Raw genomic sequence first — 50527 nt, forward strand, 5'->3', positions numbered from 1 at the left:
CCGCCGCCGCCGACCGCGCGCGCGGGCCGGCCGGCCAGCGCGCCAGCACGCTCCCCGGCGCCTTCGCCGCGGGGCTGGCCGGGTTGAACCAGGCGCAAATCCTGACTGCCCTGCAACAGGGCGCCGGGGAGATCCACGCCGACAGCGTCGATGCGATGCTGCAGTACAACCGTACGAACCGCGCCCAGGTTTCGGGCCGGTTGAGCAACGCCCAGTTGGGCGACGGCAAGCTCTGGGTCGTGGTTGGCGGCGACACCCTGAAGGTCGAGGCCGACGCCCATGCGAGCGGCTATCGCGCCGACAGCGGCTCGGTGACGATCGGCCTGGACCGCGCCCTGACCGACACCCTGCTGGTCGGCGCGGCGGTCAGCTATGGCGAAACCGAGCTCGACGCCGGGCTGATGGGCGACGGCAAGTCGTTCAGCTATCAGGGCCATGCCTATGCCGGCTGGCGTTCGGGCGACTACTACGTCAACGGCGTCGTCTCGGTCGGGAGCGACACCTACAAGACCGCCCGGTCGATCGATTTCTTCACCGGCAGCGAGCGCTTTGCGGCCAAGACGGACGGCGCCTCGCTGGCGGCGGATGTCGAGGCCGGGCGTCACCTGACCTGGGGTCCGGCGGCGGTGACCTTGGCCGCTGGCCTGTCCAGCGACCGGATCGAGCGCGACGGCGTCCAGGAGATGGGCGGCGCCATCGGGGCCTTGGCCTTCGAGGACGAGACCCGGACCGCCGTGCAGGGCCGTATCGGCGCTCTGCTTCGAGCCGAGACGGACGTCTGGTCGGTGAAGGTGAGGCCGCAGGCTTCGCTGTTCGTGATGCAGGAGTTCGGCGACAAGGCTAGCGCCTTCGACACCGCGCTACATGGCGAGCGATTCTCGGTCACCGCGGCCTCGCCGGGGGATACCTCAGTAAAGCTGGCCACGTCGGTCGAGACCGAGCTCTCCGAGCGCACCCGTGTCAGCCTCGGCTATCGCTATGGCTGGTCGGACAACGCCCAGAGCCATGCGGTGCGGGCCACCGCGGCCATCGCCTGGTAATGAAAAAGGCGCGCCCGGGGTGACCTGGGCGCGCCCTTCTATCGACCTGCAGATGTTCGGCGCGCCGCGGCGAGCCGGCCTTGCTCAGCCGAATTTTTCCATGTCTTCGTCGGAGATGTCGTAGTCGCCATAGACGCTCTGGACGTCATCGTCGTCTTCGAGGGCGTCGACCAGCTTCATCAGGGTGGCGACGGGATCGCCGCTGATTGGGGTCAGGTTCTTGGCGCGCCAGATGATCTTGGTGGACTTGGCCTCGCCGAGCACGCCTTCCAGCGCCGCGGCGACTTCGGCGAAGTCCTCATAGGCGGTGTAGATGATGTGGCTCTCTTCGTCGGACTCCACGTCCTGGGCGCCGGCTTCGATGGCCGCTTCCATGACCTTGTCTTCCGAGCCGACCTTGGCCGGGTAGGTGAGCTCGCCGAGGCGGTCGAACTGGAACGAGACCGATCCGCTGGCGCCGAGGTTGCCGCCGTTCTTGGAGAAGATCGTGCGGATGTTGGCCGCCGCGCGGTTGCGGTTGTCGGTCAGGCCCTCGACGATGATCGCCACGCCGCCTGGACCGAAGCCCTCGTAGCGCACCTCGTCGTAGCTTTCGCCGTCGCCGCCGGCGCCCTTCTTGATCGCGCGGTCGATGTTGTCCTTGGGCATCGACTCGGCCTTGGCGTTGGCGACGGCCAATCGAAGGCGCGCGTTCATGGCGGGATCGGGCAGGCCAGCCTTGGCGGCCACGGTGATCTCGCGCGATAGCTTGGAGAACAGCTTGGACCTGACCGCGTCGGCGCGGCCTTTACGGTGCATGATGTTCTTGAACTTGGAATGTCCGGCCATGGGTCTCTCTGAACGTTCAGTGTTCGGCTTCTAACCTTGCCCGCGTCCGAGCGCCAGTCGGCCGGAACCTTGAGCGGTCGCATGGGTTAGGAGGGGCGCACGATGGAGCCAAGGCCATGAGCGATTACTTCGAAGACACCCTAGGCGATGAGCCGGACGCCGCGGTAGTGCGTTGGATGGACCGGCCGCCACTGCATGTAGGGGCAGCGGCCTTATCCAGCGCTGTGGCTGGGGCGTTTCTGCTGGGGGCCGTGGCGGCCTTTGGGCTGATGGCGCTGTCGGGCCGGTTTACGGCTGAACCGACAGTTCGCAATCGAATCTCTCGATTGCTCCACTAGCCAGGCGGTAGATCGCGTCCTGCGGAACCGGCTGAGTCCAGGTTTCTGAGCGCGGCAGGCCCAGATAGGCGCCGCGCACGACGCGCCCCGAGCCGCCGTGGCAAACCACGATCACCTTGCGTTCCGGCTCGGGCGGCAGGTCGGCCAACCATTCGGCGATCCTGCTCTCGACCGAGTCGTAGGTCTCACCGTCTGGAGCGGCGAACTGCCAGTCGCCGCGGCCGAAGGTGTCGGGGAACTCGGCGGCCAGTTCGTCGCGCAGCCGCCCGTCCCATTGGCCGAACGACACCTCGATCACCCGGCGGTCGGTCTCGACCGGCAGGCCAAGGTGCTCGCCGATGATTTGAGCGGTGTGCTGGGCGCGGCCAAGCGGACTGGCGATGATGCGCCAGCCGTCCTCGCCGCCCACCTGGCGCTTCAACAGATGTCCGACGGCGTGGGCCTGGGCCCGGCCCAACGCCGTCAGCGGAGAGTCCATGTGACCCTGCTGCCGGCGCTCGGCGTTGAACTCGGTTTCGCCGTGCCGGACGAGATAGATCATGCGGTGACCTCAGCGCAGGAGAGCCGTTGGACGGCGCCCTCCGCCAGCCGGAAGATCGCATCCTGGGGCATATCCTGGGCCAAGGTTTCTTCGTGCGAAAGCCCCAGATAGGCGCCGCGCAGCAGGCTGCCGGAGACGCCGTGGGCGACTGCGATCAGCTTGCGCGGCTCAGGCGCCTGGGCGGCCAGCCACGGGCGCACGCGGCCATCGACATCTTCGAACCGCTCGCCCTCCGGAGCCTGGAAGAACCAGTCGCGGCCGGCGAAGGCGCCCGGATGTTCCTTGGCCAGATCGGCGTAGAGCCGGTCTTCCCACGCGCCGCAGCCGACCTCGATCAGGGCCGGCTCGATCTCGACCTCGAGACCCAGCGTCGCCCCGACGATGGCGGCCGACTGGCGGGTCCGCTTGAGCGGGCTGGCCAGCAGCCGCCAGCCGGCGGTGTCGGTGATCTCAGCTTTCAGCAGGTCGGCCATGGCCTGGGCCTGGGCCATGCCGAGGTCGGTCAGCTGGGATTCCAGCTGACCCTGCATCCGGCCCTCGTGGTTGTAGTTCGTCTGACCGTGGCGCAGCAGGTAGATCATCGCTTGCGACGCACCACCGGGTGGGACGAGGACAGGCCGCCGTCTACGACGATGGCCTGACCGTTGACGTAGGAGCTTTCGTCCGAGGCCAGGAACAGGGCCGCGTTGGCGATCTCGATGGGCACGCCGCCCCGCAGCAGCGGGTTCAACTGGCCGATCTTGTCCTCGTTGCCGCGCGCGCGGGCGCCGTCGAAGATCGGCTGGGTCATGCCGGTTTCGATAAGGCCGGGGCAGATGGCGTTGACGCGCACGCCGGTGCCGTAGAATTCGTTCGCCGAGGTCTGGGCCAGGTTGATCACGCCCGCCTTGGACGCCGAATAGGGCGAGCCGCCAGCGCCCGAACGGATGCCGGCGACCGACGCGGTGCAGATGATCGAGCCCTTGCCCTTGGGGATCATGTAGCGCGAGGCGTGCTTCACGGCCAGGAAGGCGCCGATCAGGTTCACGCGCAGGATCTCGGCCCAGAAGGCGGCGTCCTGTTCGTCGAAGGTGGTCCAGCCGCCGGAGATCCCGGCATTGGCCCAGACCACGTCGAGGCCGCCGTACTCGGAGACCGCGCGGCCGATCAGGCTCTCGACAAAGGCTTCCTCACCGGCGTCGCCGACCAGGGGGATAGCCTTGCCGCCGGCCTCGGCCACCAGCTTGGCGGTCTCGTTCACGCTGTCCATCTTGTCGGCGATGACCAGGCTGGCGCCCTCGGCGGCGAACAGCAGCGAGCTGGCGCGGCCGATGCCCGAACCGGCGCCGGTGATGACGGCGGTCTTGCCGGAAAGACGTCCCATGGGAATTCCTCTTCGTTAAGCTTCAGGCGCGCGCAGCGGCGGCCAGGATGGCGTCGATGACGGTGTCGTAGAGGGCAGGCGGCACATCGTGGCCCATGCCCGGAATGATGCGCAGTTCGGCGCCTGGAATGGTCTTGGCGGTCGCCTCGCCGCCGATCGGCTTGATCAGGGGATCATCGGCGCCATGCAGCACGACGGTCGGCACGGAGAGCTTGGAGAGTCGCTCGGTGCGGTCGCCGTCCGCGCGGATCGCCCCCATCTGGCGGGCCGAGCCGGTCGGATTGAAGGCTCGCGCATGTTCGGCGATGGCGCGTTCGCGCAGGGCGCCTTCGGGCCAGGGATAGCCGGGGCTGCCGATGGTCAGGGCGTTGTTCACGCCGTGGGACAGGAACGTCTCATAGTCAGCCTTTGGATCGGGCGGGGCGACGGAGAGCACCAGGCCCGCTTCCGGCGTCGGGTCCATCGTGCCCGGCGCGCCGCTGGACGACATGATCGAGGTCAGCGACAGCACGCGATCTGGATGCTCGATGGCGACGGCCTGGCTGATCATCCCGCCCATGGAGACGCCGGCCACGTGGGCCTTGTCCGCGCCCACGGAGTCGAGGACGGCGACCGCGTCGGCGGCCATGTCGGAGAGGCTGTAGGTGTCGCCCGGCTTGAACCATGTCGAGAGGCCGGTGTCGCGGTTGTCGAAGCGGATCACGCGGTAGCCGCAGGCGGCCAGCTTCTCGCACAAGTCCGCGGGCCAGCGGGTCATTTGTGAGCCCAGGCCGTTGATCAGCAGGACGGTCGGGGCGGTGTCGGCGCCGAAGGTCTCGTACTCGATCTCGGCGGTCGCGGACTTGGCTTTGGGCATGGCGGTCCTTTTCGTGAGTCCTCTCCCTTGGGAGAGGCTAGGTGAGGGGGCGACGCGGAGCGGCGCTCTGCGGTTGTTCGGGCAGGCGATGCGGCTGAGAGGCCCCCCTCGCCCTACCTCTCCCCCCGCAAGAGGGGGGAGAGGAGAGTTGGTTGGTCTCTTACGGGACCATGACCACGCGGCCGACGGCGGCGCGGCTTTCGATGTAGGCGTGGGCGGCGGCGGCGTCGGACAGGGAGAAGACCTTGTCGATCACCACTTCCAGTTCGCCCTTGGCGGCGTCTTCGATCAGTTGCTGGATGTTGTTGTGGACGCGGTCGGTGCCGATCTCGGCGCCGAGGAACACACCCGACAGGCTGCGGTTGCCGCCCATCATCGAGCCGACATCGACGACCATCGGCTCACGGCCGGCGGCGCCGACCATCGAGACACGGCCGCGATAGGCCAGGGCGTTGATCGAGCCTTGCAGGGTGGGGCCGCCGACGGAGTCGACGATCACGTCCACGCCCTTGTTGTCGGTGAGGCGCTTGGCTTCGGTCACCACGTCGTCGCGGCTGTAGTTGATGCCGTGGTCGAGGCCGAGGCGCTTGAGGGCCTCCAGCCGCTCGTCGGACGAGGCGGTGGCCAGGATCAGGCCCGCGCCGGCCCGCTTGGCGAGCTGAATGGCGGCGACGCCGACGCCCGACGCGCCGGCCTGGATCAGGACGGTCTCGCCTGGCTGCATGCGGCCGAACTCGAACAGGCAGTCATGGGCGGTGCCGAAGGTCACCGGAATGGCGGCGGCCTTTTTCATGTCGTAGCCGTCCGGCACAACCCAGCAATTACGGGCGGGAACGGCGCGCAGGGCGGCGTGGCTGCCCCAGCTGTTCAGGGTGGCGACCTTCTGGCCGACCTTCAGGTGGGTGACTTCCGAACCGATCTCGATGATCTCGCCGGAGGCTTGGTAGCCGACCACGTGCGGATTGGTCATCAGCTTGCCGCCGAAGCGGCTAAGGACGTCGCCGCCTTCGATGGCGATCGCCTCGACCTTGATGATCACGCCCTTGGGGTGGCACTGCGGGTCCGGGATTTCCTCGTATTTCAGGACTTCCGGACCGCCGGTCTCATAATACACGGCAGCTTTCATGGGGCCTCTCCTAATGAATTAAACAATTGTTTGATGGGGCAGCTAACCGAGTCCCGCGGCCGGACGCAAGGGAAAGCGGGGGGCGGCGAGCATCGTGTTTGAGCCGGCATAGTGCATTTGCGTCATGCGGCGCTTTGGCGCGGCGTGGTCCACTGGGGTTCAATGATTCCGGCGCTCGGGGGGCATCCCGCACGACCGGTCTCCCGCGACGGTCACGGCGATCAGGCGAACACGCCCTGGTCGGCGAGATCCAGGATCCGCCGTCACATTCGCCCCACCCAGCGCCGGCGGCGGGTCCTAATCGCAACAGCGCCCTCGTCGGGGGCTAGCACTGCCAGGAGGCGCGGCGACGCTCGGTCGCCACGCAGGCCGATCTCGGGGGAGATGAGGTCCGCTCCTGGGAGACGGACGCGGTTCTAGATGAGCCGCGTCCGTGACTTCTCGCCTCCGAAGCGGTCAAGCGCGCCCTCCAGGTGACAGGCCGCCAGAAATGCGAAGCCGCTGGCCGGCCGGTTCGTGACAATTTCGTTGCAGTGCGACACGGTCCGCCGCGATCCGTTTACCGGGTTCGGGACTTGGGGTTTCATGGGCGATCTACTGTCGTCGCGCGCGGATGTCCGCGACATCTACAGCGGGTTCGCCGGCGAGCCCCTGCACGAACCGCGTACGCCGCGCCTCGGGCCGGCGGCCTCCGCACGCCTGCCGGTCAAGGATGGCGCGGGCTATTGGGACGTGGTCCGGCTCTATGACCACCTGCTCGTCTGCGTGGCCGACAGCAGCTACAACGACGACTACATCTTGCCGATCCATGTGCCGGAAGACTTGGTTTCGCTCCGGTTCGTGGTGGCCGGCGCCGTCGGGCTGCAGGACGCGGGCCCGAACGCGATGCGGGTCGAAAAGGGGCAAGCCTCGGTGCTGACCTTGCCGGCGGACGGCGACTTCGACCTGAACATTCACGGCCGCGAGCGGCTGACCTCCCTGACCCTGCATCTCCACGCCGGCAAGCTGGCCAGCGTGATAGGCATGGAGCCGGACGAACTGCCTGTCGCCTTGCGAAATCTCGACCTGCCCAGTCAGGGCTTCCATCACCTGGGCATGCGCCTGACCCACGGCATGGAGGCGGCGGTGCGCGACATCGTCAGCGCCTCGTTCCAGGGCAGCCTGCGGCAGCGCTACCTCGAGGCCAAGGTCATGGAGGTGCTCTGCCTGCTGGTCGACGCCGTCGAGACCAGCGAACGCGGCGAGCGATCCGCGCCGCCGCTGCGCCACGCCGACCGCGGCGGTCTCTACGCCGCGCGCGACATCCTGATCGCCGAGTTCGCCGAGCCGCCGACCATCGACGCCCTGGCGCGGCGCGTCGGTCTGAACCGCACCAAGCTGCAGCGCGGGTTCAAGGAGATGTTCGGGGCCACGGTGTTCGAGTTCTGCCTGGCCCGGCGGATGGAGCTGGCCCGGGGATTGCTGCTGGACGGCGGCATGACGATCTCCGAGATCGCCGAAACCGTCGGCTATGAGCATCCGACGAACTTCACCGCCGCCTTCCGCCGGCGCTTCAACGCCTTGCCCAAGGACTACCGACGCGGGTAGCGGCGAGGAACTCTCGGCGAAAAAAGCCGATTGACTGCATTTCGCATCGAAATTGCTGCTCTCCGGATCATTTCCCCGCGCGCGACCTGCCTATGGTCCCGCCTCGAATTTGCGCGACGCCGCGCTGGGTCTCGGGAGGGGATTTCCATGACTATGAGTAACAAGACGCGCCTGTTGGCGGCATCGGTTCTGGTGTCGGCCGTGGCGCTGACTTCGGCTCCGGCCTACGCCCAGGCGGGCGGCTCGACGGTCGACGAGCTGGTCGTCACCGCCCGCAAGCGCACCGAGTCGGTTCTCGACGTCCCGATGAGCATCAACGTGGTCGGCGAGCAGGCCATGAAGAACATGGGCGCCGAGACCTACACCGACCTGCTGGGCTCGGTGCCCAGCCTGACCGCCTATCAGAACGGCCCTGGCCGCACGCGCCTGTCGATCCGCGGGATCAACAACGGCGGCGGCAACGACAACGACACCCAGAACCAGGAAACCGTCGGCATCTATATCGACGAAATTCCGATTTCGATGGGCGCGCTGAACCCGGAGCTGGCGCTGTTCGACCTGGAACGCGTCGAAGTGCTGCGCGGCCCGCAAGGCACGCTGTACGGCGCGGGCTCGATGACCGGCACCGTGCGGATGATCACCCACCGTCCGAACGTCACCGAATTCGAAGGCAAGGTCGATGTCGGCCTGTCGACCGTCAGCCACGGCGGCGAGGGCTACTCGATGAAGGGCCTAGTGAACGTCCCGATCATCACCGATCGCGTCGCGGTGCGCGCCTCGGTCTATTACACCCAGACCCCGGGCTATATCGACAACGTGCTGACCGGGGAGAAGGACGTGAATGACGGCCTGGCGCGCGGCGGCCGGGTCGAAGCCCGCTTCAAGGTCACCGACGACTTCACCGCCGATCTCTCGTACTTCAAGCACAACTATAAGGACGGCGGGCGTCCCGAGGATCTGGTGCGCGTGCCGGGCCTGGCCCGCGACTACCCCTCGCCGGACGGCTACAGCGACGACCTGAGCGTCTACAACCTGACCCTCAACTACGACCTGGGCTTCGCGAGCCTGGTCTCCTCGACCTCGTACTTCGACCGCACGGTCGTCAACATGCGCTCGCTGGACGGCCTGCTGGCCCTGTTCCCGGTCAAGCCGAGCCCGCTGATCGACACCACCGACTCCGAGTTCTACGCCCAGGAAATCCGCCTCGCCTCGCAAAGCGACGGCCCGTTCAGCTGGGTCGTCGGCGCCTATGCCGACAAGAAGAAGATCCACTACCTGAACACCATTCCGGTGCCGGGCTTCGACGCCGCCATGGGCATCAACTCGAACGACTTCGGCGCGCCGACGGACAACCCCTATTGGGGCTACGACGATCTGGAAGTGAAGACCTACGCCTTCTTCGGCGAGCTGACCTACGAGTGGAACAAGCTGAGCGTCACCGGCGGCCTGCGCTACTTCAACTGGGAGCAGGACTACAAGCTGTACGCCTCGGGCTTCCTGAACGGCGCCATCCCCAGCGATCCGCCGCGCCGCAAGTCGAAGGAAGACGGCTTCAACCCGAAGCTCAATATCTCCTATGACGTGACCGACGACGTGCTGGTCTATGCGCAAGCCGCGCGCGGCTTCCGCTATGGCGGCACCAACACTCCGGTGCCGAAGGACGTCTGCGCCGCCGAACTGGCCGACTTCCAGCGCAACGGCGAAGACCCGAACGTGTTCGAGGCCGACAAGCTCTGGAACTATGAACTCGGCGGCAAGGGTACGTTCGCCAATGGCCGCGTGATGGTCTCGGGCGCCTACTTCCACCTGGTGTGGGACGACATGCAGACCCAGCGCGCGCTCGACTGCGGCTTTGGCTTCCGTGAGAACGTCGGGGGCGCGGTCAGCGACGGTGTCGAACTGGAGGTCTCGGCCAATCCGCTCGACGGTCTGACCCTGACGGCCGGCGGCGCGTATATCAATTCGCGCCTGTCGAACGACGTGGCGAACCTGAAGGCCAAGAAGGGCGACAAGGCCCCGTTCGTGCCGGAGCTCAGCTTCAACACCTCGGCCGACTATCGCTTCCCGATCAGCAGCGAGGCCGAAGGCTTCATCTTCGGCAGCTACCAGTATGTGGGCGAGCGCTTCACCCAGTTCAGCCCCAAGCAGGCCAACTATCGCAAGATGGCCGCCTATGGCGTGGTGAACCTGCGCACCGGCGTGACCTTCGACAACATCGAGTTCTCGGTCTACGCCGATAACCTGCTGGACGATCGCGGCGTGATCCGCGCCCTGGCCGCCAGCCCGTTCGACCCCGAGGCGCGCATCCGCACTACGCCCCGGACGATCGGCGCCAATGTGCGTATGAACTTCTAGGACTAAGCGTGGCGGGGGAGGCCTCGGCCTTCCCCGCCATCGATCTGCAGTTTTCAGAGAGGCCCAAGCCGATGAAGCTCGTTCGCCGTACCGCGCTGGGCGCGGCCCTTGGCCTGATGCTTTGCGGCGGCGCCTGCGCGGGCAGCCTGCCTCCCGTGATGGTGGTGATGACTACCGACGCCGGCGCGGTCGAGCTGGAGCTCTATCCGGCCAAGGCCCCGGTCACGACCGCCAACTTCCTGCGCTATGTCGATGAGGGCCGCTATGCCGGCGCCCAGTTCTATCGCGTGGTGCGGGCCGACACCGATCCCAACCTCAAGGCTCCGATCCAGGTGATCCAGGGCGGTATCGACAGCGACGCTCATCGCGGCCAGATGCTGGCCCCGATCGCTCATGAACCGACCGGCCAGACCGGGCTAAGCCATGCAGACGGGGTGATCTCGATGGCGCGCGACGGCCCCGGGACCGCGACCTCGGAATTCTTTATCACGCTCGGTGACAACACCAGCCTGGACCAGGGCGGCCAGCGCAATCCGGACGGCGCGGGCTACGCCGCCTTTGGCCGGGTGACGAAGGGCATAGATGTGGTGCGCGCCATCCAGGCCATGCCGTCGAACGCCCCGACCCCCGAACCCATCGTGCGCGGCCAGATCCTGGAAAAGCCGGTGCAGATCCTTTCCGTGAAGCGCAAGTGAGTTCGACATGACCCTCCGTTCCATCGCCGTCGGCACGGCGCTCAGCCTGATGGCCACCGCCGCCTTCGCCGGCCCCGCCGAGGACAAGGCCGCCATCGCCAAGGTGTTGGGCGAGGCCAGCGCCGGCTGGTCGCGCGGCGACCTGGACGCCTTCATGGCCAGCTACGAGAAGGCCCCGCAGATCAACTATGTGAGCGGCGGCAAGGTCACCCAGGGCTATGACGCGATCCGCGAGATCTATGCGCCGCGCTTCACCAAGCCGGCGGAGATGCCGAAGCTGAGCACCGAGATCGTCGATTTCGATCCGCTCGGCGCCGACTACGCCGCCGTGGTCGGGCGTTTTCATCTGACGCTGGAGGACGGCAAGGACGCCACGGGGCTGTTCAGCCTGGTGTTCCACAAGACCGCCGACGGCTGGCGGATCGTGTCCGACCACTCATCGTAACTCCTCTCCCCTTGGGGAGAGGTCGGGTGAGGGGGTTTGGACCTCGCCGACGCGTTGATCGATCGTCGGTAGAGCGCCGCTGCGCGTTCGCCCCCTCACCTAGCCTCTCCCGAGGGAGAGGAATTGGGCCGCGCTAGCCGTTGCGCTTCACGTAGGCGCGGATGGCGGCGATGACTTGGTCCTGGTGGTCGGGGGTCAGGTAGGGGTGCATGGGCAGGCTCATGACCACATTGGCCTTGGCCTCGGTCACCGGCAGGCCGCCCGGGGTCGGATAGACCGAATAGACGTCCTGCTTGTGGATCGGGATCGGGTAGTAGACCGCGCTGGGGATGTCCTGGCTCTTCAGGTGCGCGGCCAGGCCGTCGCGGTCGGCGGTCTCGATCGTGTACTGCGCCCAGACCGAAACCCCGCCTTCGATCACCTTCGGTACGGTCACGACATCGGACAGGCCCGCCGCATAGCGACCCGCGACCTTGTTGCGGGCCTCGATCTCGCTTTCGAAAATCGTCAGCTTCTGCAACAGGACAGCGGCCTGGATGGTGTCCATCCGGCTGTTCATGCCGATGCGCAGGTTCAAGTACTTGGGGTCATGGTCGAAGGTCTTGCCGACCAGGTCGGACTTCACCGCCTGGCCGTGGACGCGCAGGGATACGAGGATGTCGTGCAGGCGCTCGTCCTTGCACAGCACCGCCCCGCCGTCGCCGTAGCAGCCCAGCGGCTTGGCCGGGAAGAAGCTGGTGGTGGTGACGTCGGCCCAATGGATCGGGTGCTGACCGTTCAGAGTGCAGCCAAAACCCTGGGCGCTGTCGGCGATCAGCTTCAGGCCATGCTTCTTGGCCACCGCCGAGATGGATGGATAGTCGGCCGGCTGGCCGAACAGATCGACGGCGATGATCGCCTTGGGCGCCAGCTTGCCATCGGCCTTCACCGCCGCGATGGCGGCGTCCAGCTTGGCCGGGTCCAGGTTGTAGGTGTCCGGCAGGACGTCGACGAAAACCGGACTGGCGCCGACCAGCGGCATGACCTCGGCGGTCGCCGCGAAGGTGAAGGACGGACAGAACACCGCATCGCCCGGGCCGATACCCCACGCCATCAGCGGCAGCTGCAGGGCCTCGGTGCCCGAGCCGCAGGAGAGCACGAACGGCGCCTGGCCGAACTCGCCGAGCGCTTTTTCGAACTGGCCGATTTCCGGCCCCATGACATAGGCCCCCGAACGGACCACCTTGAGGATCGCATCTTCCAACGGCTGACCAAGGCGGGCGCGTTGGGCTTGCAGGTCGATGAACGGGATCGGCATGGGAATTTCCGCGAGGTGAAGCGGCGCGCTTCATGACACGCGGACTCTACCGAAACCACACACGGTTGTTTTCGGAAAATTTCGGGCGAGCCGGCAGTGCACCGGCGGCAGGTTGAGCGACCGCGAGCGGGCGGAGAGCCTGATCAGCGTTGCGCGCCTCTCCCACCGCTCGTCATGGCCGGCTTCTTATGCCGGCCATCCATACGCGGCGCGGTCAGGGATTTGCCTGGAGGCGCCAGCGTCTATGGATCCCCGGGACGAGCCCGGGGATGACGATCATAGGATCAGATCTGCCGGGTGCGGCCTTCCCAATAGGGGGCGCGGACCTTGTTGCGCTGGATCTTGCCGGCTTCGGAGCGGGGCAGTTCGCTTACGAAGTCGAGGCCGCGCGGGACCTTGTAGGCGGCGAGGGTCTGGCGTCCGAAGGCCAGGATCTCCTGGGCCAGTTCGTCCGACGGCTGGTAGCCGGGCTTGAGCAGGATCACGGCGCGGACCTGTTCGCCCCACTCGTCGTGCGGGATGCCGACCGTCGAGCTATCGGCCACGGCTTCGTGCTTGATCAGCTCGTTGTCGACTTCCTGCGGGTAGATGTTCACCCCGCCGGAAATGATCGTCTCGGCGTTGCGGCCGGTGAGGAACAGGTAGTCGTCCTCATCGAAATAGCCGACGTCGCCCATGGTGAAGAAGTCGCCGACCCGGTTGGAGTTGGTCTTGGCTTCGTCCGTGTAATAGGTGAAGCCGCCGCCGGGCGGGAGCTGGTGATAGATGCCGCCGGGGGTGCCCGGGGGCAGCTCGTTGCCTTCCTCGTCAAGGATGCGGACCTGCAGTAGGGCCGGGCGCTTGCCGACGCTACCGGGCTTCTTGAGCCATTCTTCCGAGGAGATGGCGAAGCCCGCGCCGCCTTCGGAGCCGGCGTAGTATTCCGACAGGATCGGGCCGAACCACTCGATCATCGCGTGCTTGACCTCGGGCGGGCAGGGGGCCGCGCCGTGGACGATGTATTTCACGTGGTCGACGGGGTACTTGGCCTTCACTTCCGGCGGCAGGGCGAGCAGCCGCTGGAACATGATCGGCACCAGATGCAGGTGCGTGACCTTCTTTTCGGAGATGGTCCGCAGGACCAGTTCCGAATCCCACTTGTCGATGAAGTAGAGCGGCACGCCCGCGCCCATGGCGGCGCGGATGTCGAAGGCCAGCGGCGCAGCATGGTAGGCCGGGCCGGCGCAAAGCTGGATCGAGGTTTCGGGATCGTAGCCGCGCAGGGTGTACATCGCCTGGGGCGTCACGACGGCGGTGGGACGGAACACGCCCTTCGGCCGGCCGGTGGTGCCCGAGGTGTACATCATCTGGTTGCCAAGCACCGGGTCGGTGATGTCCGATCCGTCGAGCGGAGCCAGGGCGGCGTCATAGTCCTGGAAGCCTTCGATCGGGCCGCCGACGGCGAGCTTCAGCACGACGCCAGGGCATTCGGCGGCGGCGGCTGGCAGGGTCGCCACGCGGGCCTCGCCGACCAGGACCTTGGCCTCGCAATCCTTGATGATATAGGCGATTTCGTCGGCGGTCAGGTGCCAGTTCACCGGGGTGATCCGCAGGCCCGAACGCAGGGTCGCGGCCTGCACCTCGATGAATTCGGCGCGGTTGGAGCACACCAGGGCCAGGCTGTCGCCGGCGCCCAGGCCGTGCTGACGGAAGAGGCGTGTGAGCTTGTTGGCCGCCGCGTTGATCTCGGCGAAGGTCTTCACGCGGCCGTCGGGATCTATGACCGCCGGTTTGTCAGGGTGAAACTTGGCCCATACCGCAGTGGTCATGCCAGTGGCGGCCGCCGCGTCCAGGGCTTCGTCCAGGCTTACGCGCTCTTTCAAATCTTCCATCAAATCCTCCCGTCGCCGGTGACCGGAGGAACGGAACACTCGGCTCTTTTTCTATGGTCCGAGACGGCGTTTCGTCGGCGATCGCGGCGCGAAATATGCGCGGCGATGGTGACCGTTTCCGTTTCGGAAACCCACAATGACAGGCGATCGCGCGCCCGACAACGCCGCGCGCGATCCGAACGTAGGCCGGATCATCCCAGGCGGGTCTCTGTCCAGCGGTAGGCCGCAAAACCGGCGGCGGCCGCGCAGGCCGTCAGCACCGTTCCCCAGCCGATGTCGGCGAGGGTGACCTTGAGCGACCAGACCTTCAACGTCGCCTGGTTGGTGAGGTCATAGGTCGCGTAGGCCACGAAGCCCAGCATCGCGCCGTTGGCCATCGCCCGCGTCCATCCGGCTCCCTCGCGGACGGCCGGCAGGATGGCGAGCATCAGCACGCCGGCGATGAAGACCAGATAGAAGGCGATGGCGGCGGGCAGGTTGAACTGGTCGGCTAGCACGTCGTCCAAGGCAGGCCGGTAGAGTTTCGGCCCCACGGTGGTCAGCCAGACGGCGTCGATCACCGCGAAGGCGAGGCCCGCGCCCAGATAGGCGGCGAGGTACTTCAGCATGGCGATTCTCCCGCCGGGCTCATCAGATAGTGGCTCACGCCCCATTCGGTCCCGCCGCGATGGCCGAACAGGCCCGAGGTCGCCAGGAAGAACAGCCGCCAGCGGCGACCCCAGAGCAGGGCCTGATCGCCGTAGACCTGGGCGAGGATCGGCCTGATCGTCTCGGCGTTGCGATCGTAGTTGACGAGCCAGGCTTCCGCCGTGCGGGCGTAGTGCTCGCCGCTCCAGCGCCAATCGGCGACGACTTCGAACAGATCGGGGAACTGGCGCGCCAAGTCGTGGCTGGGCATCACTCCGCCGGTGAAGAAGTGCTGGGCGATCCAGTCGGCCTCATCGTTCACGTCGAACCGATAGGGCGTCGAACGGTGCGTAAAAACGTGCAGGAAAAGCCGGCCGTCGGGCCTGAGCCAGGCCTTGGCACGGGTGAGCAGGGCGCGCCAGTTGGCCATGTGCTCGAACATCTCCACCGAGACGATGCGGTCGAAGGCGGCGGGGGCGGCCTCGAAATCGTTCATGTCGGCCGTGACGACGGTCAGGTTGGACAGGCCCTCAGACCGAGCTTTGGCCCGGATGAAATCGCCTTGGCTGGCCGAGTTTGAGACTGAGACGATCTGGGCGTTCGGAAGGGTCCTGGCCATCCAGAGCGAAAGAGAGCCCCAGCCGCAGCCGAGCTCGAGAATATGCTGGCCGTCTCGCAGATCGGCGTGAGCGGCGGTCTCGGCCAACGCCGCATCCTCGGCCTGGGCCAGGGTCTCGGCGCCGGATGTGAACAGGCCGGAGGAATATTTGAGCCGCGGACCCAGCACGGCCTGGAAGAAGGCGGCGGGGAGTTCGTAGTGCTGCCGATTGGCCGAGTCGGCATGCTCGGCGATGGGGCGCTCCTCCATGTCGCGGGCGAACCGGGCGGCGGCGCCTTCCGCGGGTTCGAGATTGCGACGAGCGTTGGCGACCAGGAGACCGACCGCCGCGCGGCGTACAGCGTCGGGCAACGGCGCGCCTTCGAAGGCGTGGATGGCTGATGCGACCAGGCTCATTCGGTTCCCTTAGTTGCGTTTTCCTAGGGGATACGGACGAGGCCGGGGTGCGGATGCATCCGGTGAGACGCCAGGCCCGTAGCTGCTCCCACGCGAGGTTATCCGCTGTAACTTGAGGAACCGACCCTTTGACCTGGAATCCACAGTCTCGCATCGCGGTGGTTGGCGGAGGCGTGGCGGGACTGTCTGCCGCTTGGCTGCTCAGTCAACGCTACGATGTGACACTATTCGAGGGGGAGAACAGGGTCGGGGGGCACGCCAATACCGTCGAGGCGCCTGGCGCCAAGGGACCGGTTGCGGTCGACACCGGCTTCATCGTCTACAACGAGCCGAACTATCCGAATTTCACCGCCCTTCTGAAGCACTTCGGCGTGGAGAGCCGCGCCGCCGACATGGCGCTGAGCGTGTCGCTGGACGACGGCGATTTCGAATATTCATCCGGTGCGCTGTTCGCCCAGGCCAGCAACCTCTTCAGCGCGCGCTACTGGGCGATGCTGCGCGATGTCGGTCGATTCTACCGTCAGGGTCCCAAGGACCTAGCCAGCCTTGAGGCGCCGCTGACCTCGTTGGAGGACTACCTGGCGACTAAGGGCTACTGCCAGGCCTTCCGGGACGACCACCTGCTGCCGCAAGCCGCCGCCATCTGGTCCACGCCGCTGGGGGCGATTCTCGACTATCCGGCCGCCGCCCTGATCCGCTTCTTCCAGAACCACGGGATGATGAGCCTGTTCGGCCGGGGCAAGTGGCGCACGGTGAGCGGGGGCAGCCACGCTTATGTCGCCAAGCTGGCGGCGGCCTTCACGGGCGAAATCCGGACCGGCGTGCGGGTGAGCGCGGTGCGCCGCGACCTATTCGGCGTTGATATCCGCGATTCGACTGGCCGGACCGAACGCTTCGACCAGGTGGTGATCGCCACCCACGGCGACACCGCCCTGTCGCTGCTCGACGACGTCAATAGCGAAGAACAGCGGCTGCTGTCGGCTTTCAGATATCACCGTAATCTTGCCGTTTTGCACGCTGATGCTCGCCTGATGCCGATGCGGAAGGCAGCCTGGGAAAGCTGGAACCACATCGGGCGGCGCGAGACGCCTGGGGAGGGCTGCGTGACCTATTGGATGAACCGGCTGCAATCCATCGGCGACGCGGGCGACCTGTTCGTCACGCTCAATCCCACGCGAGAGATCGCGCCAGACAAGGTGATCCGCACCGACGTCTACGACCATCCGTTGTTCGACGCCGCCGCCATCGCGGCCCAGGCTGAGCTGTGGTCGTTGCAGGGCGAGCGGCGGACCTGGTTCTGCGGTTCCTATTTCGGCCACGGCTTCCATGAAGACGCCCTGCAGTCGGGCCTGGCGGTGGCTGAGGCCATGGGCGGCGGGCGCCGGCCGTGGCGTGTGGCCGACGAGTCTGGGCGCATCCAGATCAAGACGGCGCCTCTGCGCGGGTGGGCGGCATGACCGGGCTCGCGTCGGGGCTCTATCTCGGCGCGGTCACTCATGCGCGGCTGAAGCCGCGACACCATCGGATGCGCTATCGCGTCTTCATGCTGCTGCTGGACCTGGATGAGCTGGGGCGGCTGGATGGCCTGCTGCGGCTGTTCGGGCATCGGCGCTTCGCCCTGACCAGCTTCCATGAGGCCGACCATCTCGACGGTTCGGGTAGCTGCCTGGAGGCCCAGGTCGAGGCCCACCTGGAGGCGGCCGCCATCGCGCACGGCGGCCCCATCAAGATGCTGTGCATGCCGCGCATCCTGGGGGCGGTGTTCAATCCGCTGACGGTCTATTTCTGCCATCGCCTGGACGGCGCGCTTTCGGCCATCCTCTACGAGGTGACCAACACCTTCGGAGAGCGGCACATCTACCTGATACCGGTCGAGGGGCGCGGGCCGATCACCCAGACCTGCGACAAGACTTTCTATGTCTCGCCGTTCATGGACATGGACCTGACCTACGCCTTCCGGATCCGCGCGCCGGGCGAGGCGGTCTCGATCGTCATCGATGTCCACGACGCCGAGGGCCATGTGATGGGCGCGGCGTTCTCAGGGATCAGGCGCGAACTGACCGACCGGTCGCTGTTGCGCGCATGGCTGTCACATCCCTTGATGACGCTGGGCGTAATGGCCGCAATCCATTGGGAAGCCTTGAAAATCTGGCGCAAGGGCGGGCGGTTGCGCACCCGGCCGGCGCCGCCCGCGACGTCGGTGACGTTCGTTCACGGCGTTCGCGCTCGCGCGGCCTAGCCGTCCCCGCGACGTCGGCGATATTATCCGGATACGTCAAAACAAGTCTGGCGTGCACCGAGGCGGCGCCTCAGAATGACTTCCATACTTGAAGATGGAATTTCTGATGAGTGAGTCACACCCCTCCCGGCGGGGTGCGGGACCCTCTGACTCCGGCTCTATCAAGGTCGATGTCAGCGAGATGCCGCGTGTGCTGCAGAGGATCACGGCGCTTTCGTTGCGTTACCCGGGCCGGATGGCGGTGGCGATCGGTTGCTCGCTGGGGGCCGCGGTCGCCAGCCTGACCTTGCCGCGATTGTTTGGCGGCGCTGTCGATCAGGCGCAGGCGCTGCTGGAGGGCGGGGCCGCCCACGCCAGCGAGGCGCAGGCCGCGCTGTGGGGGACGGCCCTGCTGGTGATCGCCGCCACGGTGATCCGCGGGCTGCTGACCATGATGTCTGGCTACCAGGGCGAGTATGTCAGCCAGCGGGTGGGCTATGACCTGCGGCTGCAGTTCTTCCAACAGCTCCAGCGGCTGTCGTTCGGTTTTCATGACCGTATCCATTCCGGCGACCTGATCACCCGAGGCATGCTCGACCTGGAAGGCGCGCGCGTCTTCATCCAGGGCGGGGTGATGCAGGCGGTCAGCCTGGTCCTGCTGCTGGGCTTCGCCAGCTACATGATGCTGTCGGCCGACCTGACCATGGGGCTGATCGGCCTAGCCTTTGTGCCGGTCGCCGGCTGGGCGCTGGCGCGGATGGGCTTCCTGCTGCGGGTGACCTGGCTGCGGGTGCAGGAGCTGATGGCGGTGCTGACCCTGACCATGGAGGAGAACCTTCAGGGCATCCGCGTGGTTCGCGCCTTCGCCGGCAAGTCCTTCGAGATGGCCAAGTTCGACGCCGCCTCGCTGGACGCGCTGAACTTCTCTTACAAGCGCATCACCCTGCGGTTCCGGGCGGTCTCGGTGATGACCGTCTCGTTCTACGGATCGATGGGGCTGCTGCTCTGGTACGGCGGTCACAAGGTGGCGGCCGGGACAATGAGCGTCGGCAAGCTCACCGAGTTCCTCACCTATATGACCCTGCTGCAGACGCCGATCCGGCAGATCGCCATGATCTTCAACGCCGCGGCGCGGGCGACGTCGTCGGGCGCGCGGCTGTTCGAAGTGCTGGACCTGGAGCCGGAAATCGCCGACGCGCCGGGCGCGAAACCCTTGGCCCCGACCAAGGGCGTGCTGCGCTTCGAGAATGTCGACTTCTGCTACGATCAGGGCGGCAAGCAGATCCTGCATGGGGTCAGTTTCGAGGTCGCGGCCGGCCAGACCCTGGGGATCGTCGGCCCGCCCGGCAGCGGCAAGTCGACCATCGCCAACCTGATCCCGCGTTTCTACGACGTGACCGGCGGGGCGATCACCATTGACGGTCAGGACATCCGTGACATGACCCTGGCGTCCTTGCGCGAATATGTCGGGCTGGTTCAGCAGGAGGCGTTCCTGTTCGACTCGTCCATCGGCCACAACGTCGCCTATGCCGATCCCTGGGCGCAGGAGGACCGCATCGTCGGCGCGGCCAAGACCGCCCAGCTTCACGACCACATCGCCGGCCTGCCGGCTGGCTATGAGACGAGGGTCGGGGAGCGCGGCGTGGCCCTGTCCGGCGGCCAGCGCCAGCGGATGAGCATTGCGCGCGGCGTGGTGCCCGGTCCCGGCGTGATGATCTTCGACGACAGCACCGCGGCCATCGACGCGGTGACCGAACGCCGGGTGCGCGACGCCCTGGCCGAAGCCACGGCGGCCAAGGCCACGATCATCATCGCTCACCGCCTGTCCTCGCTGATGCACGCTGACAATATCGTGGTGCTGGACGAGGGCCGGGTGGTGGAACGCGGGACCCACGCCGAGCTGGTGAAGCAGGGCGGGGTCTATGCTGACCTCTATGAACTGCAGACGCGCTCGGACGCCGAGGCGACCCTGGACGAGGACGCCATTCTCCAGGGGGTCGGCGGATGAGCGACACCGTGCAAGCCCCGCCGCCGCAACGCCGCGCCTCGCTCGGGACCTCCGAGGGCGAGGATATCTTCGGCACGTTCGACATCAACGTGGCCAAGCGCTTCCTGGAGATTTTGAAGCCGCACAAGCGGTCCTTCATCATCGCTGTGGTCGCCGTGCTGATCTCGGCGACCTGCGCGGTGATGATCCCGGCGCTGATCGGGCGTGCGGTCACCGCGGCGGTCAACCGCGACGGCCATCTGCTCGACCAGATCCTGATAGCCTTTGCGGGCCTGATCGCGGTCTATGCGAGCGCCTTTTTCATGGAGCAGTGGCTGTCGGCGCGGCTGGCCCAGCGGGTGATTTTCGACGTCCGCCGCAAGATGTTCGACCACTTTCAGGATGTGTCGCTGTCGTTCATGGACAAGACCCATGTCGGGCGGATCATGTCGCGCCTGCAGGGCGATGTGAACGCCTTGCAGGAGTTTCTGGAAAGCTCCACCGGCGCGGTTGGCGACCTTGCGATGCTGATCGGCATCACCGCGGTCCTGATCAGCATGGACTGGCAGCTTGGCCTGCTGACCCTGACGGTCCTGCCGCTGCTGATCATTGTGCGCGCGATCTGGCTGCCGTTCTCGAAGAGGAGTTTCCGTGACGCGCGCGACGCCTCCTCGACCGCCAATTCGGCCCTGGCCGAGAACATCAACGGCGTGCGCACGGTGCAAGAAAGCCGCCGCGAGGCGGTGAATTTCGAGCTCTACAAGGAGAAGGCCCACGAGAATTTCGTCGCCCAGGCGCACGCCTCGTGGATGAGCCAGATAATGGTGCCGACCGTCGATGTGCTGACCGGCCTGGCCATGGCGATCGTCATCGTGGTCGGCGGCAACGCTGTGCTGGGCGGGCGGCTGGAAGTGGGGGTGATGGTCGCCTTCATCTTCTATGTGCAGCGGTTCTTCGATCCGGTGCGGATGCTGTCCATGCAGTACACGATCATGCAGCGGGCGATGGCGGCCGGGCATCGGATCTTCGAGGTGCTCGACGTCAAGGTGGCGATCACTGACAAGGTCGGCGCCCAGCCGCTGGCCGACGCGCCGGCGACGGTGGAGTTCAAGAACGTCACCTTCGGCTACGATCCGGCCCGGCCGGTGCTGCACGATATCAGCCTGAAGGTGAACCCGCGCGAGGTGGTGGCTCTGGTCGGGCCGACCGGCTCGGGCAAGACCTCGATCATCGCGCTGACCCACCGGTTCTATGAGGTCGATCAGGGCCAGATCCTGGTCGGCGGCCACGACGTGCGCGATGTGACGCTGGACTCGCTGGGCAAGACCATCGGCATGGTGCTGCAGGAGCCGTTCCTGTTCACCGGCACGATCGAAGAGAACATTCGCTACAATACGAAGGGCGCCAGTTTCGACGACGTGGTCCGGGCGGCCACGGCGGTGAGCGCGCACGACTTCATCATGCGCCTGCCGGACGGCTATCAGACCAAGCTCGGCCAGCGGGGCCGCAATATCTCGATGGGCCAGCGGCAGCTGATCTCGTTCGCGCGGGCCCTGGTGGCCGATCCGCAGATCCTGATCCTCGACGAGGCCACAGCCAATATCGACAGCTTCACCGAGCAGGCGATCCAGAAGGCCCTGAAGGTGCTCTTCTCGGGGAGGACCTGCATCGTCATCGCTCACCGGCTGGCGACGATCCGCGACGCCGACCGCATCGTGGTGCTGCAGCAGGGGCGCATCCTGGAGCAGGGCAACCACGACGAGCTGATGGTGAACGGCGGGCTCTACTCACACCTCTACACCTCGGCCCACGCCTCGTTCGACGACCAGGTGGTGGCGGTCACTGGAGACAGCGAGTTCGCGACGCGGACTTGAGGGGCGGCGCGCAACCTTGCGATCCCCAAACTTCGTCATCCTAGGCCTTGTGCCTAGGACCCCTCTCTCGGCTGGCACGGCTGGGCCGGGTGAAGCTGGACGGCCCCACTTTGCCGTATTCGCAGTGCGGCGGGGCGAGGGGTCCTAGGCACAAGGCCTAGGATGACGAGCGGAGAGTGGTCGGCGCGGCGGTTCCCGGATTGTGAAAGCATCCTGTAGGGTGGCTTGGCCGTTCGCCTCCGAGGTTCCCCATGTTCCGCACTGCAGCCGTTTCCCTCGCCCTGACCCTGATGGCGAGCGCCGCCTACGCCCAGGATGCTGGTCCCATCGATCCGGCGCGGCTGTCGGCGATCGTGAAGACCATGGCCTCGGACGAGTTCGAGGGGCGCTCGCCCGGAACGCCGGGCGAGGCCAAGACGACCCAGTACATCGCCGCTCAATTCAAGGCGCTGGGGCTGGAGCCGGCCGGCGATAAGGGCGGCTATACCCAGGACGTGCCGCTGGTGCGGTTCCAGGTGAAGGACGGCGGGAAATTCGGTCTCACCTTGCAGGGCAAGGCGCGCTCGCTGGAGCGCAACACCGACATCTCGGCCTCGACCCTGCGGCCGATCAACCAGGTGACCATCGAGAACGCGCCCATGGTCTTCGTCGGCTATGGCGTCTCGGCGCCCGAGCGCGGCTGGGACGACTTCAAGGGCGTGGACCTGAAGGGCAAGATCGCCGTCATCCTGATCAATGATCCCGATTTCGAGGCGAAACCGGGCGAGCCGGTGGCCGGGAAGTTCGGTGGTCTGGCCGCGACCTATTACGGGCGCTGGACCTACAAGTACGAAGAGGCCGCGCGCCGCGGTGCGCTCGGCGCACTGATCGTCCACGAGACGCCCGGCGCCGGCTATGGCTGGTCGACGGTGGTGGCCTCGAACGGCGAGGCCTTCGACATCGTCCGTGCCGACCCGGCCAAGGAAAAGGTGCTGCTGCAGGGCTGGCTGACCGGCGAGGTTTCAAAGGAACTGCTGGCGTCGGCGGGCCTCGACTTCGACACCCTGAAGACCCAGGCGCGGCGAGCCGACTTCAAGCCGGTGACGCTGAAAGGCGCGACGTTTTCGGCCGACTATGGGCTCGAGCACGTCCAGGTCGTCAGCCGCAATGTGCTGGCCAAGATCACCGGCGCCTCGCGACCGAACGAGAGCGTGATGTTCGCCGCCCACTGGGACGCCTATGGCGTCGGCGCCCCGGACGCCCAGGGCCGCACGGTGCGCCCCGGCGCCCTGGACGACGCCATCGGCGTGGCCGGGACCATGGAGATCGCGCGGGCCTTCAAGGCCGGCCCGCCGCCGGCCCGCACCCTGGTGTTCGCGGCCTGGACGGCCGAGGAGCGCGGCCTGCTGGGCTCGGAGTTCTACGGCGTCCATCCGACCGTGCCGCTGGAGACCATGGCCGCGAACCTGACCATGGACGTGCTGCAGCCGAACGGACTGGCGCGCGACGTGGTGTTGATCGGGGCGGGCCAGAACAGCCTGGAAGACATGCTGGTGAAGGCCGCCAAAACCCAGAACCGCACGGTGACGCCCGACGCTCACCCGGAGCGGGCGCTGTTCTATCGCGCCGACCACTTCTCGATGGCTCGGCGCGGCGTGCCGGTGCTGCTGATGATGGGGCTGGGCGGCGGCGCCGACCTGATCGAGGGCGGCCGTGCGGCTGGAGACAAGTGGGTCAGCGACTATACGGCCAACTGCTATCACAAGACCTGCGACGCCTGGTCGGCCGACTGGGATCTGCGCGGGGCGGCTCAGGACGTGGAGTTGCTGTACGACATGGGCAAGGAACTGGCGAACCCGGGCGTCTGGCCGAGCTGGAAGCCGGACTCCGAGTTCAAGCCGCTGCGTGATGCGACCGCCGCCAAGCGGCGCTAGCTGTCCTCCGCGTCCTCTTTCAGCAGTTGGGTGCGGCGGATGGTGGAAATGAGAAGCTGCAGGTCGCGGCGGTTCTTCTCGATCACTTGGCGGATTTCCGGACGTCGATAGATTTCGGCGGGAATCATGACCCGCCGGCCCTGGACCTGGATGCAATAGCCGCGCTGCAGCAGGCGGGTGACGTGGCGCCGTGTGGTCTCGCGCGGCATCTGCAACGAGTTGGCGATGGAGAGCACCGTCACCGGCCGGCGCAGCTCGTCGGGGATCAGGCCATCACCGCCGAAGTCCATGAAATTCCGGTTCAGCCCCAGGTGGTCGGTGGCCGCTTGGCCGATCGCCATGAACACGACGGCGAGCGCCATGTCGCCGTCGAACGCCTCGGTCAGGTTGGCAAGCGCGCGCAGCAGATAGTTGCTGCCCACCCGAGCCAGAAACAGGTCGATTTTGAAGCTCGGCTCGTTCACCGGACCTCCTGCATGAATGCTGGGAAAGGCAGGGGGGCGAGTGTGCGCGCGCCCCAAACCGGCTCAGTCGGCGAGATCTCTCACGCGAACCTCGAGCCCGCTTTCGGCGAGAGCGCTGCGGAACGATAGGTTGAACGCCCAGGCTTCCTGCTCTCCGAGCTGCACCCGGCGAAATGGGATGCAATCGGCGAGTGGGGTCGGCCCGGGTTCGGCGTAGGTATTTAGGATCGCTTCGACATCCTCCCTCAGCCGTGGGTGGAGGGCGCGGGCGAAGCGGTGCTGGGCGTAGAGCGTCAGCTCTTCGACCGTTGAGGGCTCGCCGAGCATGCGCAGCCCGCTGACGACGACGACCAGCATCCTGGCCTGCACCGCAGGGGTGAGTTCTCGATAGCGGCTATTTTGGGCAAACCGGACAACCGTCATATCCAGTTTCCTCCCGCATCGAACGATCGCCAGCACCGCTTTGCGAGGCTGTAGACGAACTGCGTAGAGGTATGCGGGTCGCGCGCACGATCATCGTGTCGCGCCTTCGCGGTTCTGCGAATTCTCATGTTTCGATCAACCCCCTGGCGACGCCATGGGCCGATACGCGTTCCAGTATGCCTAACAACCTCTGAACGAGCTTGAGAGGGTTCCCCAATTTGGGGAAAGCCGGGTTTCGGCGACCATTTTAGGCCCCGATACACGCCTAAGGAGGGCGTTCTATCGCCTTTTCGGCGAACGATGGTGTGCCGTTATGGGGCGGTCGCGAAGGGCAAACCGGTCGCCGCTTCCTCAATTTGTGGAGGAAGCGGCGCGGCAGGCGGGGCCTAGTCAGCCCACTTCTTGAACAGCACGCAGGCGTTGACGCCACCGAAGCCGAAGCCGTTCGAGAGCGCGTAGTTGAGGTCGGCCTTACGGGCCTCGAGCGCCACGAGATCGAGCCCGGCGGCGGCCTCGTCTGGGTTTTCGAGGTTGAGGGTCGGCGGAATGACGCCGTCGCGGATGGCGAGCACCGTGAACACCGCCTCCAATCCGCCGGCGGCGCCGAGCAGGTGGCCGGTGGCGGACTTGGTCGAGCTGATCGCCGGGCCTTTGCCCTCGCCGAACACCGCCTTGATGGCGGCGAGTTCGCCCTTGTCGCCGACCGGGGTCGAGGTGGCGTGGGCGTTCAAGTGGTCGATAGCGGCCGGTTCGACTGCGGCTTGGGCCAGGGCGATGCGCATGGCGCGCGCCGCGCCCTCGCCGTCCTCGGGACCGGCGGTCAGGTGGAAGGCGTCGGCGCTGGTGCCGTAGCCGACGAGTTCGGCGATCGGCGTGGCGCCGCGCGCCAGGGCGTGCTCCAGGGCTTCGATCACCAGGATGCCGGCGCCTTCGCCCATGACGAAGCCGTCGCGGGCGGCGTCGAACGGACGCGAGGCCTTGGTCGGCTCGTCATTGAAAGCCGAGCCCAGGGCGCGGGCGGCGGCGAAGGAGCCGAGGCTGACGCGATCGATGGTGGATTCAGCCCCGCCGCAGATGGCGATGTCGGCCTCGCCCGAGCGGATCAACCGGGCGGCGTCGCCGATCGCCTGGACGCCAGCGGCGCAGGCGGTGACCGGCGCGCCCAGCGGGCCCTTGAAGCCGTGGCGGATCGAGACCCAGCCGGCCGCCAGATTTGCCAGGAACGAGGGCACGGTGAAGGGCGACAGGCGCCGCACGCCGCGCGCGTCGGTGATGCGCACCGCCTCGGCGATGGCCGGGAAACCGCCGATGCCGGTGGCGATGATGGTCGCGGTGCGGTCCTTCTGCGCGTCGGTCTCCGGCGCCCACTTGGCCTGGGCGATGGCTTCGTCCGCCGCGGCCAGCGCGAACTGGATGAAGCGGTCCATCTTCTTCTGGTCCTTGCCGGGGACCGCGGCGTCGAGGTCGAAGCCGGCCTCAGTGTCCTCGGTCTTTGACTGGACCGTGCCCGCCACCTGGGCCGGCACGTCGGGGGCGAGGTCGGCGGGCAGGCGCCGCAGGCCCGATTGGCCGGCGATCAGCCGCGCCCAGGCGGCCTCCGTGCCCGTCCCGAGCGGCGAGACGACGCCCATCCCGGTCACAACGATCCTACGCATAGAAGTCACCTTTCAGCTTTCTCAAGTCCCACCGCCGCCTGTTCCAGGTCGGCGAGGGCGGCACGGGTCGCATCGGCCGAGCCGCCGAGCGCCTGGGCGAGGTCCGACTGGGCTTTCACCCAGATCGGTACGCCCGATGTTATCAGGTCCAGCCCCGGCTGGGTGATCGCAATGCGGCGACCACGGCGCCCCCGCCCGCCGGTGATCGCGATCAGGCCGCGCTCTTCCAGCAGTTTCAGGTTCCGCAGCAGGGCTGAGGGTTCCAGATCGATCTCCTCGGCCATTGCGGCGACGGAGCGATCCACGCCGCGGGCGATGACGCCCAGCAGGATGAACTGGCTGATGTTGAGGTTCAGAGGGCGTAGCCGCTGGTTGAACACCCGGGTCACCGCACGCGCCGCGCGGCGGCTGCGGTGACCGAAGCAGAAGGCGTCCATTTCGGCGAGCGAGGCCATAATCAAGCATATACCGCGTTATTAATCCGGCATCTACCGGTTTTGTTTAACCCGCCCGCAGTCTCGCCAAGGCTTCGGGAAAGCGACGCGACAATGGCGCTTCCAGGCTTCCGAGGCCGACGGCGTAGTCGCCGGACTTTTCCGGCCGCAGTTCGGTGACGCGCGCGGCGTTGACCAGCCAGGAGCGGTGGGTGCGGACAAAGCCGTGCCCGGCCAGTTCGGCCTCGATGGCGGTGAGCGACGAGCGCATCAGCGGCTTGCGGCCATCGGCCAGGACGAACTCGACATAGTTGCCGGCCGAACTGATCGCCAGGATGTCGGCGATCGGGGTCCTGACCACCTTGGCGCCGTCACGGATGTCGAAGGTGGCCGGAGCCGTGGTCGAGGGCGAACTCTGCGGCCGGCCATAGGCGCGCAGGAGGGCCCAGAAGGCGGTGAGGCCGATGAAGTACCCGAGCGCGTCCTTGCGGAGCTCATAGATGAAGCGGTCTGGGACCACGTACTGGTAGGGGATGTCCAAGGCCGCGAAGATCGGCAGCCGTAGGGCATAGAAGCCCAGGACGTGCACGCTCGAGAAAACCAGCAGGCCGGCGATGTGCACAGCCAGGACCCGCCAGCGCGGCGTGCTGTCCAGCGGGGCGATGCGGTAGGCGACCAGGGCGATCGGCAGGCAGGCGATGGCGGTTAGCGCGCTCGTGTATTGCTGGATCACCGGATAAATCCAGTGAACGTCGGGCCGGTCCTGGATCTCCGTGAAGATGTTCACGGTGTTGAGCGCCAGGATGGTCACGGCGAACAGCGGGAAGGCGCGGCGCCAGAAGATCCCGTTCATCCCCGATAGGTCGCCGTTCGTCACGCCGGGTCTCCGCCCATCCCGATGGCCGCGCCGCGCGTACCAGGGCGCTTTCCGCGCCGGGCGGATATCGCCGAAGACTGGCTGATCTCGTCCACCCCAGAGCTCACGCCATGACCTCCGCTGTCTCTTCCGAGCGCCGCCCCCGATCTCGACTGGATCCGCGTGGGCGCCTTCTTCCTGCTGATTCTCTATCACGTGGGCATGTTCTACGTGCCCTGGCACTTCCATGTGAAATCGCCCCATCCGGTCGAGTGGCTGGAGCCGGTGATGATGCTGACCAATCCCTGGCGGCTGACCTTGCTGTTCCTGGTGTCGGGAGCGGCGACCCGGTTCATGGCCGACAAGGCGAGCGCAGGCGGCCTGGCCAAGGCGCGCGTGGCGCGGCTGTTTCCGCCTTTGGTCCTGGCCGTCTTCGTGATCGTGCCGCCGCAGAGCTATTACGAGATCGTCGAGAAGCTCGGCTATTCGGGCTCGTTCCTGGACTTCTATGGCAAGTACGTCACGGCGTCCGGGCACTGGCGGCCAAACGGTCAGCCCCTAATCACCCCGACCTACAACCACATGTGGTTTGTGGTCTATCTGCTGGCCTACAGCCTGATCCTGGCCGGCCTGTTGTGGCTGGCGCGGCCGAGCCTGGCGCGCGCTCAGGCGGGGCTGGAGCGCGGGTTCGGCGGCTGGGGTCTGCTGGTCTGGCCGGCCGTGTACCTGGTCGCCTTGCGGGTGACGCTGTTTCCGGCCTTCGGGATCACCCACGCGTTGGTCGACGATTGGTACAACCACGCCCTGTCGTTCAGCGTTTTCCTGTTCGGGTTCCTGACCGCCAAGTCGGTGGTACTGAAGGCCGGCTTCATCCGGGCCCGCTGGCCGGCCGTCGCGATGGCGGTCCTGGGCTATGGCGTCTACGCCTGCGTGCGCTGGACCTATCGGGCCGATGACGCCGCGCCGTCTCTGGCCGTGCAAGCCTTGGCCCAGGTTGCGTACGGCCTGAACCAATGGGGCGCGATCGCCGCGATCCTGGGCTTCGGCGCCAAGCACCTGACGCGCGGCGGACCGGTGCTGACCTATCTCACCCTGGGTGTCTTTCCGTTCTACATCATCCACCAGACCTTCATCGTGGCGGCCGGCCACCACCTGGCCAAGCTGGGCTTGCCGCAGGGGCTGGAGGCCCTGGTTCTGGTCGCCGGGACCTTCGCCTGCTGCTTCGCCACCTATGAGATCGTTCGCCGTGTGGCGGTGCTGCGCCCCTTGTTCGGTCTGAAGGCGGCTTCGCCCTCGGGCGGGACCGCCGCCCTTGGCGTTCGTCCAGAGATTGCGCCGGACCACGCACCGGGCCAATGATATCCTAGCCAAGCTCGGACTTGGCGCAGGCCTGGGAGCTTTCTCACGTGACCAATCTTCGCAATCGCTTCGCGCGCGCGGCCCTCATCGTGCTGGCGCCGATGCTGATCGCCGGCTGCGGGGTCAACACGATCCCCACCAAGGACGAAGCCGCCAAGGCCCAGTGGGCCGAGGTGCAGAACCAATATCAACGCCGCGCCGACCTGATCCCGAATCTGGTCGAGACGGTGAAGGGCTACGCCACCCAGGAGCGCGAGGTCCTGACCCAGGTCACCGAAGCCCGCGCCTCGGCGACCCAGGTGAAGGTCGACGCCTCGACCATCACCGATCCGGCGGCTTTCGAGAAATACGCCCAGGCCCAGGACCAGCTGTCCGGCGTGCTGGGCCGGCTGATGATGATCCAGGAGCGCTTTCCGGATCTGAAGTCGAACCAGCCCGTCCTGGCCCTGCAGAGCCAGCTTGAGGGCACCGAGAACCGCATCGCCATCGCGCGGCGCGACTACAACGCCGCGGTCCAGGACTACAACACCGAGATCCGCACCTTCCCAGGCGCGCTTTGGGCCGGGACCGTGCATCGGTGGGCCAAGCCGATGCAGACCTTCGCGGCCAGCGCATCGGCGCAGACCGCGCCGAACGTCAACTTCGGCGCCCCAGCCGCACCCTCGGTCGCCGCGCCTGCGGCCCCGGCGGCTCCCGCGACGACGCCTGCGCCTGCGGCGGCTAACACCCGATGATCAAGCTTGCGGGACTGCGAGGCGTTTTCAGCCTCGCGGTCCTGGTTCTGCTCGTGAGCGTCGGCGCGGCCTTCGCCGCTGCGCCGAAGTTCCCACCCCTGACCGGGCGGGTGGTGGACAACGCCAACATCCTGTCGCCCGAAGCCGAGGCGAAACTCACTACCGAGCTGGCGACGCTGGAGAGCCAGACGGGGCGCCAACTGGTGGTCGCTACTCTGCCTGACCTCCAGGGCTACGAGATCGAGGACTACGGTTACCAGCTGCTGCGTACCTGGGGCATCGGCAGCAAGGAGCGCGACGACGGCGCGATCCTGATCGTCGCGCCCAGCGAGCGGAAGGTTCGGGTCGAGGTCGGGTACGGGCTGGAGCCGGTGCTGACCGACGCGCTGTCCAGCGTGATCATCAATCAGACAATTTTGCCGGCCTTCAAGGCGGGCCAAATGGAGCAGGGGGTCGTCGACGGGACGGGCGCGCTGGTCCAGCAACTGAGCCTGCCTGACGAGGAGGCGCGCGCAGCCGCCGCCCCGGCCAAGGCCAGTGAGGGCGAGAGCATCGGCCCAGCGGTGATCTTCGTCATCTTCATCATCTTCTGGCTGCTCAGCGGCGTGATGGGCGGCCTTGGCCGTCGCGGTCGCGGCGGCCGTGGTCTGTGGTGGCTGCTGCCGCTGCTGCTGAACGGCGGTGGCGGAGGCGGTGGTCGCGGCGGCGGCGGCTGGAGCGGCGGCGGTGGCGGCGGATTTGGCGGGGGTGGCTTCAGCGGCGGCGGCGGGTCCGGCGGCGGCGGCGGAGCCTCGGGGAGTTGGTAGGCATGCTGAGCGACACTGACCGCGCGCGCATCGAAGCGGCCGTGAAGACCGCCGAGGTCGGCACGACTGGCGAGATTTATTGCGTGGTCGCCGGCGAGTCCTCGGACTACCGCGAAGTGCCGATCGCGTGGGGTGCCATCGCGGCGCTGGCCGGGCCGGCGGTGCTGCTAGCGTTCGGAATCCATGTCACTGCGCCTGACGACTTTGGCCAGGGTTGGTCGGCGGCGCAGATGAGTTCGGCGGCCGAAGCGACGGCGCGCGCCGCGCTCAGCGGGGCGATCATCCTGCAGTGCGTGCTGTTCGTGGTGGTGGCGATCCTGACAGCCATTCCGCCCGTTAGGCGGTTGCTGACGCCGAGGCCGTTGAAGCGCGAGCGCGTCCGGCGGCGCGCCCAGGAGCAATTCCTGGCCAAGAACCTGCAGGCGACGCGCGATCGCACCGGGGTGCTGATCTATGTTTCGGCCAGCGAGCACATGGCCGAACTGATCGCCGACGAAGGCATCGCGTCCAAGGTCGACGCCGCCGCCTGGGACGCGGCGATGAAACAGTTGATGGCGGGGTTCAAGGCGGGCCAGCCGGCGCAGGGTTTCGAGGACGCCATCGCCTCCTGCGGGGCGATCCTGGCCCAGCACTTCCCGCCGCGCGACGACGGCAATCCCAATGAGCTCTCGGACTCGGTCGTGGTGCTGGGTTAGCGCCGGCCATTCCTCTCCCTCGGGAGAGGAGAAGGGGGCTAGCCGTAGCGGGCTTCGAGCAGGTCGATCTCGCGGATCATCTTGCGGGCGGCTTCTTCGTCGAGTTGGCGATGGCGGGCGAGGCGGAAGATCTCGTCGCGCTCGGCGCGCAGGCCCGCCAGGCGTAGCTGGCGCTCGATCTGCTCGACCTTTTGGTTCTGCTCCGCCGCCTCGGGGGTTTGCTGGCGGCTGTCGATCCGCTGACGATAGAGCTCCATGATCCGGGCGGAGGCGTCGGTGTAGAGGTCGGCGTCGGCGCGGCCCTGCGCCATCACGTGCTGGGCGGTGTCGATGGCGTTGATCGCCGACTGGGCCGCGGCGATGCGGGCCCTATCGATGGCGGCCTGATGCGATGGCTCGGGCGGCAGCTCCAGGTTCTTCAGCAGCCGTGGCAGGGCGATGCTGGCGAGCACCAACGAGACGATGATCACCCCGGCCGCCAGGAAGATGGCGAGGTTTCTGGCGGGGAAAGGCGTGCCGTCCGGCAGGGCGAAGGGAATGGTGAGCACGCCAGCCAGGGTGATTGCGCCGCGCACGCCGGCGAAGGACATCGCCGCGACCAGCCGCCAGCTCATCTGCGGCGGGGTCACGCCTCGCCGCGCGGCGCGGAACATGTTCCAGCGCAGCGAAACCCACACCCACATGAACCGCAGCACCGCGAGGGCCGCGGTGATGGCCAGGACGTAGACGGCCAGCCACCAGGGTTCGTGGTGGCCGGTGACGCGGACCGTCTCGGCGGCGCGGGCCATGATGCTGGGCATCTGTTCGCCGAGCAGCACGAAGATGATGCCGTTGAGGGCGAACTGAATGGTGTCCCAGACGGCGGCGCGGCGCACGCGGGTGACGCCGAGCGCCTGGCCGCCCTGTTCGGTGAAGCTCATCGTCACGCCGGCGCCGACGGCGGCCAGGATGCCGGAGCATTCGAGGTGCTCGGCCAGCAGGTAGGCCCCGAACGGGATCAGCAGGCTGATCAGGATCTGGGCGCTGGTGTCTTCGCCCAGCTTGGCGCTGACCCAGTTCTTGGCCTTGGTCACCGACCAGGTGACCCCGATCCCGATGGCCAAGCCACCGAGCGCCACCCAGAGGAAGGTGCCGAACGCTTCCTGAATGGAGAAGACGCCCGTCATCGCGGCGGCGACCGCAAAGCGCATGCAGACCAGGCCCGAGGCGTCGTTGAGCAGCGATTCGCCTTCGAGGATGTGCATCATCCGCTTGGGGATCGGCGCCCGCGAGGCGATGGCGGACACCGCGATCGGGTCGGTGGGCGAGAGGATGGCGGCCAGGGCGAAGGCCACCGGCAAGGGCATGGCCGGGATCAGCCAGTGGATCAGCAGCCCGACCCCGACGACGGTGAAGACCACCAGCCCGAGCGCCAGTTCAAGGACGATGGCCCGGTCGCGGAACAGGTCTTCCTTGGGGATGCGCCAGCCGTCGAGGAACAGCAGCGGCGGCAGGAAGAGCAGGAAGAATATCGCCGGCTTCAGGTCCACCGTCGGCACGACCGAAATCGCGATCACCGCGCCCAGGCCGATCTGGACGAGCGGCAGCGGCAGTCGCGTCAGTCGGGCCAGCGTCCCGCTGATGACCACGGCCAGCAGCAGGAACAGAATGGTGCTGATTGAATCCAAGCGTCTTCCCGTACGGCGCTGCGGGCCTTAGCCCTTGAAGCTGTCCTTGGCGGCGCGGACGGCGGCGAAGGCTTCATGGTCCTTGGCGCCTGCCAGGCCCATTCGATCGGCGAGCAGCGGCGCGCGCAGGAACGGGTTGGTCGCCTTTTCGAGCCCGATGGTGGTGGGAACGGTCCACTCGCCGCGTTCGCGGGCGGCGAAGATCGCTTCGGTGCGAGCCTTCACCGCCGGCTCATCATCGACGGAGAGCGCGAAGCGCGCGTTGGCTGCGGTGTATTCGTGGGCGCAGTAGACCTTGGTGTCGTCCGGCAGGGCGGCCAGGCGTTGCAGGCTGTCCCACATCTGCTCCGGGGTGCCTTCAAACAGGCGCCCGCAGCCCAGCGCGAACAGGGTGTCGCCGACGAAGGCCACGCGGTCGGCGGCGTCGAAGAAAGCGATATGGCCAAGGGTATGGCCGCCGCTCTCCAACACCTGGAATTGCGTCTCGCCCAGGCTGACGCTGTCGCCGCCGGCGACTTGGCGATCAGGAGCCTGGCCGATGCGCTCGACTTCCTTGGGGCCGACCACCGTAGCGCCGGTCGCGGCCTTGATCTCGGCATTGCCGCCGGCGTGGTCTGGATGCCAGTGGGTGTTGAGGATCAGATCGAGCTTCCAGCCGAGGCCGGCCAGTTCGCGCAGGATTGCGGCGGCGTCCGGTGTGTCGATGCAGGCGGCCAGGCCGGTGGCGTCGTCGCGCACCAGGAAGCCATAATTGTCGGAAAGGCAGGGAAACTGATGGACGGTGATCGACACGTATCTCGTCTCCCCTAGGGACTTCTGAATGGGTTTCCGATTTAAGGTCGGTCTTCAATCAAGTCGAGCATAAGCCAGATGCGTCGCGACGTCCTCGAACTCCGACAGTTTTACGCGTCCCCGCTGGGGCGGGCAGCGCGTGAAATGGTGAGCCGCAAGGTGATCGAAACCTGGGACGACGCCCGCGAGCTGGATGTGTTGGGTCTTGGCTATGCGACCCCGTTCCTGGGATCGATCCGCCCGTCCGCTCGCCGGGTGGTCGCCGCCATGCCTGCCCAACAGGGCGTCGAGCTGTGGCCGGCGGAGGCGCGCAATCTGGCCTGCCTCTCGGAAGAGGACGCCCTGCCGTTCCAGAACGCGTTCTTCGACCGCATCCTGGCGGTCCACGCCCTGGAAGAGAGCCGCGATCCGCTGGCGTTGCTGCGCGAGGTCTGGCGTGTCCTGGCGCCGACCGGCCGGGTCGTGGTGGTGACAGCCGCGCGCAACGGGCTTTGGGCCAATGCCGAGAAGACGCCGTTCGGGCATGGCCGGCCCTACACCCGCAGTCAGTTGGCCGACCTGCTGCGCGAGGCCGAACTGGAGCCGACCGGCTGGACGCGTGCGCTCTATGTGCCGCCCGTGCCCTGGATGGCCGGCTGGGCCGAGGGGTTCGAGCAAGCCGGATCGCGCCTGTGGCCGGGGTTCGCAGGGCTGGTCCTCACCGAGGCGGTGAAGGAGACCTTCGCGGTCAAGGCCAAGACCGCTCGGGTTCGCGCCCCCGCCGTTCGGCCCGGGCTGTCGCCGGTCCCGGCCAATAGGGCGCCTGTTTCTCGGGCGCCGGAACCCTCAGCTTAGCGAAGCACTTGGATGGAACGTCGGTTGGCCCTAGCTTCAAGGTGAAGTCGCCTGGGCGGTGCGCAAACCGCCGGTGTTGGGAGTTGCGCCATGAAGATGATCGTCGCGGTGATCAAGCCGAGCCGTTTGGACGCGGTCCTGGAGGCGGTCACCGAGGCGGGGGCCTCCGGCCTGACCGTCACCGAGGTTCGGGGCTATGGCCGCCAACGCGGCAAGACCGAGGTCTATCGCGGCGCCGAGTACGAGGTGAAGCTGCTGCCGAAGGTGAAACTCGAGATCGCCGTGCCCTCGGACATCGTCGAGACCGTGATCGAGGCGGTGGCCCGCACGGCGAACACCGGCAAGATCGGCGACGGCAAGGTGTTCGTGATGGACCTGGAGCAGGCTCTGCGCATCCGCACCGGCGACCGCGATTCGGCCGCCATCGCCGGCTAGCCCAGCAGGAAGTCGCCTGACGATGTCGGGCTTTCGTCCGGCGGGACGGGGCCGTGGACGAAGACCAAGGTGGTGTTCGTCAGTTGAGGTGCGGCCTTCATGACGGCCTCTGCAAAGGCCGGGACTTTTAGCCCAGGGCCCGCCAGGAACGCGTAGCCGTCCTCGTGGCCGTCGCCATCGATGTCCAGCAGGATACGCTCGCCAGGTTGCGGCGGCCGCGTGGCCAGCGAGTCGAAGGTCTGTACCCCATGGCTCCCATCCGGACCGCTGGGACGACTGAGGACATTGATGGTCTTGCCCTCGGCGTTGACCAGCCTGTCACCCTGATCGGCCGAGAAGTCGAAGACCATGCCCAGCAGGCCGCTCGGCGCTGGACGGTCGTGCAGCACAAAAGTGTCGGCGCCTTCGCCGCCGAACGCGAATGCGGTCGGGGCAAGGTGGATCTGGTCGTCGCCCGCGCCGCCGTCCAGCACGTCGAACTGGCCGTCGGGCGCGCCGCCGCCGTCGAGGGTGTCGTCGCCGGCGCCGCCATAGAGAATGTCCGCGCCGCCGCCACCGGACAGGCTGTCGTCGCCCGCCCCGCCGTGCAGGGTGTCGTCGCCCGCGCCGCCGCGCAGAACATCGTCGCCATTCGAGCCCTGAAGCGTCAGGCCGGGCGCGCTTTCCGGAGCGGGCGCCGAGAGGGCGGCATGGGCGACTTCCTGTTCGACCGGCGCTTCCTGGGTATCGATTTCAGTGGCCTTGGGCGGCGCGGGGGCCGCCTCGGCGATGGTCGTCTCAATCTCGGGCGCCAAGCCGACGGGAGGCGGGGCCTCGTCCTTGGGGCCATGTTGAAGCGCCAGCAGGTCCTGGCGTTGCTCTTCGGTGGAGGCCTGGGCGGTCTCGGCCGCGGCGACCGACACCAGGTCTGCGGCGGGGGCCTCGGGCTCGGCCGTCCCGGTGTCGACGGCGGCCTCGGCGTGCTCGACGTCGTAGATAAAGCTCCCGGCGACCACCAGGGCGATGAAGGTTTGAACCTGGCGGGCGCTCAGCGACACGACCACGTCGTCACGGACCTCGCGCCAGTCGCCGCCGAGCAGGCGGTCACAGGCGCTCCATAGGGTGTCGCCTTCCTGCACGGTGTCGACCGAGGCGTCGTGGATCACGAATTGTCCGTTGATCCGGGCGACGTGGATCAGGACCTCTTCGTTCTCGTCCTTGATCACGCACCACGGGTCGCCCTCGTCGGTCATGCCGTAGACGACCTCGACCTTCGCGCCGCTCGCGGACAGGCGGTCGGCGAGGTCGGACAGCCGCGCGCGTTCAGCGGCGGTCCAACCGCCGCCGGCGCTTGGCCGTGGCTCGAACGGGACGACGTTGGACATTACGACGCTGGTACCTCAGCCCCTGCCTGCGAGGCGCGCGACCGGCGCGACCTCAGCGGCTTCCCCGAACAACAACCGGAAGAGCTCCGGCTCGTAGTAGCGCAGCAAGGTGCGTGCGAACTCGGCGGGATTGAGGCCTACGGCCTCCGCCCAAGCGCCTTGCGTCTCAATCGGGACGCGGCCGAGGCCGCTCTCCACCTGCGAGACGAAGGTGTAGTAGCGCAAGCCTACGCGTTCGGCCAGTTCAGCCTGGGTCAGGCCTGCAGCCTCGCGGCTGGCCTTCAACCACCGACCGGCCTCCTGGCGCAGACTCTTGGTGACCGCCGCGCGCGCCGGATCAACCGCGCTTCTTGGCATCTCTCTACTCCTTACGCTCGCGGCGAGGGTGCGCCGCAAAGCCATCTTGCGACACTAGACAGGGCTATGTACAGTAATTACGAAACGTATTTATACGCGACGTGTAACACCTCGTCGTCATCATAACATGGACCTGTGGCCGCAAGCTACGTCGTGAGGTCCGACCGGAGTGATCATGCGCCTTCGCCACGTCCTGCTCGCCGCCGCTTCACCGCTTTGCCTCTGGGCTGGCGCGGCGCAGGCCGAGACCGTCATCTCGACGACCACCGCCACCCCTGTCGCCACGGCGACGGCGGCCAACGGCGCCCGCGACGACATCAAGGTGTCCAGCGCCGGCGTGCTGCAGCCGACGGCGGCGGGCGCGGCGATCACGTTGAACAGCAACAACAACGTGACCCACGAGGGCACGATCAAGATCCAGGACGTCAGCGACGCCACCGGTATCCTGGTGCTGGGCGGGATGACCGGGGAGGTGAAGACCTCCGGCACGATCACCATCGACGAGAGCGCCGAGCTGAAGGACGCCGATGGCGACGGCGACTTGGACGGTCCCTTCGCGACCGGCGCGCGCCGGTTTGGCGTTCGTGTCACCGGTCCCGGCGCCTTCCACGGCAACGTGGTCCAGAGCGCTGGCGCCATCACCATCGAGGGCAATGATTCGGCCGGCATCTCGGTGGAGACCGCGATCGACGGCACGGTGCAGACCGCCGGCGCCATCACGGTCACCGGCGATCGTTCCTACGGCCTTCACACCGCCAGCACGGTGGGCGGCAATGTCAGCGTCCTTTCCAGCGTGTCGGCCCAGGGCGCGGGCTCGGTCGCGGTCGCGACCGACGACGACATCGGCGGCAAGCTGGTGCTCGGCAACTCGGTGGTCGCCACGGGCTTCCGCTACACGACCCGGCCGGCCGACGCCGCGACCGCCAAGCTTGACGCCGACGACCTGCTGATCGGCGGCCCCGCCGTTCGCGTGCGCGGCGACGTGAAGGGCGGGATCCTAGTCGACGCGCCCCCGGCGGACCTGGATCCCAAGGACACCGACGAGGACAAGGACGGCATCGCCGACGCCAGCGAAACCACCGGCGCGATCACCTCCTTCGGTTCGGCCCCAGGCATGCTGGTCGGTTCGGACAGCCGCGATATCGCGGTGGGCGTCGGCGGGACCGGCGTTGACGCCTATGGCCTCAACATCAAGGGTTCCGTCCAGGGGCAGGGCGTCTATGACGGCGTCGCGGCCAAAGGGGTCCAACTCGGCGGCCTGGGCGGCAAGGTCGCCATTGATGGTGGCGTTCGCGTCACCGGAACGGTCGCCGCCACGGCGGTGAAGGCTGGCGCGGTCGGCCTGCAGCTGGGCGCCGGCGCAACAGCCCCGACGATCTATGTCGATGGCGGGTCGATCAAGGCGACCGCAGCCTCCGCCGACGCGGTGGATGTTCGGGCGATCCAGATCGACAGCGGCGCATCGGTGAACCGCCTCGCCAATTCCGGGACCATCGCCGCAGCCATCAGCGGGTCGAAAGGCTCGGCGACCGCCGTCCTCGACGCCTCGGGATCGCTGCGCACGATCGAGAACATCAACGCCATCACCGCAACCGTCGCATCGACTGACTCATCGGCAGTCACCGGCCGCGTCATCGCCCTGGACCTGCGCGCCAACACCGCCGGCGTCACCGTGCGGCAAAGCGCCAACGCCTCGACGACCATCACCCCGACTATCACCGGCGACGTGCTGTTCGGATCGGGCGCGGCTCGGCTCGACCTGATGGCCGGGACGTTGAACGGCGCAGTGGCCTTCGGCTCGGGAGCCGACACCCTGGTGATCGACGGCGGCGCGACCATGACCGGCGCGCTGACCGACGCGGGCGGCGGCCTGACAGTCAACATCGCAAAGGGTCGGCTCACGGCGACCAACGCCGACGCCATCAACCTGACCTCGCTCAGCCTTGGGGCGACCGGCGAGCTGGTGCTGACCGCCGATGCGGCGGCCGGCAAGGCCACCTTGCTCAACGTGTCCGGCGCGGCGAATCTCGCCACCGGCTCCAAGGTCGGCCTGCGTTTCGCCTCGAAGCTCGATGCGCCGACCACCTTCACCTTGATCAAGGCCAGCACGTTGACCGCCGGCGCGATCGACCAAAGCCTGCTGGGGTCCACGCCCTGGCTGTACAAGGCCGAGCTTCGCGTCGACACGGCGCAGAACTCGCTGCTGGCCGATGTGCGCCGCCGCACCGCGACGGAGGCGGGGCTGAACAGCGCCGAGGCCGCCGCCTATGACGCGGTGTTCGCCAACTTCGACCGCGACTCGACGGTCAGCAACGCCCTGCTTTCCAAGACCGACAGCGCCGGCTTCGCGACCCTCTACGATCAGTTCCTGCCGGACTTCTCCGGCAGCCTGTTCCACACCCTGGCTGCGGCGTCCGACGCGACCGGCCGGGCGATCGACGAAGACAAAGGCGTCATGACCGACGAGGGCGTGCGCATCTGGACCCAGGAGATCGCCTTCCTGGTCAAGCGCGACATCGACCGGTCGGCCAGTTACGACGCCAACGGCTTTGGCCTGGCAGGCGGCGTCGAGGCCCCGAGCACCGACTTCGGCACGCTCGGCCTGATGACCAGCTTCGTGAACGTCAATGTCGACGACAGCTTCGCCGCGGCGGCCGAGTCGCTGGGCGGTCAGGTGTTCTCGGCGGGCGTCTACTGGCGCGACAGCGTCGGCGGCCTGACCGCCAATCTGGGGCTCACCGGCGGCTACGCCTCGATGAAGAGCACCCGCATCGTTTCCGATCCGACCGCCGGCCTCAATCGCGCCGCGCGGTCCGATTGGAACGGCGGCACGTTCTCGGCCCACGGCGGGCTGAGCTACCTGCTGGGCCTGGGCAAGTTCTTCGCCAAGCCGCAGGTCTCGGCCGACTACTTCATGCTGAAGGAAGACGGCCGGACCGAGGATGGCGGCGGCGACGCCGTCAACCTGCGCATCGACAAGCGTTCAAGCGATCAGCTTAGCGCCTTCGCGGGGGTCACCTTCGGGGCCAGATTTGGCGAGGAGAGCGCTTTTGTTTGGATTCCCGAGCTGACCGCCGGATGGCGCCAGGTAGCCGGCGACGGGGCAGGCGTCACGACCGCCAGCTTCGTCGCCGGAGGCCCTGCCTTCAGCCTTGAAGCCCCCGACCTGTCGGGCGGCGGACCGGTGGTGCGCCTGGGCCTTCGCGGCCAGGGCAAATACTTCGACTTCGCGGTCGAAGGTGGTGGTGAGTTCCGCGACGACTACGAGGCCTATGACGGCCGCGTCATCGTCCGGTTCCTGTTCTGACGGAGTAGCTTTCGATGACGATGTTGGCTGGAGGTCTGCTTGCGATCGCCGCGGTTTTGGTGAGCCTCGCACGCCGGACCTACGGCCGGCCGCCTCTCTGGCGTTCGCGCGCGGCCCTGGCCGGTTCGATCGCCTGTCTGGTGCTGGCCGGCGCCCTCGTCGCCTTTGACCCGAGTGCGTTAGTGGAAACGCCGGTCCTGTTCGTGGCCGCGTTCTGCCTCTTCGAAGGGAGCCTGGCGCTCCTCAGCCTGATGGCCGCGGCAGGACGTCCGCAGCCCAAATGGCTCTCGTGACGGTTCAGGCGACTTAAGTCCCCCGCTGCCTGGGCGGTCTAGTCGAAGAGGTCCCCGAGGGGCGGAGTCGGCGCGGGCGCCGGCTCCGCCTTTCGACTCAGCAGGAAGAGGGCGGTTTCAGCCCGCCAGTTCTCGATCGGCCGCGACGGATCGACCATCCGGGCCGGCTTGCCGGGGATCAGCGCCGAACAGGTCTCGATCCGCAGGTCCAGCAGATCGCAGAGATCGGTGAAGTCCCGCAGCGTGCAGAGGTGGATGTTCGGGGTCGACCACCAGGGCTCGGGCAGGGACTTGGTCTCGGGCATGCGGCCAGTGGTCAGCAGCGCCCAGCGCACCCGCCAATGGCCGAAGTTCGGCAGCGAGACCACTGCGCGGTCGGCGATCCGCAACAGTTCCGACAATACATGCTTGGGGTCGCGGACCTGCTGCAGCGTCTTGGACAGCACCGCATAGTCGAACGCCTTGGTCGGGAAGTGGTCGAGGTCGCGGTCGGCGTCTCCCTGCACGACCGCCAGGCCTCGCGCCAGGCAGGCGGCCACGCCCTCGCCCGACAGCTCAAGCCCTTGGCCGTCGACCTGCTTTTCGCGGGTCAGCAGCTCCAGCAGTTCGCCCTCGCCGCAGCCCACGTCGAGCACGCGCGAGCCGGGGCGCACCAGACGCAGGATTTCCTTGAAGTCGTCGCGCATGACAGGGCTCACGCCAGTCCCCGCTTTTCGGCCGCCGAGGCGAGGAAGCCGCGCAGCGCCGAGTCGAGCGCCGGTTCGTCGAGGAAGAAGGCGTCGTGCCCCTTGTCGGTATCGATCTCCGCGAAACTGGCGCGGCAGCCGGCGGCGTTGAGGGCCCTCACCACATCGCGGCTCTCGGCGGTCGAATAGAGCCAGTCGGAGGAGAAGGAGAGGACGCAGAAGCGCACGTCCCGGGCGCGGCGGAAGGCTTCGGCCAGCACGCCGCCATGGCTGGCCGCGAGATCGAAATAGTCCAGCGCCCGGGTGATGTAGAGATAGGAGTTGGCGTCGAAGCGATCGACGAAGCTGGCGCCCTGGTGGCGCAGATAGCTCTCCACCTGGAAGTCGGCGTCGAAGCCCCAGGAGAGGCCGTCGCGCTGCAGTTCGCGGCCGAACTTCCGCTGCAGGGCGGTCTCCGACAGATAGGTGATGTGGGCGGCCATCCGGGCGACGGCGAGGCCTTTTTCGGGGCGCACGCCCTGGCCTTCATAGGCGCCCGAGCGCCAGTCTGGATCGGCCATGATCGCCTGGCGGCCGACCTCGTGGAAGGCGATGTTCTGGGCCGAATGGCGGGCCGCCGCAGCGATGCAGATCGCCGAGAACAGCTTGTCGGGATAGGAGGCGGCCCATTGCAGGACCTGCATTCCGCCCATGGAGCCGCCGACCACGGCGAACAGGGTTTCGATCCCCAGCGCCTCGATCAGCATCGCCTGGGCCCGCACCATGTCGGCGATGGTGATCATCGGGAAGGTGAGGGCGTAGGGCTGGCCGGTCGCCGGGTTGATCGAGGCCGGTCCCGTGGACCCCATGCACCCGCCCACGACATTGGCGCAGATGATGAAGTGGCGCTCCGGATCAAGCGGCAGCCCCGGCCCCACGACACGGTTCCACCAGCCGGGCTTGCCGGTCACGGGATGGGTCGAGGCCACGTGCTGGTCGCCGGTCAGGGCATGGCAGACCAGGACCGCATTGGACTTGTCGGCGTTCAAAACGCCATAGGTCTTGTAAGCGATCTCGAGCGGGCTGAGCAGCGCGCCGGAGTCCAGGCGCAGCGGCTGGTCCGCCGGAAAGCGGTGCGTTCCGCCGCCGGATTCGCCTGTCGGGATCGCAATGGCGGTCATGTGTCGCTTGGACCGCCAAGCTCATTCGCTGTCAACCGCTTCGCGTACGGCTCCTGGCCAGCTATGAGACCTGTGGCGGCGCTTGGGGCGCGTATGAAGCGGGGGCGCGACGAAGCGTTCATGGATCGGCTTATTCTCTTGCGGCACGGTAAGGCCGAACGCGACTCCGAAAGCGGCGACGACTTCGACCGCAAACTGACCGAGCGCGGCGTCCGCGAATCGGCGGCGACCGCCGCGACCCTGGCCGACATGGGCATGGTTCCCGATCTGGTCCTGGTTTCATCTTCGGCCCGCACGCGCGGCACCTGGGCGGCGGCGCAGGGCGCCTTCCCGCAGGCCGCCTTCCGCTTCGAGCCCAGCCTCTATCACGCCGAGGAACGCGTCGTGCGCCAACTGGCGGAGGCCGCGGGCCAAAGCTCGGCGACGGTGATGATCGTCGGCCACAATCCGGGTCTGCAGGAGCTGACCATCCGACTGTTGGCCGAGGGCGGCGCGCCCTCGACCCTGATCGCGCGGGCCCACGCCAACTTCCCGACCGCGACGGCGGCGGTGTTCCTCTTCGACGCCGCAGGCCGCCCGTCCTACGACGGTCTCTTCTTCCCCAAGGGCTGACCGTGAGCCGCATCTACAAGATCCTGCCGCGTACAGAGTGGACCGCCGCCCAAGCCGACGGCGTCTTCACCGGCTCGGCCGTCGATTTAGCCGATGGCTACATCCACTTTTCCACCGGCCCCCAGGCCGCCGAGACCGCCCGCCGTCACTTCGCCGGCCAGGCCGATCTGGTGGTGCTGGAGATCGAGGCGAGCGACTTGGGGGAGGCCCTGGTCTGGGAACCCTCACGCGGCGGCGAGCTCTTTCCTCATCTCTATGGACATCTGCCTGTCGCCGCCGTGCTGGCGGTGACGCAGGCGCCGCTGGGCGACGACGGCGTTCCAAACCTCGGGGAACTGGCATGAGCCTTCACGACATCGCCGCGCGGGTCCTGCACGTCCTGGATCCCGAGGACGCCCACCGCTTCACCATTCGTGCGCTGCAGGCCGGCCTTGGCCCGGGCTCAGGCGCCGACGATCCGATCCTGGCGACGGAAGTCGCTGGCCTGCGGCTGCCGAACTGCGTCGGTCTCGCGCCGGGCTTCGACAAGAACGCCGAGGTGTTCGGCCCAATGCTGCGCGCCGGGTTCGGGTTCGTGGAGTGCGGCACCGTCACCCCGCTGCCCCAGGCTGGCAACCCGCGCCCGCGCCTGTTCCGGCTGAGCGAGGACCAGGCGGTGATCAATCGCATGGGCTTCAACAATGAGGGGCTCGAGGCCTTCGCCGGCCGTCTGGCCCGCCGAGGACCGGGGATCGTCGGCGCCAACATCGGCGCCAACAAGGAGGCCGAGGACCGGATCGGCGACTATGTCACCGGCTTGACTCGGCTATGGGGCCTGGCATCCTACTTCACGATCAACATCTCCTCGCCCAACACGCCCGGCCTGCGCGCCCTGCAGACCAAGGCTGCGCTCGAGGAACTGCTGGGCCGGCTGGCGCAGGCGCGCGACGGCCTGCCGGCGGAAGGCCGTGTCCCGATGTTCCTGAAGGTCGCGCCAGACCTGGAGGACGGCGAGGTCGAGGCGATCGTCGAGACGGTGGTCGCCAACGGGCTGCACGGGATCATCGTTTCCAACACCACCATCACCCGGCCGAGCCTGGCCTCGAAGCACGCGGGCGAAGCCGGCGGCCTTTCCGGCGCGCCCCTGACCCAGCTTTCGACCCAGATGCTGGGCCTGTTCCACCATGCCGCGGCGGGCCGCGTGGCGCTGATCGGGGCCGGCGGGATCGGCTCGGGCGAGGACGCCTACGCCAAGCTGCGTGCGGGCGCCTCCGCCGTCCAACTCTACTCGGCCATGGTCTATGGCGGACCAGGCCTGGTCACCCGGATCAAGCGCGATCTGGCCGCCTGCCTGCGTCGCGACGGCTTTGCTTCGGTGGCTGCGGCGGTAGGCGTCAATTGAAGCTCAGGGGCCGATTCCAGTCGCGTCCGGAGCTACGCTGCGTTGCCGAAACGTTCAGCGTGCAGTAACGGGGGAGTCGTCATGGCGGACGCCCCCTCTCCCCCGGCGCCCATAAGGTCGCTCAGGCGCCGCTTCTTCTGGCCGGGCGGCCTGTCCGCGCGTCTGCTGCTTCTCACGGTCCTGTTCGTGGCCGGAGCCGGCGCCTTGGCGCTTCCACCGGCGCTTGCATCCTTCGAAGAGCAATGGCTGCTGGACCGCGTGCGGGCCGCCGAACTCGCCTCGATGGCCACCGAGGCCGCGCCCGACCAGGTGCTGAGCGAGGCCTTGGCCTCTCAGCTTCGCCAGGGCGCAGGCGTCCAGACCGTCGCCATCCTCGACAATGACGGCAACCGCTTTCTGAAGGTGCCGGGGCCAAAGCTCGCGCGGCCGCCCTATCTGGTCGATCTGCGCGACCAGGCGCCGGCCTCCTGGTTGTCGGCGCCGTTCCAGACCCTGTTCGGCGGAGGTGGCGAGGGGCGTATGGTCCGCGTGATCGCCGAGCCGCGCTTCTACAAGGCCCAGTTTATCGAGGTCGTGGCGCCTGACGCCGAGCTGAAGGCCGAGCTGAAGGTCTATCTCTGGCGCCTGCTGGCGGTGATGGCCTTCGTCTCGGCCCTGGCCGGCGGCCTGGTCTATCTGTCGCTGAACTACTTCCTGGTCCGCCCGATGCAGCGGATCACGCGTTCGATGGAACGCTTCGCCGCCGATCCCGAGGATGCCGAGGCTCGGATCGCACCCTCCGGTCGTCGCGACGAGATCGGCCGCGCCGAAGTCCAGCTAGACCGGATGCAGGACGAATTGCGTTCGGCCCTGTCCTCGCGCGCCCGGCTGGCGGCGCTGGGCGAGGCGGTCGCCAAGATCAATCACGACCTGCGCAACATGCTGACCAGCGCCCAGATCGCCTCCGAGCGGCTGGCCGCTCTGAACGATCCGCAGGTCACCCAGGCCATGCCGCGGCTGGAGCGGGCCCTGGACCGCGCGGTGAAGCTCGCCACCGGGGTCCTGACCTACGGCAAGACCGAGGAGGCCGCGCCCGACGCCCGGCCCCTGGCGCTCGGCCCTGTGCTCGACGCTGCGGCAGAGGAGGCGCGGTTGTCGCCCGACGGCGTGCGGCTAATCTCGCTGGTCGAGACCGGCGAGCAGGTCAACGCCGACCCAGACCAATTGCATCGCATCCTGGTCAATCTGCTGCGCAACGCCCGCGAGGCGGTCGAGCAGCAGGAAGGCCGCGAGACGCCGGGTGCGATCCAGATCTCGTTGTTCGAGGATGAGGGCGTCAGCGTCATTCGCCTCGCCGACAACGGACCTGGGGTTTCCGAGCGCGCTCGCGAGCGCCTGTTCCAGCCGTTCGCCGGCTCGACCCGGGCCGGCGGCGCTGGGCTTGGCCTGGCCATCGCGCGTGAATTGGCCCAAGGCCATGGCGGCGACCTGTCGCTGGCCCAGACTGGCCCCGAAGGCTCGGTCTTCGAACTGCGCCTGCCGGGCGCGCCCGCCAAGCTGGCGCCCATCCGTCGCCGCAAAGCCAAGAGCCCCGAGGTCTGAGGCGGCGGCTGGCGCCACCAGCTTTGCTGCCCTTAACTCGTCATCCTCTGGTCAGCCGAAGGCTGATCCAGGGGACCCAAGCTGAGTTCGCAAATATGGTGAGGCCGCTTGGGTCCCCCGGATCGTCTTTCAGACGACCGGAGGATGACGAGCTGGGGACGGACGCCTCAATGGCAGTTACCCCTAGAACCCCTTCACCACGCCTTCGCGGCGCTCGTCGGCCCCGCCTTGCAGGCCTTGCGGCGTCACCATCACCCCGTGCAGGCCCGAGCCTTCGCCGCCGCTGCCGCGGAATACCACGCCCTTGGCCGCCAGCGCGTCGACCACGCCGGGCGCATAGCGGGCCGGCTCGGAGGCGAAGCTGTCGCCGCGCGCGATCAGGTTGGGCAGGTTGAAGGCTTCCTGCATCGGCATCTTCCAGTCCAGCACAGCGACCAAGGCCTTGAGGTTGTAGGCCAGGATCGAGTTGCCGCCCGGCGAACCGAGGGCGGCGACCAGCTTGCCCTGGCGGTCCAGGACGATGGTCGGGGCCATCGAGGAGCGCGGACGCTTGCCCGGCGCCACGGCGTTGGCCGCCTGGGTGCCGTCCTTGTTCTGGGGCGCCCAGGAGAAGTCGGTGAGTTGGTTGTTGAGGAAGAAGCCCCCGACCATCCGGCCGGTGCCGAAGATGCTCTCGACCGTCGTGGTCATGGACACCGCGTTGCCGGCGGCGTCGACGATGACGAAGTGCGAGGTGCCGCCCGGTTCCAGGGTGGCGTCAGGCGCGAGCTTGCCGGCGCCGCGCGGCTTGCCGGGCGCGGGCGCCGGGCCGGCGACCTCGCCGATCAGCTTGGCGCGTTCGGCGGTGTAGGCCGGGTCGAGCAGGCCTTCGATCGGGACGGGCGTGAAGGCCGGGTCGCCGAAGTAACGGTCGCGGTCGGCGTACATCAGCCGGCTGGCCTGGGTGAACAGGAACCAGGCCTGGGGATCGTTCGGCCCGCGATCGGCGATGTCGGTGTGCGACAGGATGCCCAGCGCCTCGAGCAGCGCCGCGCCACTGGACGGTGCGTCCGGCACGCAGACGACATAGACGCGGTAGGGGCCGCAAATGGCGTCGCCGACCTTGGGCCGATAGCTCTTCAGGTCGGCCAGTGTCACCGTGCCGGGGCGCGGATCTTCCGACACCTTGGCGACGATGGCCTGCGCCAGCGGTCCCTCAAGGATGGCCTTGGGGCCTTGGGCGGCGATCTTGCGGACCGTGTCGGCATAGGCCGGGTTCTTCAGCAGGTCGCCGGCCTGATAGCGCTCGCCGCCCGCCTTGGTGAAATAGGCCTTGGCGTCGGGGGTGGCGGTTTGCGGGAACGGTCCGGCGATCATGCCGGCCAGGCGCGGGCTGACGATGAAACCCTGGTCGGCCAGGCGCTCGGCGTCGGCGAACAGATCCTTCCAGGCCAGCTTCCCGTGCTGGGCCTGGGCCATGGACAGCATGGCGACCGCGCCAGGCACGCCGGTGGCCTTACCGCTGGTCACGGCTTCCGGATAGGAGAGCGGCTTGCCCGACGCATCCAGGAACATGTCGGGGGTCGCGCCGGCCGGGGCGGTCTCGCGGCCGTTATAGGCGATCACCTTCTTGGTCTTGGCGTCGTAATAGGTGAGGAACGCCCCGCCGCCGAGGCCTGAGCTCTGAGGCTCCACCAAGCCCAGCACCGCCTGCACAGCCACCGCCGCGTCGATCGCCGAGCCGCCTTGGCGCAGCACGTTTACGCCGGCTTCGACCGCGAGCGGATTGGCGGCGGAGACCAGGACCTTGGGGCCGGAGGCCGGCGCCGCGACGGAGGCGACGGGGGCTTGCGCCGGAGCCGTGGCGCAGGCGGTGAGGCCGAGCGCAAGGGACAGGGCGGCGAGACGCTTGAGCTGAAACACGAAGTACCACGCGAGGGGAGGTGGGGAGGAGAGCGGCACCATAGCCAAGCGTGCGTGGACAACAAATGCGAAGCCGTGCTTTCCGTATCGATTATGAGCAAAAACCTCGCAGCCGCCCCAGGACCCCGCAATCTGATCACCGATGTTCCGGGCTTGGCCGTGGGGCAGGCGCACGACGCCGCTGTACGCACCGGCGTGACGGTCATCCTGCCCGACGATAGGGCGGTCGCCGCCTGCGACGTGCGCGGCGGCGGGCCGGGCACCCGCGAGACCGACGCCCTGGCGCCCGAGAACCTGGTCGAGGCGATCGACGCCATCGTGCTGTCGGGCGGCTCGGTCTACGGCCTGGCGGCGGCCGACGGCGTTGTGGCGTGGCTGGGCGTGCAGGGACGGGGCTATGGCCTGGTCTCGACCAGCGGCGTGCCGCGCTCGCCGGTCGTGCCCGGGGCGATTCTCTACGATCTCGCCAATGGCGGCGACCGCGCCTGGGGCGAGGATCCGCCCTATCGCCGGCTGGGCCGTGAGGCGGTGATCGCCGCGGGGCGCGACTTCCAGCTTGGGACCGCCGGCGCCGGATACGGCGCCATGGCCGGCCGGCTGAAGGGCGGGACCGGCTCGGCCTCCATCGTCGCCGCCGACGGGATCACGGTCGGCGCGGTGGTCTGCGTCAATTCCTTCGGTTCGGTGGTCGCGCCGGGCGGCCGCACCTTCTGGGCCGCGCCCTACGAGGTCGGGGATGAGTTCGGGGGGCTGGGACCTGCGGGCCTAGCCGCCCCAGGCGACATCTGGGGCCTCGCCAAGGTCGATCCGGCCGAGCGGATGAACACCACCATCGCCTGCGTGGCCACGGACGTCGCCCTGACCCCGGCCCAGGCCAAGCGGGTGGCGGTGATGGCCCAGGACGGCCTGGCCCGCGCCATACGCCCGATCCACGCCCCGTTCGACGGCGACGTGGTCTTCGCGCTCTCCACCGCCGCCCGGCCGCTGGGTGACGGCGGCGACTTCACCATCGCCCGCATCGGCGCCCTGGCGGCCGACGTGCTGGCGCGGGCTGTGGCGCGCGGGGTCTACGCTGCTCAGCCTTGGCCAGGGGTGAAAGGCTGGCGCGACCTGCCCAATTAGCGACCGGGTCGACGCCGCGGCGTTTTCGTCGCCGGGCGGTAGCGTTTCGCCGATTTTGCCGAAACCCGCAGTCGAGCTTAGTGTCTTAGAGACCCGTGTTCGATAATTGCAGGAAGGCATACGATGCAGTGGGTGAATAGGGCGGCCCTGGCGGCCGGTGTAGTGGCCGCGGCCGGCGGCGCGCAGGCGCAAACCAAGCAGCAGGTGACCGGGCCGGTCGCCACCTACTGGATGAGCGCCCAGACCAGTTCCGGCTTCGGCGGGATGATGGGCGGCGGTGGCAAGGCCCCGTCCGCGGCCTCGATGATGGGGGCCATGATGGGCGGCGGCGGTTCGAACGTCTCCAAGACCCTGGTCCTGCAACTCGGCTCGACTCGCAAGCCGGCCGGCGAGCCAGCCGCCGAACACCTGCCGCCCCCCGTGCTCCAGGCCGGCCAGAGCCTGCCGCTGCTGACGCCTCGCGCCCAACCCAGCCAGCGCAGCGACGAGACGCCCAGCGCCATGCCCAAGGACTACAAGCCCAAGGGCCGTATGCTGATCTTCTGGGGCTGCGGCGAGCACGCCAAGTCCGGCCAGCCGATCGTCATCGACTTCGCCAAGATGGCGGCGGGGCAAATGCCGCCGGGTCTGGAGGCCCTGTCGAAGGGGCTGGCCATCACCCCGATGCAGCCGCCCTCGCCCGCCCGCTACGCCACCTATGGCGAATGGCCCAATGAGCGGACGCGGACCAGTGTCCCGGCCGGCGGCTCGCTGACCGGCGACCACTTGATCCGCGGCAATTACAGCCCCGACATCAAGTTCGCCCTGGCTCAGAACCAAGACTTCCTCGGCGCGCTGAACCTCACCACCAATGCGGTGAACCCGACCGGCTCGGGCCAGCTCGCCTGGAACCCGGTCGCCAATGCGCGCGGCTATCTGGCGACCGCGATCGGCGCCGGGGAGAACGACACCATGGTCATGTGGTCGTCGAGCGAGGTCCAGGCCTCGGCCTTCGCGCTGCCCGACTTCCTCAGCGACGCCGACCTGCAGCGGCTGGTGGCCTCCAAGGCGCTGATGGCGCCGAGCACAACCAAATGCACGATCCCCCAGGAGGTGCTGAAGATCGCGCCCCAGGCCATGGTCCAGTTGGCCGCCTATGGCGGGGAGACCAACATCTCCTATCCGCCGCGCCCGGCCGACCCGAAGACCCCGTGGAACATCGATTGGGCGCTGAAGGTCCGGTACAAGTCCCAGACCGGCGCGATGCTCGGGATGGAGATGCCGGGGATGGCCGCCGACGACGAGCGCGGCGCGCCCGGAGCGCCGACTCAATCTGGCCAGCAACCCACCGCGCCGTTCGGCGTCCCGGGCCTTGGCGGGGCGATCCTCAAGGGCCTTGGCGGGCGTCTACCCGGTCTCTGACAAGGGAAAATCGGCGAATGAAAATTTCTCTCACGGGGCGGGTTGCCAATCGCGATCACCCCGACTAGGTTCCGCGCCTTCGCCGAAAGGCACTGCGCGCCCGTAGCTCAGCTGGATAGAGCATCAGACTACGAATCTGAGGGTCGGACGTTCGAATCGTTCCGGGCGCGCCATTTTCTCCCAACTTTCGAGACCGTCGCAGACCGTTATTTCTCAACGGTTTGAACGGTT

Annotated in this window: 46 protein-coding genes and 1 tRNA gene; 25 read left to right on the top strand and 22 right to left on the bottom strand. The window is 67.7% G+C overall.

The features are described from left to right. Nucleotides 1–1040, top strand: a 1040-nt coding sequence (locus Q8M13_RS16675; protein WP_305301199.1) for an autotransporter outer membrane beta-barrel domain-containing protein, incomplete at its 5' end; no start/stop codon positions are given. An 84-nt stretch (nucleotides 1041–1124) separates the two neighbouring features. Here the strand turns inward: Q8M13_RS16675 and Q8M13_RS16680 are convergent. The 6 genes from Q8M13_RS16680 to Q8M13_RS16705 form a co-directional block, all read right to left on the bottom strand. Further along, the gene (locus Q8M13_RS16680; RefSeq protein ID WP_305301201.1) at nucleotides 1125–1868 is read right to left on the bottom strand and encodes a YebC/PmpR family DNA-binding transcriptional regulator; all 744 of its coding nucleotides are present in this window, start codon (nucleotides 1866–1868) and stop codon (nucleotides 1125–1127) included. Between the two features lie 288 nt (nucleotides 1869–2156). Continuing rightward, nucleotides 2157–2747 carry a histidine phosphatase family protein gene (locus Q8M13_RS16685; protein ID WP_305301202.1) on the bottom strand — a complete coding sequence of 197 codons (591 nt, stop codon included), beginning with the start codon at nucleotides 2745–2747 and terminating at the stop codon, nucleotides 2157–2159. Continuing rightward, a complete protein-coding gene (locus tag Q8M13_RS16690) occupies nucleotides 2744–3328 on the bottom strand; it encodes a histidine phosphatase family protein (RefSeq protein WP_305301204.1) in 585 nt (194 codons plus the stop codon). The genes Q8M13_RS16685 and Q8M13_RS16690 overlap by 4 nt, the downstream gene beginning before the upstream one ends. Then, complete coding sequence (locus tag Q8M13_RS16695; protein ID WP_305301205.1) at nucleotides 3325–4110, bottom strand: SDR family NAD(P)-dependent oxidoreductase; 786 nt, start codon at nucleotides 4108–4110, stop codon at nucleotides 3325–3327. The genes Q8M13_RS16690 and Q8M13_RS16695 overlap by 4 nt, the downstream gene beginning before the upstream one ends. 22 nt (nucleotides 4111–4132) lie before the next feature. Continuing rightward, a complete protein-coding gene (locus tag Q8M13_RS16700; RefSeq protein WP_305301207.1) occupies nucleotides 4133–4966 on the bottom strand; it encodes an alpha/beta fold hydrolase in 834 nt (277 codons plus the stop codon). Nucleotides 4967–5126: 160 nt separating this feature from the next. Beyond that, nucleotides 5127–6092: a zinc-binding alcohol dehydrogenase family protein gene (locus Q8M13_RS16705; protein ID WP_305301208.1), complete on the bottom strand. Its 966-nt coding sequence runs from the start codon at nucleotides 6090–6092 to the stop codon at nucleotides 5127–5129. A gap of 585 nt (nucleotides 6093–6677) precedes the next feature. Here Q8M13_RS16705 and Q8M13_RS16710 point away from each other — a divergent pair. From Q8M13_RS16710 to Q8M13_RS16725, 4 genes are all read left to right on the top strand, one after another. Next, nucleotides 6678–7679 carry an AraC family transcriptional regulator gene (locus Q8M13_RS16710; protein WP_305301209.1) on the top strand — a complete coding sequence of 334 codons (1002 nt, stop codon included), beginning with the start codon at nucleotides 6678–6680 and terminating at the stop codon, nucleotides 7677–7679. 147 nt (nucleotides 7680–7826) lie between these two features. Then, complete coding sequence (locus Q8M13_RS16715; RefSeq protein WP_305301210.1) at nucleotides 7827–10034, top strand: TonB-dependent receptor; 2208 nt, start codon at nucleotides 7827–7829, stop codon at nucleotides 10032–10034. Nucleotides 10035–10042: 8 nt separating this feature from the next. Then, the gene (locus Q8M13_RS16720; protein WP_305301211.1) at nucleotides 10043–10729 is read left to right on the top strand and encodes a peptidylprolyl isomerase; all 687 of its coding nucleotides are present in this window, start codon (nucleotides 10043–10045) and stop codon (nucleotides 10727–10729) included. A 7-nt stretch (nucleotides 10730–10736) separates the two neighbouring features. After that, complete coding sequence (locus Q8M13_RS16725; protein ID WP_305301212.1) at nucleotides 10737–11174, top strand: SgcJ/EcaC family oxidoreductase; 438 nt, start codon at nucleotides 10737–10739, stop codon at nucleotides 11172–11174. Between the two features lie 133 nt (nucleotides 11175–11307). On the opposite strand, the gene Q8M13_RS16730 is transcribed toward Q8M13_RS16725, so the two are convergent. From Q8M13_RS16730 to Q8M13_RS16745, 4 genes are all read right to left on the bottom strand, one after another. After that, nucleotides 11308–12471: a DegT/DnrJ/EryC1/StrS aminotransferase family protein gene (locus Q8M13_RS16730; RefSeq protein WP_305301213.1), complete on the bottom strand. Its 1164-nt coding sequence runs from the start codon at nucleotides 12469–12471 to the stop codon at nucleotides 11308–11310. 284 nt (nucleotides 12472–12755) lie between these two features. Further along, nucleotides 12756–14342 (bottom strand): AMP-binding protein, encoded by a 1587-nt coding sequence (locus tag Q8M13_RS16735; RefSeq protein WP_305301215.1) that lies wholly within the window; start codon nucleotides 14340–14342, stop codon nucleotides 12756–12758. Nucleotides 14343–14533: 191 nt separating this feature from the next. Then, nucleotides 14534–14950 (bottom strand): DUF2177 family protein, encoded by a 417-nt coding sequence (locus tag Q8M13_RS16740; protein ID WP_305301216.1) that lies wholly within the window; start codon nucleotides 14948–14950, stop codon nucleotides 14534–14536. Continuing rightward, nucleotides 14944–15984 carry a cyclopropane-fatty-acyl-phospholipid synthase family protein gene (locus Q8M13_RS16745; protein ID WP_305301218.1) on the bottom strand — a complete coding sequence of 347 codons (1041 nt, stop codon included), beginning with the start codon at nucleotides 15982–15984 and terminating at the stop codon, nucleotides 14944–14946. Before Q8M13_RS16745 ends, Q8M13_RS16740 begins: the two co-directional genes overlap by 7 nt. A 128-nt stretch (nucleotides 15985–16112) precedes the next feature. Between Q8M13_RS16745 and Q8M13_RS16750 the strand changes: the two genes are divergently transcribed. From Q8M13_RS16750 to Q8M13_RS16770, 5 genes are all read left to right on the top strand, one after another. Next, nucleotides 16113–17441 (top strand): NAD(P)/FAD-dependent oxidoreductase, encoded by a 1329-nt coding sequence (locus Q8M13_RS16750; RefSeq protein WP_305301219.1) that lies wholly within the window; start codon nucleotides 16113–16115, stop codon nucleotides 17439–17441. Beyond that, nucleotides 17438–18223 (top strand): DUF1365 domain-containing protein, encoded by a 786-nt coding sequence (locus Q8M13_RS16755; RefSeq protein ID WP_305301221.1) that lies wholly within the window; start codon nucleotides 17438–17440, stop codon nucleotides 18221–18223. Before Q8M13_RS16750 ends, Q8M13_RS16755 begins: the two co-directional genes overlap by 4 nt. A gap of 106 nt (nucleotides 18224–18329) precedes the next feature. After that, entirely contained in the window at nucleotides 18330–20210 is a 1881-nt protein-coding gene (locus tag Q8M13_RS16760; RefSeq protein ID WP_305301222.1) for an ABC transporter ATP-binding protein, read from the top strand. Next, the gene (locus Q8M13_RS16765) at nucleotides 20207–22063 is read left to right on the top strand and encodes an ABC transporter ATP-binding protein (protein ID WP_305301224.1); all 1857 of its coding nucleotides are present in this window, start codon (nucleotides 20207–20209) and stop codon (nucleotides 22061–22063) included. Before Q8M13_RS16760 ends, Q8M13_RS16765 begins: the two co-directional genes overlap by 4 nt. A 251-nt stretch (nucleotides 22064–22314) precedes the next feature. Continuing rightward, a complete protein-coding gene (locus tag Q8M13_RS16770; RefSeq protein WP_305301225.1) occupies nucleotides 22315–23976 on the top strand; it encodes a M28 family metallopeptidase in 1662 nt (553 codons plus the stop codon). Here Q8M13_RS16770 and Q8M13_RS16775 read toward each other — a convergent pair. From Q8M13_RS16775 to Q8M13_RS16795, 5 genes are all read right to left on the bottom strand, one after another. Beyond that, complete coding sequence (locus Q8M13_RS16775) at nucleotides 23973–24440, bottom strand: hypothetical protein (RefSeq protein WP_305301227.1); 468 nt, start codon at nucleotides 24438–24440, stop codon at nucleotides 23973–23975. The two genes, Q8M13_RS16770 and Q8M13_RS16775, sit on opposite strands and share 4 nt — an antisense overlap. 63 nt (nucleotides 24441–24503) lie before the next feature. Next, nucleotides 24504–24863: a hypothetical protein gene (locus tag Q8M13_RS16780; RefSeq protein WP_305301228.1), complete on the bottom strand. Its 360-nt coding sequence runs from the start codon at nucleotides 24861–24863 to the stop codon at nucleotides 24504–24506. A gap of 386 nt (nucleotides 24864–25249) precedes the next feature. Next, entirely contained in the window at nucleotides 25250–26518 is a 1269-nt protein-coding gene (gene fabF / locus Q8M13_RS16785; RefSeq protein WP_305301229.1) for a beta-ketoacyl-ACP synthase II, read from the bottom strand. Between the two features lie 5 nt (nucleotides 26519–26523). Next, nucleotides 26524–26973, bottom strand: a complete 450-nt coding sequence (locus tag Q8M13_RS16790) for a MarR family winged helix-turn-helix transcriptional regulator (RefSeq protein ID WP_305301231.1) — start codon at nucleotides 26971–26973, stop codon at nucleotides 26524–26526. Nucleotides 26974–27019: 46 nt separating this feature from the next. Next, nucleotides 27020–27829, bottom strand: a complete 810-nt coding sequence (locus tag Q8M13_RS16795; protein ID WP_305301232.1) for a LytTR family DNA-binding domain-containing protein — start codon at nucleotides 27827–27829, stop codon at nucleotides 27020–27022. A gap of 162 nt (nucleotides 27830–27991) precedes the next feature. Here Q8M13_RS16795 and Q8M13_RS16800 point away from each other — a divergent pair, with 162 nt between their 5' ends. The 4 genes from Q8M13_RS16800 (at nucleotide 27992) to Q8M13_RS16815 (ending at nucleotide 31402) form a co-directional block, all read left to right on the top strand. Then, nucleotides 27992–29167 carry an acyltransferase family protein gene (locus tag Q8M13_RS16800; protein WP_305301233.1) on the top strand — a complete coding sequence of 392 codons (1176 nt, stop codon included), beginning with the start codon at nucleotides 27992–27994 and terminating at the stop codon, nucleotides 29165–29167. A gap of 101 nt (nucleotides 29168–29268) precedes the next feature. After that, nucleotides 29269–29901, top strand: coding sequence for a LemA family protein (locus tag Q8M13_RS16805; RefSeq protein ID WP_305301261.1), 633 nt, complete (start codon nucleotides 29269–29271; stop codon nucleotides 29899–29901). Further along, nucleotides 29898–30707 (top strand): YgcG family protein, encoded by an 810-nt coding sequence (locus Q8M13_RS16810; RefSeq protein WP_305301234.1) that lies wholly within the window; start codon nucleotides 29898–29900, stop codon nucleotides 30705–30707. The genes Q8M13_RS16805 and Q8M13_RS16810 overlap by 4 nt, the downstream gene beginning before the upstream one ends. 2 nt (nucleotides 30708–30709) lie before the next feature. Beyond that, nucleotides 30710–31402 (top strand): TPM domain-containing protein, encoded by a 693-nt coding sequence (locus tag Q8M13_RS16815; RefSeq protein ID WP_305301235.1) that lies wholly within the window; start codon nucleotides 30710–30712, stop codon nucleotides 31400–31402. A 38-nt stretch (nucleotides 31403–31440) separates the two neighbouring features. Here Q8M13_RS16815 and Q8M13_RS16820 read toward each other — a convergent pair whose 3' ends face one another. Both Q8M13_RS16820 and gloB read right to left on the bottom strand, forming a co-directional pair. Next, a complete protein-coding gene (locus tag Q8M13_RS16820) occupies nucleotides 31441–33069 on the bottom strand; it encodes a Na+/H+ antiporter (protein ID WP_305301236.1) in 1629 nt (542 codons plus the stop codon). A 27-nt stretch (nucleotides 33070–33096) separates the two neighbouring features. Beyond that, nucleotides 33097–33861 carry a hydroxyacylglutathione hydrolase gene (gene gloB, locus Q8M13_RS16825; RefSeq protein WP_305301238.1) on the bottom strand — a complete coding sequence of 255 codons (765 nt, stop codon included), beginning with the start codon at nucleotides 33859–33861 and terminating at the stop codon, nucleotides 33097–33099. Nucleotides 33862–33939: 78 nt separating this feature from the next. Between gloB and Q8M13_RS16830 the strand changes: the two genes are divergently transcribed. Both Q8M13_RS16830 and Q8M13_RS16835 read left to right on the top strand, forming a co-directional pair. Beyond that, nucleotides 33940–34695, top strand: coding sequence for a class I SAM-dependent methyltransferase (locus Q8M13_RS16830; protein ID WP_305301240.1), 756 nt, complete (start codon nucleotides 33940–33942; stop codon nucleotides 34693–34695). A gap of 90 nt (nucleotides 34696–34785) precedes the next feature. Then, nucleotides 34786–35130: a P-II family nitrogen regulator gene (locus Q8M13_RS16835; RefSeq protein WP_304806793.1), complete on the top strand. Its 345-nt coding sequence runs from the start codon at nucleotides 34786–34788 to the stop codon at nucleotides 35128–35130. Here Q8M13_RS16835 and Q8M13_RS16840 read toward each other — a convergent pair. Beyond that, nucleotides 35127–36494: a hypothetical protein gene (locus Q8M13_RS16840; RefSeq protein WP_305301242.1), complete on the bottom strand. Its 1368-nt coding sequence runs from the start codon at nucleotides 36492–36494 to the stop codon at nucleotides 35127–35129. The two genes, Q8M13_RS16835 and Q8M13_RS16840, sit on opposite strands and share 4 nt — an antisense overlap. Nucleotides 36495–36509: 15 nt before the next feature. Further along, nucleotides 36510–36851, bottom strand: coding sequence for a helix-turn-helix domain-containing protein (locus Q8M13_RS16845; RefSeq protein WP_305301243.1), 342 nt, complete (start codon nucleotides 36849–36851; stop codon nucleotides 36510–36512). 175 nt (nucleotides 36852–37026) lie between these two features. Here Q8M13_RS16845 and Q8M13_RS16850 point away from each other — a divergent pair, with 175 nt between their 5' ends. Further along, complete coding sequence (locus Q8M13_RS16850; RefSeq protein ID WP_305301244.1) at nucleotides 37027–40158, top strand: autotransporter domain-containing protein; 3132 nt, start codon at nucleotides 37027–37029, stop codon at nucleotides 40156–40158. Between the two features lie 14 nt (nucleotides 40159–40172). After that, on the top strand, nucleotides 40173–40451 hold the full coding sequence (locus Q8M13_RS16855; RefSeq protein ID WP_305301245.1) for a hypothetical protein: 279 nt from the start codon (nucleotides 40173–40175) through the stop codon (nucleotides 40449–40451). Between the two features lie 38 nt (nucleotides 40452–40489). Here the strand turns inward: Q8M13_RS16855 and metW are convergent, their stop codons facing one another. After that, entirely contained in the window at nucleotides 40490–41137 is a 648-nt protein-coding gene (gene metW, locus Q8M13_RS16860) for a methionine biosynthesis protein MetW (RefSeq protein ID WP_370870089.1), read from the bottom strand. An 8-nt stretch (nucleotides 41138–41145) separates the two neighbouring features. Beyond that, nucleotides 41146–42297 carry a homoserine O-acetyltransferase gene (locus Q8M13_RS16865; RefSeq protein ID WP_305301247.1) on the bottom strand — a complete coding sequence of 384 codons (1152 nt, stop codon included), beginning with the start codon at nucleotides 42295–42297 and terminating at the stop codon, nucleotides 41146–41148. A 120-nt stretch (nucleotides 42298–42417) separates the two neighbouring features. Between Q8M13_RS16865 and Q8M13_RS16870 the strand changes: the two genes are divergently transcribed. The 4 genes from Q8M13_RS16870 to Q8M13_RS16885 all read left to right on the top strand — a co-directional run bounded on the left by Q8M13_RS16870 (nucleotide 42418) and on the right by Q8M13_RS16885 (nucleotide 45871). Further along, nucleotides 42418–42909 (top strand): histidine phosphatase family protein, encoded by a 492-nt coding sequence (locus Q8M13_RS16870; protein ID WP_305301249.1) that lies wholly within the window; start codon nucleotides 42418–42420, stop codon nucleotides 42907–42909. A gap of 2 nt (nucleotides 42910–42911) precedes the next feature. After that, the gene (locus Q8M13_RS16875; protein WP_305301251.1) at nucleotides 42912–43253 is read left to right on the top strand and encodes a DUF952 domain-containing protein; all 342 of its coding nucleotides are present in this window, start codon (nucleotides 42912–42914) and stop codon (nucleotides 43251–43253) included. Beyond that, nucleotides 43250–44290, top strand: a complete 1041-nt coding sequence (locus Q8M13_RS16880; RefSeq protein ID WP_305301253.1) for a quinone-dependent dihydroorotate dehydrogenase — start codon at nucleotides 43250–43252, stop codon at nucleotides 44288–44290. The genes Q8M13_RS16875 and Q8M13_RS16880 overlap by 4 nt, the downstream gene beginning before the upstream one ends. 81 nt (nucleotides 44291–44371) lie before the next feature. Continuing rightward, nucleotides 44372–45871: a sensor histidine kinase gene (locus Q8M13_RS16885; RefSeq protein ID WP_305301255.1), complete on the top strand. Its 1500-nt coding sequence runs from the start codon at nucleotides 44372–44374 to the stop codon at nucleotides 45869–45871. A 183-nt stretch (nucleotides 45872–46054) separates the two neighbouring features. Here Q8M13_RS16885 and ggt read toward each other — a convergent pair whose 3' ends face one another. Next, nucleotides 46055–47773, bottom strand: coding sequence for a gamma-glutamyltransferase (gene ggt, locus Q8M13_RS16890; protein WP_305301257.1), 1719 nt, complete (start codon nucleotides 47771–47773; stop codon nucleotides 46055–46057). 93 nt (nucleotides 47774–47866) lie between these two features. Here ggt and Q8M13_RS16895 point away from each other — a divergent pair, with 93 nt between their 5' ends. The 3 genes from Q8M13_RS16895 to Q8M13_RS16905 all read left to right on the top strand — a co-directional run bounded on the left by Q8M13_RS16895 (nucleotide 47867) and on the right by Q8M13_RS16905 (nucleotide 50469). Next, on the top strand, nucleotides 47867–48895 hold the full coding sequence (locus tag Q8M13_RS16895) for a P1 family peptidase (RefSeq protein ID WP_305301259.1): 1029 nt from the start codon (nucleotides 47867–47869) through the stop codon (nucleotides 48893–48895). A 123-nt stretch (nucleotides 48896–49018) separates the two neighbouring features. Beyond that, the gene (locus Q8M13_RS16900; protein ID WP_305301260.1) at nucleotides 49019–50296 is read left to right on the top strand and encodes a hypothetical protein; all 1278 of its coding nucleotides are present in this window, start codon (nucleotides 49019–49021) and stop codon (nucleotides 50294–50296) included. A gap of 96 nt (nucleotides 50297–50392) precedes the next feature. Then, nucleotides 50393–50469: transfer RNA gene (locus Q8M13_RS16905), tRNA-Arg, on the top strand. Nucleotides 50470–50527 lie beyond the last annotated feature (58 nt).

The organism is Phenylobacterium sp. (assembly GCF_030681155.1).
In the GTDB taxonomy this organism is placed as follows: Bacteria; Pseudomonadota; Alphaproteobacteria; order Caulobacterales; family Caulobacteraceae; genus Phenylobacterium.

Bases quoted from the DNA above. Each gene is read 5' to 3' on its own strand.
- Q8M13_RS16745 (WP_305301218.1), bottom strand. From the start codon at position 15,984: ATGAGCCTGGTCGCATCAGCCATCCACGCCTTCGAAGGCGCGCCGTTG.
- Q8M13_RS16885 (WP_305301255.1), top strand. From the start codon at position 44,372: ATGGCGGACGCCCCCTCTCCCCCGGCGCCCATAAGGTCGCTCAGGCGC.
- Q8M13_RS16840 (WP_305301242.1), bottom strand. From the start codon at position 36,494: ATGTCCAACGTCGTCCCGTTCGAGCCACGGCCAAGCGCCGGCGGCGGT.
- Q8M13_RS16685 (WP_305301202.1), bottom strand. From the start codon at position 2,747: ATGATCTATCTCGTCCGGCACGGCGAAACCGAGTTCAACGCCGAGCGC.
- Q8M13_RS16700 (WP_305301207.1), bottom strand. From the start codon at position 4,966: ATGCCCAAAGCCAAGTCCGCGACCGCCGAGATCGAGTACGAGACCTTC.
- Q8M13_RS16740 (WP_305301216.1), bottom strand. From the start codon at position 14,950: ATGCTGAAGTACCTCGCCGCCTATCTGGGCGCGGGCCTCGCCTTCGCG.
- Q8M13_RS16710 (WP_305301209.1), top strand. From the start codon at position 6,678: ATGGGCGATCTACTGTCGTCGCGCGCGGATGTCCGCGACATCTACAGC.
- Q8M13_RS16680 (WP_305301201.1), bottom strand. From the start codon at position 1,868: ATGGCCGGACATTCCAAGTTCAAGAACATCATGCACCGTAAAGGCCGC.
- Q8M13_RS16695 (WP_305301205.1), bottom strand. From the start codon at position 4,110: ATGGGACGTCTTTCCGGCAAGACCGCCGTCATCACCGGCGCCGGTTCG.
- Q8M13_RS16835 (WP_304806793.1), top strand. From the start codon at position 34,786: ATGAAGATGATCGTCGCGGTGATCAAGCCGAGCCGTTTGGACGCGGTC.
- Q8M13_RS16805 (WP_305301261.1), top strand. From the start codon at position 29,269: ATGCTGATCGCCGGCTGCGGGGTCAACACGATCCCCACCAAGGACGAA.
- Q8M13_RS16900 (WP_305301260.1), top strand. From the start codon at position 49,019: ATGCAGTGGGTGAATAGGGCGGCCCTGGCGGCCGGTGTAGTGGCCGCG.
- Q8M13_RS16735 (WP_305301215.1), bottom strand. From the start codon at position 14,342: ATGGAAGATTTGAAAGAGCGCGTAAGCCTGGACGAAGCCCTGGACGCG.
- Q8M13_RS16870 (WP_305301249.1), top strand. From the start codon at position 42,418: ATGGATCGGCTTATTCTCTTGCGGCACGGTAAGGCCGAACGCGACTCC.
- fabF (WP_305301229.1), bottom strand. From the start codon at position 26,518: ATGCGTAGGATCGTTGTGACCGGGATGGGCGTCGTCTCGCCGCTCGGG.
- Q8M13_RS16830 (WP_305301240.1), top strand. From the start codon at position 33,940: ATGCGTCGCGACGTCCTCGAACTCCGACAGTTTTACGCGTCCCCGCTG.
- Q8M13_RS16865 (WP_305301247.1), bottom strand. From the start codon at position 42,297: ATGACCGCCATTGCGATCCCGACAGGCGAATCCGGCGGCGGAACGCAC.
- Q8M13_RS16725 (WP_305301212.1), top strand. From the start codon at position 10,737: ATGACCCTCCGTTCCATCGCCGTCGGCACGGCGCTCAGCCTGATGGCC.
- Q8M13_RS16760 (WP_305301222.1), top strand. From the start codon at position 18,330: ATGAGTGAGTCACACCCCTCCCGGCGGGGTGCGGGACCCTCTGACTCC.
- Q8M13_RS16715 (WP_305301210.1), top strand. From the start codon at position 7,827: ATGACTATGAGTAACAAGACGCGCCTGTTGGCGGCATCGGTTCTGGTG.
- Q8M13_RS16780 (WP_305301228.1), bottom strand. From the start codon at position 24,863: ATGACGGTTGTCCGGTTTGCCCAAAATAGCCGCTATCGAGAACTCACC.
- Q8M13_RS16705 (WP_305301208.1), bottom strand. From the start codon at position 6,092: ATGAAAGCTGCCGTGTATTATGAGACCGGCGGTCCGGAAGTCCTGAAA.
- Q8M13_RS16880 (WP_305301253.1), top strand. From the start codon at position 43,250: ATGAGCCTTCACGACATCGCCGCGCGGGTCCTGCACGTCCTGGATCCC.
- Q8M13_RS16850 (WP_305301244.1), top strand. From the start codon at position 37,027: ATGCGCCTTCGCCACGTCCTGCTCGCCGCCGCTTCACCGCTTTGCCTC.
- Q8M13_RS16755 (WP_305301221.1), top strand. From the start codon at position 17,438: ATGACCGGGCTCGCGTCGGGGCTCTATCTCGGCGCGGTCACTCATGCG.
- Q8M13_RS16810 (WP_305301234.1), top strand. From the start codon at position 29,898: ATGATCAAGCTTGCGGGACTGCGAGGCGTTTTCAGCCTCGCGGTCCTG.
- Q8M13_RS16730 (WP_305301213.1), bottom strand. From the start codon at position 12,471: ATGCCGATCCCGTTCATCGACCTGCAAGCCCAACGCGCCCGCCTTGGT.
- Q8M13_RS16815 (WP_305301235.1), top strand. From the start codon at position 30,710: ATGCTGAGCGACACTGACCGCGCGCGCATCGAAGCGGCCGTGAAGACC.
- Q8M13_RS16845 (WP_305301243.1), bottom strand. From the start codon at position 36,851: ATGCCAAGAAGCGCGGTTGATCCGGCGCGCGCGGCGGTCACCAAGAGT.
- metW (WP_370870089.1), bottom strand. From the start codon at position 41,137: ATGCGCGACGACTTCAAGGAAATCCTGCGTCTGGTGCGCCCCGGCTCG.
- Q8M13_RS16895 (WP_305301259.1), top strand. From the start codon at position 47,867: ATGAGCAAAAACCTCGCAGCCGCCCCAGGACCCCGCAATCTGATCACC.
- Q8M13_RS16770 (WP_305301225.1), top strand. From the start codon at position 22,315: ATGTTCCGCACTGCAGCCGTTTCCCTCGCCCTGACCCTGATGGCGAGC.
- Q8M13_RS16765 (WP_305301224.1), top strand. From the start codon at position 20,207: ATGAGCGACACCGTGCAAGCCCCGCCGCCGCAACGCCGCGCCTCGCTC.
- Q8M13_RS16790 (WP_305301231.1), bottom strand. From the start codon at position 26,973: ATGGCCTCGCTCGCCGAAATGGACGCCTTCTGCTTCGGTCACCGCAGC.
- Q8M13_RS16855 (WP_305301245.1), top strand. From the start codon at position 40,173: ATGACGATGTTGGCTGGAGGTCTGCTTGCGATCGCCGCGGTTTTGGTG.
- Q8M13_RS16690 (WP_305301204.1), bottom strand. From the start codon at position 3,328: ATGATCTACCTGCTGCGCCACGGTCAGACGAACTACAACCACGAGGGC.